This is a genomic window from Pandoraea anhela, assembly GCF_902459655.1.
Lineage (GTDB): Bacteria > Pseudomonadota > Gammaproteobacteria > Burkholderiales > Burkholderiaceae > Pandoraea > Pandoraea anhela.
The window spans coordinates 115,344-173,014 of sequence record NZ_CABPSB010000010.1 but is presented as its reverse complement, the minus strand read 5'-3'; the positions used below and the strand labels follow the sequence as shown (position 1 = coordinate 173,014).

At 63.9% G+C, this 57,671-nt stretch carries 37 protein-coding genes, 2 pseudogenes and 1 riboswitch; of the genes and pseudogenes, 18 read left to right on the top strand and 21 right to left on the bottom strand.

Features of this window, described 5'->3' with window-relative positions; all coding sequences use genetic code 11:
* Nucleotides 1–145: 145 nt before the first annotated feature.
* Both PAN31108_RS15335 and PAN31108_RS15330 read right to left on the bottom strand, forming a co-directional pair.
* A complete protein-coding gene (locus PAN31108_RS15335; protein ID WP_150669671.1) occupies nucleotides 146–1,423 on the bottom strand; it encodes an autotransporter strand-loop-strand O-heptosyltransferase in 1,278 nt (425 codons plus the stop codon).
* 183 nt (nucleotides 1,424–1,606) lie between these two features.
* Nucleotides 1,607–2,584: a LysR family transcriptional regulator gene (locus PAN31108_RS15330; protein ID WP_150669704.1), complete on the bottom strand. Its 978-nt coding sequence runs from the start codon at nucleotides 2,582–2,584 to the stop codon at nucleotides 1,607–1,609.
* 218 nt (nucleotides 2,585–2,802) lie between these two features.
* Here PAN31108_RS15330 and PAN31108_RS15325 point away from each other — a divergent pair, with 218 nt between their 5' ends.
* Nucleotides 2,803–5,091, top strand: coding sequence for an NADP-dependent malic enzyme (locus PAN31108_RS15325; RefSeq protein WP_150669670.1), 2,289 nt, complete (start codon nucleotides 2,803–2,805; stop codon nucleotides 5,089–5,091).
* 142 nt (nucleotides 5,092–5,233) lie between these two features.
* Here the strand turns inward: PAN31108_RS15325 and PAN31108_RS15320 are convergent.
* The 5 genes and pseudogenes from PAN31108_RS15320 to PAN31108_RS15300 form a co-directional block, all read right to left on the bottom strand.
* Nucleotides 5,234–5,968 (bottom strand): annotated as a pseudogene (locus PAN31108_RS15320) (amino acid ABC transporter permease); the annotation flags it as partial.
* A gap of 86 nt (nucleotides 5,969–6,054) precedes the next feature.
* Nucleotides 6,055–6,777, bottom strand: coding sequence for an amino acid ABC transporter permease (locus PAN31108_RS15315; RefSeq protein WP_150669668.1), 723 nt, complete (start codon nucleotides 6,775–6,777; stop codon nucleotides 6,055–6,057).
* A gap of 190 nt (nucleotides 6,778–6,967) precedes the next feature.
* Entirely contained in the window at nucleotides 6,968–7,813 is an 846-nt protein-coding gene (locus tag PAN31108_RS15310) for an ABC transporter substrate-binding protein (RefSeq protein WP_150669667.1), read from the bottom strand.
* A gap of 324 nt (nucleotides 7,814–8,137) precedes the next feature.
* The gene (locus PAN31108_RS15305; protein ID WP_150669666.1) at nucleotides 8,138–8,503 is read right to left on the bottom strand and encodes a YXWGXW repeat-containing protein; all 366 of its coding nucleotides are present in this window, start codon (nucleotides 8,501–8,503) and stop codon (nucleotides 8,138–8,140) included.
* Between the two features lie 205 nt (nucleotides 8,504–8,708).
* Nucleotides 8,709–9,110 carry a tautomerase family protein gene (locus PAN31108_RS15300; RefSeq protein ID WP_150669665.1) on the bottom strand — a complete coding sequence of 134 codons (402 nt, stop codon included), beginning with the start codon at nucleotides 9,108–9,110 and terminating at the stop codon, nucleotides 8,709–8,711.
* A gap of 136 nt (nucleotides 9,111–9,246) precedes the next feature.
* On the opposite strand from PAN31108_RS15300, the gene PAN31108_RS15295 reads away from it, so the two are divergent.
* On the top strand, nucleotides 9,247–10,164 hold the full coding sequence (locus PAN31108_RS15295) for a LysR family transcriptional regulator (protein ID WP_150669664.1): 918 nt from the start codon (nucleotides 9,247–9,249) through the stop codon (nucleotides 10,162–10,164).
* On the opposite strand, the gene PAN31108_RS15290 is transcribed toward PAN31108_RS15295, so the two are convergent.
* Entirely contained in the window at nucleotides 10,151–11,020 is an 870-nt protein-coding gene (locus PAN31108_RS15290; protein WP_150669663.1) for an MBL fold metallo-hydrolase, read from the bottom strand. The genes PAN31108_RS15295 and PAN31108_RS15290 overlap by 14 nt on opposite strands.
* 152 nt (nucleotides 11,021–11,172) lie before the next feature.
* On the opposite strand from PAN31108_RS15290, the gene PAN31108_RS27090 reads away from it, so the two are divergent.
* The 3 genes and pseudogenes from PAN31108_RS27090 to PAN31108_RS26790 all read left to right on the top strand — a co-directional run.
* On the top strand, nucleotides 11,173–11,580 hold the full coding sequence (locus tag PAN31108_RS27090; protein WP_150669662.1) for an ArsR/SmtB family transcription factor: 408 nt from the start codon (nucleotides 11,173–11,175) through the stop codon (nucleotides 11,578–11,580).
* Nucleotides 11,581–11,692: 112 nt separating this feature from the next.
* The gene (locus tag PAN31108_RS15280) at nucleotides 11,693–12,145 is read left to right on the top strand and encodes a YeeE/YedE family protein (RefSeq protein WP_150669661.1); all 453 of its coding nucleotides are present in this window, start codon (nucleotides 11,693–11,695) and stop codon (nucleotides 12,143–12,145) included.
* A pseudogene (locus PAN31108_RS26790) lies at nucleotides 12,142–12,558 on the top strand (DUF6691 family protein); the annotation flags it as partial. The gene PAN31108_RS15280 and the pseudogene PAN31108_RS26790, both read left to right, overlap by 4 nt.
* A gap of 46 nt (nucleotides 12,559–12,604) precedes the next feature.
* On the opposite strand, the gene PAN31108_RS15270 reads toward PAN31108_RS26790, so the two are convergent.
* Together PAN31108_RS15270 and PAN31108_RS15265 are read right to left on the bottom strand one after the other, a co-directional pair.
* Complete coding sequence (locus PAN31108_RS15270; RefSeq protein ID WP_246183983.1) at nucleotides 12,605–13,939, bottom strand: MFS transporter; 1,335 nt, start codon at nucleotides 13,937–13,939, stop codon at nucleotides 12,605–12,607.
* A gap of 232 nt (nucleotides 13,940–14,171) precedes the next feature.
* On the bottom strand, nucleotides 14,172–14,771 hold the full coding sequence (locus PAN31108_RS15265; protein ID WP_150669659.1) for a GNAT family N-acetyltransferase: 600 nt from the start codon (nucleotides 14,769–14,771) through the stop codon (nucleotides 14,172–14,174).
* Between the two features lie 949 nt (nucleotides 14,772–15,720).
* On the opposite strand from PAN31108_RS15265, the gene PAN31108_RS15260 reads away from it, so the two are divergent.
* Nucleotides 15,721–16,011, top strand: coding sequence for an H-NS histone family protein (locus PAN31108_RS15260; RefSeq protein WP_069341589.1), 291 nt, complete (start codon nucleotides 15,721–15,723; stop codon nucleotides 16,009–16,011).
* A 308-nt stretch (nucleotides 16,012–16,319) separates the two neighbouring features.
* Here the strand turns inward: PAN31108_RS15260 and PAN31108_RS15255 are convergent, their stop codons facing one another.
* Both PAN31108_RS15255 and PAN31108_RS15250 read right to left on the bottom strand, forming a co-directional pair.
* On the bottom strand, nucleotides 16,320–17,594 hold the full coding sequence (locus PAN31108_RS15255) for an ATP-binding protein (protein ID WP_150669658.1): 1,275 nt from the start codon (nucleotides 17,592–17,594) through the stop codon (nucleotides 16,320–16,322).
* 79 nt (nucleotides 17,595–17,673) lie between these two features.
* Nucleotides 17,674–18,393 (bottom strand): response regulator, encoded by a 720-nt coding sequence (locus tag PAN31108_RS15250; protein WP_069341591.1) that lies wholly within the window; start codon nucleotides 18,391–18,393, stop codon nucleotides 17,674–17,676.
* Nucleotides 18,394–19,000: 607 nt separating this feature from the next.
* On the opposite strand from PAN31108_RS15250, the gene PAN31108_RS15245 reads away from it, so the two are divergent.
* From PAN31108_RS15245 to PAN31108_RS15225, 5 genes are all read left to right on the top strand, one after another.
* Nucleotides 19,001–20,374, top strand: a complete 1,374-nt coding sequence (locus PAN31108_RS15245) for an MdtA/MuxA family multidrug efflux RND transporter periplasmic adaptor subunit (protein ID WP_246183975.1) — start codon at nucleotides 19,001–19,003, stop codon at nucleotides 20,372–20,374.
* A 136-nt stretch (nucleotides 20,375–20,510) separates the two neighbouring features.
* A complete protein-coding gene (locus tag PAN31108_RS15240) occupies nucleotides 20,511–23,708 on the top strand; it encodes an MdtB/MuxB family multidrug efflux RND transporter permease subunit (RefSeq protein WP_150669657.1) in 3,198 nt (1,065 codons plus the stop codon).
* Complete coding sequence (locus PAN31108_RS15235; protein WP_150669656.1) at nucleotides 23,705–26,869, top strand: multidrug efflux RND transporter permease subunit; 3,165 nt, start codon at nucleotides 23,705–23,707, stop codon at nucleotides 26,867–26,869. The genes PAN31108_RS15240 and PAN31108_RS15235 overlap by 4 nt, the downstream gene beginning before the upstream one ends.
* A 223-nt stretch (nucleotides 26,870–27,092) precedes the next feature.
* On the top strand, nucleotides 27,093–28,586 hold the full coding sequence (locus tag PAN31108_RS15230) for an efflux transporter outer membrane subunit (protein ID WP_246183982.1): 1,494 nt from the start codon (nucleotides 27,093–27,095) through the stop codon (nucleotides 28,584–28,586).
* A 421-nt stretch (nucleotides 28,587–29,007) separates the two neighbouring features.
* The gene (locus PAN31108_RS15225) at nucleotides 29,008–29,646 is read left to right on the top strand and encodes a response regulator (RefSeq protein ID WP_069341595.1); all 639 of its coding nucleotides are present in this window, start codon (nucleotides 29,008–29,010) and stop codon (nucleotides 29,644–29,646) included.
* Nucleotides 29,647–29,685: 39 nt separating this feature from the next.
* Here the strand turns inward: PAN31108_RS15225 and PAN31108_RS15220 are convergent, their stop codons facing one another.
* A complete protein-coding gene (locus tag PAN31108_RS15220) occupies nucleotides 29,686–31,908 on the bottom strand; it encodes an FUSC family protein (protein WP_150669655.1) in 2,223 nt (740 codons plus the stop codon).
* Between the two features lie 252 nt (nucleotides 31,909–32,160).
* Between PAN31108_RS15220 and recC the strand changes: the two genes are divergently transcribed.
* Genes recC through PAN31108_RS15205 form a run of 3 tightly spaced genes read left to right on the top strand, consistent with a single transcriptional unit; the run spans nucleotide 32,161 to nucleotide 41,770 of the window.
* A complete protein-coding gene (gene recC, locus PAN31108_RS15215; protein WP_150669654.1) occupies nucleotides 32,161–35,601 on the top strand; it encodes an exodeoxyribonuclease V subunit gamma in 3,441 nt (1,146 codons plus the stop codon).
* On the top strand, nucleotides 35,598–39,515 hold the full coding sequence (gene recB, locus PAN31108_RS15210; RefSeq protein ID WP_150669653.1) for an exodeoxyribonuclease V subunit beta: 3,918 nt from the start codon (nucleotides 35,598–35,600) through the stop codon (nucleotides 39,513–39,515). The genes recC and recB overlap by 4 nt, the downstream gene beginning before the upstream one ends.
* Nucleotides 39,512–41,770: an AAA family ATPase gene (locus tag PAN31108_RS15205; protein ID WP_150669652.1), complete on the top strand. Its 2,259-nt coding sequence runs from the start codon at nucleotides 39,512–39,514 to the stop codon at nucleotides 41,768–41,770. The genes recB and PAN31108_RS15205 overlap by 4 nt, the downstream gene beginning before the upstream one ends.
* Here the strand turns inward: PAN31108_RS15205 and paeA are convergent.
* Nucleotides 41,691–43,079, bottom strand: a complete 1,389-nt coding sequence (gene paeA / locus PAN31108_RS15200) for a polyamine export protein PaeA (protein ID WP_246183974.1) — start codon at nucleotides 43,077–43,079, stop codon at nucleotides 41,691–41,693. The genes PAN31108_RS15205 and paeA overlap by 80 nt on opposite strands.
* 454 nt (nucleotides 43,080–43,533) lie before the next feature.
* Here paeA and PAN31108_RS15195 point away from each other — a divergent pair, with 454 nt between their 5' ends.
* A complete protein-coding gene (locus PAN31108_RS15195) occupies nucleotides 43,534–44,709 on the top strand; it encodes a hypothetical protein (RefSeq protein ID WP_150669651.1) in 1,176 nt (391 codons plus the stop codon).
* A 193-nt stretch (nucleotides 44,710–44,902) separates the two neighbouring features.
* Here PAN31108_RS15195 and thiC read toward each other — a convergent pair whose 3' ends face one another.
* A complete protein-coding gene (gene thiC, locus PAN31108_RS15190; RefSeq protein ID WP_150669650.1) occupies nucleotides 44,903–46,819 on the bottom strand; it encodes a phosphomethylpyrimidine synthase ThiC in 1,917 nt (638 codons plus the stop codon).
* 73 nt (nucleotides 46,820–46,892) lie between these two features.
* Nucleotides 46,893–46,991, bottom strand: a riboswitch (TPP riboswitch).
* 193 nt (nucleotides 46,992–47,184) lie between these two features.
* Nucleotides 47,185–48,879, bottom strand: coding sequence for a hypothetical protein (locus tag PAN31108_RS15185; protein WP_150669649.1), 1,695 nt, complete (start codon nucleotides 48,877–48,879; stop codon nucleotides 47,185–47,187).
* Between the two features lie 218 nt (nucleotides 48,880–49,097).
* Between PAN31108_RS15185 and blaOXA the strand changes: the two genes are divergently transcribed.
* Nucleotides 49,098–49,949, top strand: a complete 852-nt coding sequence (gene blaOXA, locus PAN31108_RS15180) for an OXA-62 family carbapenem-hydrolyzing class D beta-lactamase (RefSeq protein ID WP_150669648.1) — start codon at nucleotides 49,098–49,100, stop codon at nucleotides 49,947–49,949.
* A gap of 143 nt (nucleotides 49,950–50,092) precedes the next feature.
* Here blaOXA and wrbA read toward each other — a convergent pair whose 3' ends face one another.
* The 3 genes from wrbA to PAN31108_RS15165 all read right to left on the bottom strand — a co-directional run bounded on the left by wrbA (nucleotide 50,093) and on the right by PAN31108_RS15165 (nucleotide 52,360).
* Nucleotides 50,093–50,725 carry an NAD(P)H:quinone oxidoreductase gene (wrbA, locus tag PAN31108_RS15175; protein ID WP_150669647.1) on the bottom strand — a complete coding sequence of 211 codons (633 nt, stop codon included), beginning with the start codon at nucleotides 50,723–50,725 and terminating at the stop codon, nucleotides 50,093–50,095.
* A 286-nt stretch (nucleotides 50,726–51,011) separates the two neighbouring features.
* Nucleotides 51,012–51,305 (bottom strand): hypothetical protein, encoded by a 294-nt coding sequence (locus PAN31108_RS15170; protein WP_150669646.1) that lies wholly within the window; start codon nucleotides 51,303–51,305, stop codon nucleotides 51,012–51,014.
* Nucleotides 51,306–51,439: 134 nt separating this feature from the next.
* Nucleotides 51,440–52,360 carry a LysR family transcriptional regulator gene (locus tag PAN31108_RS15165; RefSeq protein WP_150669645.1) on the bottom strand — a complete coding sequence of 307 codons (921 nt, stop codon included), beginning with the start codon at nucleotides 52,358–52,360 and terminating at the stop codon, nucleotides 51,440–51,442.
* Between the two features lie 224 nt (nucleotides 52,361–52,584).
* On the opposite strand from PAN31108_RS15165, the gene PAN31108_RS15160 reads away from it, so the two are divergent.
* Both PAN31108_RS15160 and PAN31108_RS15155 read left to right on the top strand, forming a co-directional pair.
* Nucleotides 52,585–53,652, top strand: coding sequence for a bile acid:sodium symporter family protein (locus tag PAN31108_RS15160; RefSeq protein WP_150669644.1), 1,068 nt, complete (start codon nucleotides 52,585–52,587; stop codon nucleotides 53,650–53,652).
* Nucleotides 53,653–53,970: 318 nt separating this feature from the next.
* Entirely contained in the window at nucleotides 53,971–55,461 is a 1,491-nt protein-coding gene (locus PAN31108_RS15155; protein WP_150669643.1) for a DEAD/DEAH box helicase, read from the top strand.
* 206 nt (nucleotides 55,462–55,667) lie between these two features.
* Here PAN31108_RS15155 and gluQRS read toward each other — a convergent pair whose 3' ends face one another.
* Entirely contained in the window at nucleotides 55,668–56,651 is a 984-nt protein-coding gene (gene gluQRS / locus PAN31108_RS15150; protein WP_150669642.1) for a tRNA glutamyl-Q(34) synthetase GluQRS, read from the bottom strand.
* 8 nt (nucleotides 56,652–56,659) lie between these two features.
* Entirely contained in the window at nucleotides 56,660–57,523 is an 864-nt protein-coding gene (locus tag PAN31108_RS15145; protein WP_150669641.1) for a sulfurtransferase, read from the bottom strand.
* Nucleotides 57,524–57,671: the final 148 nt, after the last annotated feature.

The following is a 57,671-nucleotide window of genomic DNA, read 5'->3' as shown; positions in this document are numbered from 1 at the left end:
CGGGCACGCCGCCGCGTCGACGAGACACCGGCGGCAAATGTCGTGCGCCGTGTCGCGTCGTGGCGTGGCGGACTGCGCGGGACGGGGGACGGGTGAGGGGGGACGAAGGACGGGGGACGAGGGACGGAGAAAGGGCGCGGGACGCTCAGGCCTGGCGGTCTTTGGCGTGTCCGAGTCCCGGGATCCGGTCGATGGCGCCAAGCACGGCTTCCGGCGTGATTGCCCGCGTGCATTCGAACGCGCGCGCCGTGCCCTTGTGTCGCGGGCAGAAGTGGAAATCGTCGTGGTTGTAGCGGATCGCGGGGTCGTGCCAGCATCCGGTGCACACCGCCGGGTTGATTACGCGGTAAGGGGTCGCGAACTCGTTATGCGGCAGCGTGAAGCCGGAGATGAGCACCGTTGGCGTTCCCATCGTCCAGGCAAGCCACGACAGGCCGCTCGACAACCCGACGAACGCGTCGGCGTGCTTTAGCCAGCGGGCGCGTTCGGTCAGCGGCAGGTCGCCCGTGGCGTCGATGGCGCCCTCCGGGATCGACTGCCAGAAGTCGCCTTTGCCGTGGCACGATTTCTGGTCGATGCACACGACTTGCAGGCCGCGCTGCCGCAGGCCGGCAACGACCGTCTCCCATCCCTGCGGTCGATTCCAGTACTTGCACTGCGCCGTGCTTTGCACGGCGATACACACATAAGCTTGCGCCATCGGACGCGACACGTCAGGCAGCGCCGTCCGTGCCGGGGTCTCGCTGTCGTCCACACCGAGAATATGTGCTGCCGTGCGGTGCAGCCCCGTCTCCCGAAAGTCGCGCGGCTGCTCGATCAGCGTCTTGTCGTCGAAGAACAGGCCGACGTTGTACGTTGCGTAATACTTGCGCCGCTCCACCTTCTCCTGCTCGACGAAATCGACATGCGGATACGCGTCGCGAAAGAGGGCGGCGACTGCCGGTGTGACCACGCACGCCAGCCGGCAGCCGTGCACTTCGGCGAAACGCAGGGCATAGGGCAGCCAGCCCAGCACGTCGCCCAGCGCGGCGAGGGGGAACTGGACGAGGACGTCCTGATCGCGAGGATCGAAACGATGCTCGAAGACCACCACGTCATTGAGCCAGATCGTGATGCCATACGGGGTGTAGAACTTCGTCGGACTGCGCACCACGCCCGAGGACAACGACACATCGTTCACCGTGCTGTCGTCGCGCATATCGCTGATGCGCACGCGCCACGGCAACGGCTGGCCGAAGTCGGGGATGACCACGCGCGCGCCGTCGTTGAAGTCGAAGCGAAGACCGGCCGGGCCGACTTGCGTGGGCAGCAGGGCGGGGGCGAGAAAGATCTGGCGCGGGGACTGGGCGAACGGCGTCGCGACCGGCGCTTTGCCGGCGGACGTCGCGGTGTCCGGTTGCGTTGGGGAGACGGCGTCGTTCATGCCCGACACCTTACGATGTTCGATGCGCAGGCAATCGCGCAGGAAACGAGCCGAAAAGGCCGTATTTCACGGAATTCGGCGGGTTTGGCGGGTTTGGCGGCGCAAGGCCTTTCCGCCCCTTTCCGTCCCTTTCCGTCCCTTTCCGTCCCTTTTCATCCCTTTCAGTGCCGCTGCGCGGCGGCGTCACTTTTCGACGTCGGCAGGCGCCCCCGCCATCGATTGATATTGCGTACGCAGCGCCTGCCTAAAGAGCCGATGGGTTTCGCGCGGGTTTTCGCGGCGGGTGAACATCGCCACGGGCGGCAACGTCCACGTGAGCGACCACGGCACGATGGCCACGCCCGCAATACGCACCAGTTCTTCGGCGATATCGGCCGGCAGGAGCGACACCGCGCGCTCGCTGCTCGACAGCAGCTCCCCGGTCAGGCGCGACGAAAAGCTCTCCACGACGGGCACGGGCGGCACCACGCCCGCGTGCAGGAACAAATCGGAGAGCTGGTCGCGCATCGGCGTATTCGGCGCACCCATCACCCAGTCGAGTTCGGCCAGTTGCGCCCACACCGGCGCGCTGCGGCCCAGCCGGGCGGCCAGGCGACGGCTCGCCACCACTCGCGGCATCTGGTGATGGAGCACTTCGAACTGCACTTGCGTGAGATCGACCGTTGCCGCCGCGCGGGCGATCACGACATCCAGTGTGTGATCGCGCAACTGCGCCATGAGCGATTCGCTCGTCCCTTCATGCAAGGTGACGGTCAGCCGTTGGGGAATTCGGGCGAGCGTCTGCTGGATGGCGGCGGCAAGGGTCTTGCCCGAGATGTACGGAATGACACCGACCTGCAAGCGTGCGGCGTGCCCGGCCATCACCGCTTCGATGTCGCGGGTCAGATGATCCAGATCGTGAACCATTGCCTGGGCACGGGCCAGCACCACGTCGCCCAGCGGTGTCGGTGTCATGCCGCGCGGCGTGCGGTCGAAGAGCGGGCCGCCGAGCATGCTTTCCAGCTCGGCGAGGGCGCTCGTCACCGCCGGCTGGCTCGTCGCCATGTGCTCGGCTACCCGCGTGAGCGAGCCGTGCTGCTGAATCTGCAACAGCAGCACGAGATGACGCATCTTGAGCCGGGTCGTCAGCCGCCGGACCACTTCCCCCGTATCGAAAGGCACCGCCCCCATCTGTCCTCAATCCTCTGAAACCCCCGGTGCTCCGGGCTTATAACGAAAACATGATGCCCCCATAGTAATTCAGAATCGCCCCGTGCTGGCGGCTCCCTAGAATGGCCTCACCCGCTGATGCGCCGGGGCGGTAGCCGTCTCCAGAACGGTTCGCTGCGCAAGACAGCGTCAGACAGACAGCCGAGACATCCAACGAGGACGACATTGCCATGAGCAACAGCAACGATCACCAGGCCGCCCTGGAGTATCACCAGTTCCCGACCCCGGGCAAGATCTCCGTGACGGCCAGCAAGCCGCTCGTGACGCAGCGCGATCTGGCGCTCGCCTACACCCCGGGCGTGGCGATCCCGTGTCAGGAAATCGCGGCCGACCCGGCGGCATCGTTCAAGTACACCGGTCGTGGCAACCTCGTCGGCGTGATCACCAACGGCTCCGCCGTGCTGGGGCTGGGCAACATCGGTGCGCTCGCCTCCAAGCCGGTCATGGAAGGCAAGGCCGTTCTCTTCAAGAAGTTCGCCGGTATCGATGTGTTCGATATCGAAATCACCGAGAGCGACCCGGACAAGCTGGTCGACATCATCGCCAGCCTCGAAGCCACGTTCGGCGGCATCAACCTCGAAGACATCAAGGCGCCGGAGTGCTTCACCGTCGAGCGCAAGCTGCGCGATCGCATGAAGATCCCGGTCTTCCACGACGATCAGCACGGCACCGCCATTACGGTGAGCGCCGCGTTCATCAACGGTCTTAAGGTCGTGGGCAAGGACATCCGCGAAGTGAAGGTCGTCACCTCGGGCGCCGGTGCGGCCGCCCTCGCGTGCCTCGACCTGATGATCGACCTCGGTCTGCCCCTCGAGAACATCTGGGCGACGGACATCGATGGCGTCGTGTACGAGGGCCGCACTGTGGGGATGGACCCGGACAAGGCCCGCTTCGTCCAGAAGACCGACAAGCGCACCCTTGCGGAAGTGATCGAAGGTGCCGACGTGTTCATCGGCCTGTCTGCCGGCGGCGTGCTCAAGCCGGAAATGCTCAAGACGATGGCGGCGCGTCCGCTGATTCTGGCGCTGGCCAACCCCACGCCGGAAATCTTCCCGGAAGACGCCCGCGCCGCGCGCGATGACGTGGTGCTCGCCACCGGCCGCTCGGATTTCCCGAATCAGGTCAACAACGTTCTGTGCTTCCCGTACATCTTCCGTGGCGCACTCGACGTGGGCGCGACCACCATCACGCGCAACATGGAAATCGCCGCCGTGCATGCGATTGCCGGTCTCGCGCAGGAAGAACTCAACGACTCCGTCGCTAACGCGTACGGTGCGTACGACCTGTCGTTCGGGCCGGAATACCTGATTCCGAAGCCGTTCGATTCGCGCCTCATTGTGCGTATCGCACCGGCGGTCGCACGTGCGGCCATGGAAGACGGCGTCGCTACGCGTCCGATCACCGACTTCGACGCCTACGCCGACCAGTTGCAACAGTTCGTGTATCACTCGGGCGCATTCATGAAGCCGATCTTCTCGGCCGCCAAGCAACTCGTGCGTGACGGCGGCAAGTCGCGCATCGTGTTCGCCGAAGGCGAGGAGGAGCGTGTGCTGCGCGCCGTGCAGGTGATCGTCGACGAAAAGCTGGCGCGACCGATTCTCGTGGGGCGTCCGGAAGTGCTGCTCGCACGCATCGAGAAGTTCGGCCTGCGCCTGCGTCTGGGCGAAGACGTCGAAGTCACCAACCCGTACTACGACGAACGCTTCCACCAGTACTGGACCAGCTACTGGGAACTGCGTTGCCGCGACGGCATCACGAAGGAAATGGCGCGGGTCGAAATGCGTCGCCGTCTCACGCTGATCGGCGCGATGATGGTGCGTCTGGGCGATGCCGACGGCATGATCTGCGGCACGGTGGGCGCGTATCACGACCACCTGCGCTTCGTGGACGAAGTCATCGGCAAGCAGCCGGGGGCGAACACCTATGCGGCAATGAACATCCTGCTGCTCGACAAGCGCACCGTGGCGCTGGTCGACACGCACGTCAACGACGATCCGACGGCCGAGCAGATCACCGAATTCACGCTGGCGGCGGCCAAGCAGATGTCGCGTCTGAATCTCAATCCGAAGGTGGCGCTGCTCTCGCGTTCGAACTTCGGATCGGGCAGCGCGGCATCGGGCACGAAGATGCGCCGCGTGCTGGAAATGGTGACGGCACAAGCGCCGGATCTCGAAATCGACGGCGAAATGCATGGCGATTGCGCGCTGGACGAAGCACTGCGCAGCCGCATCCTGCCGCACTCGCGTCTGAAGGGCGCCGCCAACTTGCTGGTATGTCCGAACGTCGACTCGGGCAACATCGCCTACAACCTGCTCAAGACGGGCGCGGGCAGCAACGTGGCCGTCGGCCCGTTCCTGCTGGGCGTGGGCGCACCGGTCAACGTGCTCACGTCGAGCTCGACCGTGCGACGCATCATCAACATGACGGCCCTGACCGTCATCCAGGCCAATCGTGACTGAAGTCCACCCGGCGCTCATGTTCCGGGAGATGTTCCGGCGCGCGACGCCGGTCGCGATGCGCCAGATGGCGTAAGCGATCGAAGGTACGTGTGAGCCCCGGCGGGGTCGGCAGCAGCATCGACACGATGCGTTGCCGAAACCGCCGGGGCTTTTTCGTTGCGTCTTGCCTGGCGACCTGCGCATCGTCTTCATCAGACGGCACGCGCCGTGGCTTGCTCAGCAATCGCGTGCACAGCCATTCGAGCGCGCTGCACATCACAAAGTAGATCAGTGCGACGAACGCGAACACTTCGGCGGGATACACCATCAGCCGGCTGTTGACCTGCGTGGCGACGAACGACAGTTCGGCCACGCCGACGATGTATGCCAGCGAGGTGTCCTTCACGAGCGATACCCACTGATTGATGAACGAGGGCGTCATGATGCGCAGCGCCTGCGGCAATACGATGTGACGCAGTGTCTGCACGCGCGTGAGACCGAGCGACATGCCGGCCTGCCACTGCGCGGTGCCCACACCGCGAATCCCGGCGTAGACCGTGTGCGAGAGATACGCGCCGCCGATCAGTGCGAGGGCGCACGCCACGGTGGCGAGGCCGGGAACGTTCACGCCGAACAGGATCGGCAGCAGGAAATACGTCCAGAAGATCAGCATCAGCACGGGGATCGCGCGGAAGAACCCGATCACGAACGTGAGCGCCCATCGCCTCGGGCCGCTGAGCATCGCCAGTGCGATGCCGCCTGCCAGACCGAGCAGGCCCGAGGCGATGGCGCTTACCGTGGCGAGCACGAGCGTGAGCGCCGCGCCCGAGAGCGGGCCGTCGGGAAAGTCGCCCCAGAGCAGGTAGGGCAGGTTGTCGAGTACGGCGGCGAAGTTCATGGCGGGTTCATTGCGGGTTCATGGCGAAGACGCTGGCGACGTGCATCGAAGTGAGAGGACGGATCAAAAGACGTAGCACCGCGCGATCAACGCGACGGCGCGGCCGCATGGCGATGCGTCGTGGCCATGCTGACGGCTTCGATCAGTGCGATCACGCCGATATAGAGGAGTGTGGCGATACCGAACGCCTGAAACGTCTTGAAAGTTTCCGTCTCGACCTGACGCGACGCGTACGAGAGTTCGGCCAGACCGATCGCCATCGTCAGCGACGAGTTCTTCACGACGTTCATGTACTGCCCGAAAAGCGGTGGCAAGGCGATGCGCACTGCCTGCGGCAGCACGACGTGACGGAAGATCGCGAGGCGGCCAAGACCGAGCGCGGCGGCGGCGTAGGTTTGTCCGGCGGGCACGCCGCGCAGTCCTGCGCGAATCTCTTCGCCGATGAAGGCCGTCGTGTAGATCGTCAGGCCGACAAAGCCCGCGAGGGTTTCCAGCGTCGGCCAGCGGATATCGAACAGCACGACGTGCCACACGTGGGTTTGAGACAGCCATTGCACGGCATCCGTGGGCAGCAACGCAGCCACGCCGAAATACCAGAAGAACAGTTGCACCAGCAGCGGTGTGTTGCGCATGAGCGCGACGAACGTGGCGGCGGGACGGGCGAAGAGCGGGTTGGCCGAGTTCCGGGCGACGGCCAGCGCGAAGCCGAGCAACGTCGCGGCGGCGCTCGCGGCGGCGGCCAGTGTGACCGTGACTGCGAAACCGTTGAGCAGCCAACCGAGATACTTCGGGGCGAGCCAGTCGATCATGACGGGAATTCCGAGGCAAAGCAGGCAGTAGGCACGAGGGAACAAGCGATGCAACACGCGATGCAGCGAGCATTGCGATCGCCGGTGCCATCGGCAATGCAATCGGCCGGGCGCGCATGGGGCTCTCATCCCATGCGCCCCGGCCAGGCCGACGGGCAAGCGTCAGACGGTGAGGGCGACGACTTGCGCCTTATGCCTTGTCGCCGATCTTGAACAGACGCGGCAGCGGCTGAGGCGACTTCGGGCCGAACCAGCGGTCATAGATGTTGGCGGCGGTGCCGTCCTTCTCCAGGTCGCGCAGCGTGTCGTTGACGAATGCGGTCAGACGCGGCTCGCCCTTGGGCACGCCAACGCCCATGTAGTCGTTGGAGATGGTGAACGCGGGAATTTCGTAGTTCTGCTTGTCCGGCACATTGGCGAGCAGGCCGACGAGCTTCGGCCCGTCCTGCGTGATGGCTTGCACGGTGCCCGTGCGCAGCGCGGCGAAAGCGAACGGCGTGTCGTCGAACGCGACGATGGTCGCCTTCGGGAATTTCTCACGCAGCGTGATCTCGTTCGTCGTGCCCTTGTCCGCACCGATGCGCAACGCGCTCAACTGGTCCGGCGACGACAGCGTGCCCTTCTTGGCAAGGAATTGCTGGCCCGAGGAAAAATAGGGAATGCTGAAGTCGACCTGCTTGGCACGTTCGTCCGTGATCGTAAAGTTGGCCAGCACTAGGTCGACCTTCTTCGAGGTGAGGAACGGAATGCGGTTGGCCGGGTTGGTCGGTTGCAGCTCCAGCTTCACGCCGAGCTTGTCGGCCAGCGCCTTGGCGTAATCGACATCGAGACCGACGATCTTGTGCGATTTCCCGTCCACATAGCCGAACGGTGGATTGCTGTCGAACGTGGCAACGCGCAGCACCCCGGCCTTCTTGATGTCGTCGAGCTTATCGGCATGTGCGGCGAGCGGCGCGAGGGCGGCTACGCCGAGCAATGCGGCGGCGATGGTCGAGAGCGCGCGACGTGCGCGGGATTGGCGAATGTTGTTTTGCATGGCCTGTTGGGCTCCGTTTTTCGTTGGTCCGTGGTGGTCCCGAGGTCGTCGACATATGCAAAGCGTGTGGACAGACATCGACGGGGACCCGGCTGCGGGTAGCAGCGAGCGGACGTCAACGATAACGGCGCAGGCGCGCACGCCCAACCAACCGATTTTCCTTAGCAAAACGCCGGCGCAGATAAGCGCCGGCGTTCTCGTGACTACAGGACCTGCTTACGGCCGGACGTCCTATAGCCCTATAGCGCTATAGCCCGCCCTTTAACCGCTGTAGCGTCGCGGTCATACGAACGACGAGGCACCGGGGATCTCACGACGAACGCCTCAACCGCGACGGTCGCGACCGCCCCCGTGGCCGTGGTCATGATGATCGGGGCCGGGACCATGATCCCAGCCGCCACGGTTCAGCTCCCAGCCGTGCGGCCCTTGACGCCACGCCGGTGCACGGTAGGCATAGCCCGGGCGGGCGCGTTCCCAGTGGCCGGCGCGCCACGCATGGCGGTGGCCGTCCCAGTCCCAGAAGCCCGGCGCCCAGACATAGCCGGCGCGTGGCGGGGGTGCCGGTTCATAACGCGGCGGCGGCGGGGCGCCGATGCTGATCGAAACGCCCACTTGCGCGTGCGCCGGCGCAACGGCGACCCCGCCAAGCGTTGCAGCGACGAGCGCGATGGTCAACGTCAGTTTTTTCATTTCTCCGTCCCCTTGAAAGCGAAGTTTTGGTACGCCTTCATCGTACGTGCGGGACGCGTCGGTCACGAAATGAATAGTCGTAAAAAAGTGTTGAAAATGTTTCGTGCCAGGCCACAAAAGTTCGCAAGAACGAAGGGGGCGACATCGGCAGCCCTTCGGGATTGCCGGTTTCGCCAGCGTCGTGTGACGACATCGATCGGTGCGCTCACAGCGACGGAGCGCGTTGGTGCCGGTACTCCTGCGTGCGTCCTCCATAGCCGTAGGCCGCCGCGCGGGCGTCGATCACGTGGATGTAGGAGCACGGGTGAACGTTGCCGAGCAACTCCGAGAGCGTTTCGAACACCTGCGAGATGAACAACGCCTTTTCGGCTTTCGTGTTCGTCTCGTCCGTCACGCTGATATCGAGATGGAACGCATTCTTGCCTTGTTCGGAGAGCGGCGCGCCGCCAATAAACCAGCGTTCGTGGGGAATGTAGTCGACGGTCACGGCGATCACTTCCGGCGCCTTGTGCAGCGTGTCGACGGTCAGTTGCGAGACGGCGCGCACGGCGCGACGGGTCAGGGTGTCGTCTGACGTGCCCGAGAGTTGCAGGACGATGTGCGGCATGGTGAGGCTCCTTAAGCAAAGCGGTCGATGAAGAACGATCGGTGAAGCGCGATCGATGGAGGCAGTGACTTCAGTCTAAGGAATGGTTTGACATCGGAAAAGCGGGAATATACGATGCTATCCATCGGTTTAATAAATGGATGGTATCATGGCGCCCGGATTCGATTTCGACCAGTTGCGAACCTTCGTCGCGGTTGCCGAGGCGGGGAGTCTTTCGGCTGCCGCGCCGCGCGTGTTTCTGTCGCAGTCGTCCGTCAGCGAACAGATACGCAAGCTCGAAGAGCGCACCGGCGTGACGTTGTTCACGCGCGGCAAGCAGGGCGTGTCGACGACGCCGGCGGGAGAGCGTCTTTTGGGACACGCCAGGCAGTTGATTGCGCAATCGGAACACGCATGGCACGACGTGCGTGGATTTTCGCTCGCCGGGGAATTGCGGCTGGCGATCACCGATTACTTCCGTCCCGGCGAAGTCGCACGCATGCTGCGGCATCTCGGCGTGGCCTATCCGTCGCTACGCATTCACGTCACGATTCTGAAAAGCGGTGTGATCGAGAGCGGTTACGACAGCGGAGACTTCGACATCGGGCTGTCGATGCGGATACTCGGCAAGTCGCTCGGTCGCGATGCCGTTGCCGGTACGCGAACGCTCGGGCGAGAGCCGCTCGGCTGGGTTGCGTCTTCCGACGTTGTGCTGGACGACGACGCGCCGCTACCGCTGCTGGTGCTGCCCGACACCTGCGCGCTGCATCGTTTCACTACGCAATGGCTCGACGAGCAACGGGTACCGTACGTCATCGCGCACGTGGCGTCGGGCGTGGCGGGATTGCAACTGGCGTTGAATGCGGGATTGGGCGTGGCATGCCTGAATGCGTCGGCCATGGGGCCGTCGCTCGCGCGTATCGACACCTTGATGCGGGGGCGGCGCCTGCCGCCGCTGCCGGATGCCGAATTTCATCTGCTGCCCGCGCGCCGCGGCGAACCCGAGTGGGTCACGCAGGCGCGCGATGCACTGGCGGCGCAACTGACGGCGTCTGCCGGGCTTACAGCGCGTTGAGCGGAATCTTCAGATAACGCGTGCCGTTCGCTTCCGGCGCCGGCATGTCGCCGGCGCGAATATTCACCTGTACGGCAGGCAGGATCAGCGTGGGCATGTCCAGTGTGCGGTCGCGGGCTTCGCGCATGGCGACAAAAGCGTCTTCGTCGATGCCGTCGTGCACATGGATATTCGCGCGACGCTGCTCGCCCACGGTCGTCTGCCAGTTGGCGGCGCGCCCGGCCGGCGGGTAGTCGTGGCACATGTACAGACGCGTGTGCTCCGGCAGCGCGAGCAGACGCTTGATCGAACGGAACAGCGTGTGGGCATTGCCGCCGGGAAAATCGCAACGGGCGGTGCCGACATCCGGCATGAAAAGCGTGTCGCCCACGAAGACCGCGTCGCCGACCTGGTACGCCATGTCGGCTGGCGTATGACCCGGCACGAACATCGCTCTGGCCTGCAAGGCGCCGATGGCGAACGTCTCACCGTCTTCGAACAGATGATCGAACTGCGAGCCGTCCGGCGGGACATCGGCGCCCAGATGGAACAGCTTCTTGAAGACGTGCTGCACGTCGCGGATATGCGCGCCAATGGCGATGCATCCGCCCACGCGTTCCTTGAGCCAGCGCGCGGAAGACAGATGGTCCGCGTGCGCATGCGTTTCCAGAATCCAGTCGACGGTGAGCCGCTGTGCCGCCACGAATTCGAGGACACGCTCTGCCGAGCCGGTATGCGTGCGACCCGCCTTCGGATCGTAGTCGAGTACCGGGTCGATGATCGCCGCGCGGCCGCCCGGCGCATCGAATACGACATACGTCACGGTAGAGGTGATCGCGTCGAAGAAGGCTTCGATGTGTGCTGGCGTGGCTGACATGACCGGCTCCTGCAAAAGTTTATCGATTAATATATTATAAATCAGTAAAGTGTCCGCGCTGTGCGTGACATCGTGTGACAGCGCTCAACGGGGCGCGACATGTTGTCGCTCCCCGCCACTTGCGGATGTCCTGATTTGCCATCGATCCTGCCATGCCACGAGCCACTACGCTATCCCCCCTCGAGCGTTCCCCGCCCGCCGTATCTGTTGCCCCTGCTGCCCCTATCGCCCCTGCCACTCCTGCCACCGATGCGGCGTCGCTCGATGTCACGCGTCTGCGCACGGCCGCCCGGCAGGCCTCGACGTTGCTGCGCGCGCTCGCCAACGAAGACCGCTTGCTGATCCTTTGCCAGCTCACGCAAGGCGAGCTGTCGGTCGGGGCGTTGGAGGCGCAGCTCGATATCCGGCAACCCACGCTTTCTCAGCAACTCGCCGTCCTGCGCAGCGAAGCGCTAGTGACGACGCGGCGCGACGGCAAACGGATCTACTACGCGGTCGCCGATGGCGCCGTGCTCGCCGTGTTGGCCTGTCTCTACGATCAGTTCTGCCCGAAAACATGAGGGATCGCATGAGGCGTCACGTGATGCCGACCGGTCTTCCCGCCTGACACCGTTCGTCCGGTTCGCCAGATTCAGGCGTTTGCCTTCGCTGTCGCCACAGGAGCTGACTGTCATGACACTCGACACGATTCACTTCACCCCTTGGACATCGCTCGCCGGTGGCGTGCTCGTCGGCGTGGCGGCCGTCTGGCTGATGCTGTCCCTGGGGCGCATCGCGGGCATCTCCGGCATTGTGGGGGGACTGTTGCGTCCTCGCGCGGGGGATGTCGGATGGCGCGTGGCATTCGTCCTCGGATTGATGGTCGCGCCTTGGGCCTATCGCGTGGTGGCGGTGGCGCCCGAAGCGCAGATCGACGCAAGTACGGCGATGCTGCTCGCGGCGGGCCTGCTGGTCGGCTTCGGCACGCGTCTGGGCTCGGGATGCACGAGCGGCCACGGTGTTTGCGGCCTGTCGCGCCTGTCGCGGCGCTCGCTCGTCGCCACGCTATGTTTCATGGCGATGGGCTTTCTGACCGTGTACGTCGTGCGTCATTTGCCGGGCGGCGTTGGGGGAGGTGCGGTATGAAGAAGCTGATCTTTGCGTTCCTCGGCGGGCTCGTTTTCGGACTGGGGCTGATGCTCGCAGGCATGGCGAATCCGGCTAAGGTGCTCGGTTTTCTCGATCTTGCGGGCGAGTGGGATCCCTCGCTGGCCTTCGTGATGGGCGGGGCGGTAGCCGTCGGTCTCGTGGGGTTCCGGCTGGCGCGCGCCCACGCATTGGCCTGGACTGGCGAGCCGCGCGTCTGGCCGGCTTTGCAGGGGTTTGGGGGCGTCGACAAGCGACTGGTGGTCGGTGCATTACTGTTCGGCCTGGGCTGGGGGATCGCCGGAATTTGCCCGGGCCCGGCGCTGGTGCTGCTCGGCGCTGGCTCAGGCAAGGCGCTGCTGTTTGTCGCCGCAATGCTCGCCGGCATGGCGATGCACGCCATCGTGACCCGACCGGGCACAAGAAGGGGCGACGCGCCAAAGGCGGTGGAAGACATTGTCAGGGCTTGCGGGCCAGTTCCTTACCCGCGTCGGCGGGCAACTGTCGCGTCACCGGAATCGACAGCAGCGAGAACAGCCCGATCACCAGAAACGCTGGCAGGAAGTCGCTCGCCATCAGTTGATCGTGACCGGCCAGCCGGCTGCTCGCCTGCAAGACCATCCCGGAAATCGTCACCCCGAGGCCGAGCGACAATTGCTGAACGACGCTGGCGAGGCTCGTGGCGCGACTCGCGTCCTCGCCGGCGATATCGGCGTAGACGATCGAGTTCAGACACGTGAATTGCAGCGAAGGGAAGAAACCGCCGAACGCGACGACACCCAGCATGACGATCACCGGCGTGTCATGCGTGAACAACCCGTAGGACGCGAGCGCCAGCCCCGCCAGTGCGGCATTCACGATCAGCACCTGGCGGAAACCGTATCTTGCCAATACACGCTGGGCGATCGCTTTCATGAAGATCGCGCCGAAGGCCGAGGCGCAGGTGATCATGCCGGACTCGAACGGGTCCATGTGAAGTCCTTCCTGCAACGCGAGCGGCAACAGGAACGGCACGGCGCCCAGCCCGATCCGGAAGAGCGATCCGCCGACTACACTCGCGTGGAACGTCGGTATGCGCATCAGACGAAAGTCGAGCAGCGGCGTCCGCACGCGATTGGCGTGCAGCCAGTAGGCATATATGAACAGCGCGCCGAGGATACACATCGCGATCACCACCGTATCGCTCACCTGATGCTCGCCGATCATCGCGAGTCCCAGCATCAACAACCCGCTGCCCAGCGCGGAAAGGATGAAGCCGGGCGTGTCGAGGCGGCCGGCGTCGCCGCCGCGCTCGTTGTCGATGTACTTGCCCGCCAGATAGATGCCGAGCAGGCTCACCGGAATATTGATGAAGAAGATCCAGCGCCAATGGAGGTAGGCGGTGATCGCACCGCCCAGCGGCGGGCCGATCACGGGGCCGAGCAGAGCGGGCATCGTCAGATAACCGATTGCCTTGACCAGCTCGTGCTTGGGAACGGCGCGGAAGATCACGAGGCGACCGACCGGGACCATCATCGCGCCGCCGACCCCTTGCAGGAAGCGCGCGAAAACGAACGTCGGCAATGTGAACGACACCGCACACAGAATCGACCCCACCATAAAGATGCCGATGGCCGTACGGAAAACATTGCGTGCGCCGAAGCGGTCGGAGACCCAGCCACAGATCGGAATGAAGATGCCCAGCCCCACCACGTAGGCGGTGAGCGCGAGCTTCAGCGAAATCGGATCCTGATGGAGGTCGCGCGCCATGGCCGGCAGCGACGTGGTGATCACCGTGGCGTCGATGTTCTCCATGAACAAGGCGCAGGCGATGATGAGCGGAATGATGACGGCGCGCGACACGATGGGGGAGACGGCTGGCGCAAAGACTCAGATTTTCCCACGATTTAAGTATTCGCTTCAATCGCAAACGCGACGTCGATCAGTGATTTGCCGCCAAACCCGCGCCGCCGGGGCGTGGGCGGGGGTGGGCGGGAGGAGCGGCGGGGGGGCGGCGGGGGGAGCGGCGCGGTGTTTGCCGGCAGCGTCAGGCGATCAGGTCGTCGGCATCCATCCGGTAAAGCACATGACGGCGCAGCCGATGGCCGGGGGGAATCAACGGATGCATGAAATCGTCTTCAGGACAGTGGTGCATGCCGATGCGCTGCATCACCGCACGTGACCGGACGTTGGCCGGCACCGTGAACGACACGAGATCGCGCATGCCGAGTGTGTCGAAGGCGTAGTGTGCCGCTGCGATGGCCGCTTCCGTCGCGTAGCCTTTCGACCACCACGCCCGCGCCAGCCGCCAGCCGATCTCCACGGCCGGCACGAACGGCGCTTCGAAGCCGACACGCATCAGGCCGACGAACCCGGCGAACGCCGTGATGCCGGGGATCTCGACCGCCCAGGGACCATAGCCATGCGTTTGAAGGTGCTCCGCCAGACGCCGCGCGACGGCGTCGCTCTGCGCCCGATCGAGCGTCGTGGGGAAATGGCGCATGACCTCGCGATCGGCATTGAGGGCGGCAAAGCTCGGCAAATCGTCGGTGCGCCACTGACGCAGCAACAATCTCGGCGTAGTGATCGTGGGCGCCTCGGTGTCGAAAGGCGATTGCGGATCGGAAGCCGTCCTCGATGTCGTCATGCAATCAAATCCAAAGAAAATGCGCGCTGATTCCGACTGCGAATGCGGAATGAAAGTAAATCAGTAAAAGCTTAATTCCAATGTCAACGCCGGGATGAATCTCCGCGAAAGCCTTGCGGTCCGGCCACCGGGGGTCGCCGGCGGGAATCATCTGGAATCGCCCGGAATCGAAGTGGCCCGGTCGATCGCCTTATCTTACGAAAACTTCTTCGATTCGGGAAATGAGATTGGCGTATGAGTTTGACGTATACGTCAACAAAACCCGATGCGTCGAATATGTCCCGATTTATACCTATTCCGACGCTCATGCGCGCTTGAGCGGATATGCCGCCCGATATCCTGATGGGCGTTCATTGGGATGAACGACGGCCGGCGGAACCCGGGCGATCACGCCCGTGGTGCAGAAATACGTCTAATCCTCAAGTCAAATCCTCAACTGGACTTATCCGTAATTTGCGGCGCTCCATTGAGAATTGTCCGAATGATTGGCGCATAGAGGTCGTGTTTGGAGAGTGTTTCGGATAACAGAATGATCGGAATGCGCTTAAATATTTATGATCGTATATTTTGATGCGTCGAATTATGTGTGAAGTTGTGCCGCCGGGGCTTCGCTCATGTGAGGCTGGGAAAGCTTTCCATATCTTGCAGCATGGTGCGTGAACCGTTAGTGCTGCGTGGAGTCCTGAGCAGTTGGCACGCAATTCCTCTCGTATCGCAAGGCAATTGGCCGGCTGTCCGGCGCAATATCGGCGGGCTTATCGCGGGAGCGGATGTCGCGGTAATCCGGGATTGCTGCCCGGTCGTTGAGCATTGTCTGAAGTGTCTCTCCTACAATTCAATGAGATTTGTGCGTCCTCAGACTCATTTGATGGAAATGCGGTTTTCAATTTATTAAAACTCGTGTTATTTTAAGTGGCGATCCATTTTTAACAATGTAAGGACACGCCAGATGGCAAGCTATAAGGAACTCGTCGCGCAACGCGACAAAATCGAGAAGCAGATCGAAGAGGCTCGCGCCCGTGAAGTGGCGGAGGTCATTGCTCAGGTCAAACAGAAGATCCAGGAATACGAACTGACCGCAAAGGATCTGGGGCTTGCCACGACCGACGGCCGTCGCCGTGCCGTTCGCGCGCAAATTGCGCCCAAGTACATGAATCCGGCGACCGGCGAAACGTGGTCGGGTCGCGGCCGCGCGCCGAAGTGGGTTGGGAAGAATAAAGAGAAGTTCCTGATCAAGTAATTCGCCGGCATCTGCCGGACTGGCATTGCCGGTCACATGCCAGGGAGGTCGGGGAGCAGACATCGCTGTGCCTCATCCGCACAGCGTCTTGCCATCTCTACGTGTCCCTGAGAGCAGTAAAGCGCAGCCCAGTAGTCGCTTTGTCCCCCCAACCCGGATCGCCTGGCTGTGGCTTGATGTGATGCAGTGCCGTAAAAGTCAAAACCCGCCGTTCGTTTATCGACGGCGGGTTTTTTCATTGGGGGAGAATTCCGGCTGGGCGAGACCGTGAATTGCGGCTGCCGCGTCATCCCTTACCGCGTACGGTTTTACTCGGCGCCGGGATCGTCAGGCGGGAACATCAGCGTGACCTGCAAGCCGCCGCTCGGGCGGTTGGCAAACGATACGCGTCCTCCCAATTGCTGGGTGAGCTTGTCGACGATCGCCAGCCCCAGTCCGCAATGTGCGTTGCCGCCGCGGGCCGGATCGAGGCGCACGAAGGGGCGCACGATGCGATTGATGTCTTCGTTGGGGATCCCCGGACCGCTGTCTTCGACCACCAGGCGCCAACCGCTCGCGTCCTGCGAGGTTCGGATGGCCAGCGGCGCGCGCCCGTAGGTCACGGCGTTATCGAGGAGATTGTTCACGATGCGTTCGAGATACGTCTGGCGCAGCTTGAACCCCGGCCCGGCCTGGAGATCCAGTTCGACGGTGTAGCCCTGATCGAGGAACGGCGCGGCGAGCGCCGGAAGGCGGGCTTCGACGGGGGACGCGGCGCTATCCACTTCAACGCCCCGGGCGAACAGCAGGAACTGATCGACGATACGGGTCATCGATTCGGCATCGCGCGTGATGCCTTCGCTCATCTGCACGTCGTCCAGCATCTCGGCGCGCAGTCGCAGGCGCGCCAGTGGCGTCTTCAGATCGTGGGCGATGCCGGCGAGCATCGTGTTGCGCTCGCGATCGGTCTGCACGATGTCCTGGCTCATGCGATTGAAACGCTCCGTCAACTGCCGCAGCTCCAGCGGGCCGCGCTCCCTGACCTGCGTTCGAAGGCGATGCGTTGCCAGTTGCTCGGCCGCAGCGGCCATGTCCCGCACGGGACGCTGCAACTGCCACGCCGCGAACAGCGCGAAGATGACGGTAATGCCCAGTACGGCCGCCAGACCCGGCAGGATCGTCGCGGTCCCCGGCGGATTACGCACGGACAGCACCGGCGTGGCGATCCAGTAATCGCGCCCCGGCAGGCGGGCCCAGATGCGCGGCGGCGGCGTACGCTCCACGCGCAATTGCGTGCCGGCGGGCAGGCGGCGGGCGAGTTCGGTTGTCAGACGCGCATTCTTGCTCGCCGGCTCGAAGACATCGCCATGGGCGAATGAGACGGGCACGACCTGCACGAGGTCGGGCAAGGTGAGGTTCGAATTGCCGTCATGCACCTCCGATGCGGCCTTGATGATGAAGGCCATCTGCTCGGCAGCGTTCTGCACGCGCGTATCGTCGTGATCGCTGCGAAGGATCGTGAGGTAAGAGAAGTGACTGATGACCAGCGCCGCGATGATGAGCACCGCGAGCCGTCCGAACAGGGTGTCGAAACGGCCTTTCATGCAGGGCTCCGCATGTCGGCCGTCAAAGGTAACGAAAACAAAATCGGCTGCATGCCGGAGTCCTTGTCAGACCGGCGCATCAACCGGTCGCCATGTCGGCGCGCTGGCCGTCGGGAACGAAGATATATCCACGTCCGCGCACGGTCTGGATGAAGCGCGGGCTTTGTGCGTCTTCGTCGAGCAGCCGGCGCAGGCGCCAGATCTGCACGTCGATGCCGCGGTCGTTGACGTCGCTGTCGGCGCCGTAAAGCAGTTCGATGATGCGTTCGCGCGAAAGCACCTGCATGGCGTGGTTCACCAGCAGGCGCAACAAGCCGTATTCGCCGTCCGAGAGGGTCAGCAACTGCGAGTCGCGGGTGAGCGTGCGGCTGCGAAAATCGAGCATGAACGGGCCGAACGCATAGTTTTCACGTTGCTCGGGCACGGCCGCGTCGGGCGTCTTGCGGCGGCGCAGCACGGCATTGATGCGGGCGAGCAATTCGCGCGGGCTGAACGGTTTGCCGAGATAGTCGTCGGCGCCGATTTCGAGTCCCACGATGCGGTCGATCTCGTCGCTGCGCGCGGTGAGCAGAATCACCGGCACGTCGTCGTTGCGGGCGCGCAGGTCGCGCAGGGCGGTGAGGCCGTCGACCTTGGGCATCATGAGGTCGAGCACGATCAGGGCGGGACGCTCGCGCTCGAGGCGCGCGGCCAGCCCTTCGCCGTCGTGCATCACTGCGACGGAGAAGCCGTGGCGGCTCAAATACTCGCGCAGGAGGTCACGTAAATCGGGATCGTCGTCGACAACAAGAATCTTCATATTCGTTCGGACAGGTTGTGTCGTCATGATAGTGGCCTCCCTGCGCGGCTTTGCACGTGTTTTGTTTCCGGAAATTACAGTCTTGCTCGCCTGTAACGTTGCGTAATAATAGAGCCAGCTTCGATAACGCACGAAATTCGTTCGCGTCACGTAAGCTTCGGTCTCTTAATCAGATGCCCTGCGTGATCGTCGATAGGTCGTTATCGGCGGCGTTGTCAGGGCGTCTGTCGCACACCCAGCCGCACGCCCGAATGCACGTCTTACGTCATGGGAATGCTGCGGCAAGGCACTGCACGGCAAGGCGTCGTAAGGCGCTACACCGTCCCGGCAGCAGCGATCCGACGCCACTTGCGAACCATCGCGAAGACGCCGGGTCTTTCAGCAGCATCGGATATTTCCGAGACCCAATACAGCGAAAGCTGTTGTAACAGGCGATCCCATTGAGCTGTTACAGCCGTCTGCTATGCTGGTCAGCCAGTGACGCGTGTGCCGCCGCTCGGGCGTTTTGGCCCTGTCGGGCGGTTTGTCGCGCCGCAGCAATTCGCTAAAAAAGAACGTCGTCCGTATCGGACGAATCCGCTAACTACTCCGTTGTTACGAGGAAGTCATGACCGAGCACGGTCCCCACGGTTCCGACAAACCGAACGGTTCTGAGCGTTCGCCTGCACCGCAGACGCCGCCGACACCACCGGTTTCGACATCTCCCGCGCCGTCGCGCACGCGCCGCTGGCTCGTGCCGGGCGTGATCGGGTTGATCGTCGTGCTCATCGCCGGGGGCGTCTACTACCGTCTGCACTCGCAAAACGCGCAGGGTCCGGCGCAGGCGGGCGGGCGCCGTGGCGGCCCCCCGGGCGGCATGCCCGGAGCCGGCGCGCCGGCCACGCCGGTCACCGCCGTTGAGGCGAAAACCGGGGATCTGCCGGTATTCCTCAATGGGCTGGGCACCGTCACGCCGACGCGTAGCGTCACCGTGCATTCGCGGGTGGACGGGCAACTCATGAAGGTGCATTTCAAGGAGGGCGATCTCGTCAAAGCCGGGCAATTGCTCGCCGAGATCGATCCGCGTCCGTTCCAGGTGCAGGTCACGCAAATGGAAGGTCAACTTGCGCGCGATCAGGCGTTGCTCAAAAACGCTCAACTCGACCTCGCCCGTTACGAAACGTTGCTCAAGCAGGATTCGATCGCCACACAGACGGTCGATACGCAGCGCGCACTCGTCAAGCAGTACGAAGGGACAGTCAAGTCCGATCAGGGGCAGCTCGACAACGCCCGTCTGCAACTGACTTATGCGAGCGTGACGGCACCGGTGTCGGGCCTCGCCGGCCTGCGCCAGGTCGATCCGGGCAACATCATTCATGCGTCCGACACCAACGGAATCGTCATCATCAACGAGGTCACGCCGATCACGGTGGTGTACACGATTCCCGAAGACAACCTGCCGAAGGTCGTGAAGCGCGTGCGCGGCGGGCAGACGCTGCCGGTCGAAGCCTTCGACCGCGCGGGCAAGATCCGGCTGGCGCAGGGCAAGCTCGCCTCCATCGACAACCAGATCGACACGACGACGGGCACCGTCAAGCTCAAGGCCGAGTTCGCCAACGCGGACGGCATGTTGTTCCCGAACCAGTTCGTCAACGTGAAGATGCTGGTCGACACGCTTAATGGCGCGACGCTGATTCCGAGCGCCGCCGTGCAGCGCGGCACGCAAGGCAGCTTCGTATATACCGTGCAGCCGGATCAGACGGTCAAGCTCAAGACGGTGAAGGTCGGGCCGACCGACGGCACTTATATTGCCGTGGAGTCCGGTATCGAACCGGGGGAGAAGCTTGTGATCGACGGCATGGACAAGCTGCGTGACGGGGCCAAGGTCGAAGTGATCACGGCCGAGAGCCGTGCGGCCGCTGTTGCGCCGCGCGCGCCGGGCGAGAAACGCAACGGCAACGGCAACGGCAGCGGCGGCGCGCATCGCCGTCAGGCGCAATAACGGTGTTCCCGGGCATGCGTGCGCATCGTCGGCTCATGCTCGCGCGTGTCCCGGATCTCGCCATCGCCCCGCGCTCACGCTCACATTTGCGCTCACGCATCGCCACGCCCTCAAGAGACGCCTTTCGACGTAGCCAATGAATCCGTCCCGTCAGTTTATTCTCCGACCGGTCGCCACATCGTTGCTGATGCTGGCGATCCTGCTTGCCGGTTTCGTCGCCTATCGGCTGCTGCCGCTCTCGGCACTGCCGGAAGTCGACTATCCGACCATTCAGGTGGTCACGCTGTATCCGGGTGCCAGCCCGGATGTGATGACCTCTTCGGTAACGGCTCCGCTGGAGCGTCAGTTCGGGCAAATGCCAGGGCTCAATCAGATGTCGTCGACCAGTTCGGGCGGCGCGTCGGTGATCACGTTACGGTTCTCGCTCGATCTCGGGCTCGATGTCGCCGAGCAGGAGGTGCAGGCCGCCATCAACAGCGCCAGCAACCTGTTGCCGAGCGATCTGCCGATGCCGCCGATCTACAACAAGGTCAACCCGGCGGACACCCCGATTCTGACGCTGGCGATCATGTCGAAGACCATGCCGCTGCCGAAGCTTCAGGATCTGGTCGACACGCGCGTGGCGCAGAAAATCTCGCAGTTGCCGGGCATCGGGCTGGTCAGTATCTCGGGGGGGCAGCGTCCGGCCGTGCGTATTCAGGTCAATCCACGTGCCATCACGTCTTACGGACTGAATATCGAAGACGTTCGCACGTCCATCGCGGCGGCCAACGTGAATCAGGCCAAGGGGAGTTTCGACGGTCCGCTGCGCGCGTCGACGATCGATGCCAACGATCAGCTGGCGTCGGCGGACGAGTACCGCAACCTGGTGATCGCTTATAAGAATGGGGGGCCGATCCGGCTGTCCGACATCGCCGACGTGATCGACGGCGCGGAAAATACCAAGCTCGCCGCCTGGGCCGACACCACGCCGGCGATCGTGCTCAACGTGCAGCGCCAGCCGGGCGCGAACGTGATCGAGACCGTCAACAAGGTCAAGGCGTTGTTGCCGCAGTTGCAGGCGGCGCTGCCGGGCAGCATCGACATGCAGGTGCTTACCGACCGCACCACGACGATCCGCGCGTCCGTCTCCGACGTGCAGTTCGAACTGATTCTGGCCGTCGCGCTCGTGGTGATGGTCATCTTCCTGTTCCTGCGCAACGTCTCGGCGACCATCATCCCGAGCGTGGCGGTGCCGCTCTCGCTCGTGGGCACGTTCGGTGTCATGTATCTCTCCGGTTTCTCGATCAACAACCTCACGCTCATGGCGCTGACCATCGCGACCGGCTTCGTGGTCGACGACGCCATCGTGATGATCGAGAACATCGCCCGCTACATGGAGCAGGGCGAGAAACCCTTGCAGGCGGCGCTCAAGGGCGCGGAACAAATCGGTTTCACGATCATTTCGCTCACGTTCTCGCTGATCGCCGTGCTGATCCCGTTGCTGTTCATGGGCGACGTGGTCGGGCGGCTGTTCCGCGAGTTCGCCATCACGCTGGCGGTGTCGATCCTGATTTCCGCAGTCGTCTCGCTGACGCTCACGCCGATGATGTGCGCCAAGCTGCTGCGTCACGTGCCGGAGGAGAAGCAGGGCAAGTTCTATCGCAAGACGGGCGCGATGTTCGATCGCATCATCGCGAAGTACGGCGAGTGGCTGACATGGGTGCTCGATCGTCAGCCGGCCACGCTGCTCGTCGCCCTCGGCACGCTGGTGCTGACCGTGCTGCTGTATATGTGGGTGCCGAAGGGCTTCTTCCCGGTGCAGGATACGGGGGTGATTCAGGGCATTTCCGAAGCGCCGCAATCCATTTCGTTCGCCGCCATGGGCGAGCGTCAGCAAGCGCTCGTCGCCGCCGTGCTCAAGGATCCGGCGGTGCAGTCGGTGTCCTCGTTCATCGGGGTGGACGGCGTGAACGCCACGCTCAATAGCGGGCGTCTGCTCATCAACCTGAAAGACAAGGAAACGCGCGGGCTCGATGCGTCGGAGGTCATCCGTCGCATTCAGCCCGAAGTCGCCAAGGTGCCCGGTATCGCGCTCTACATGCAGCCGGTGCAGGATCTGACGATCGAAGATCGCATCAGCCGCACGCAGTATCAGTTCACGCTTCAGGATCCGAGTCTAGATACGCTGGGCGTGTGGGTGCCGAAGCTGGTCGAGAAGCTGCAACATGTGCCGCAATTGGCGGATGTTACGAGCGATTTGCAAGTCAACGGCCTGCAAGCCTACGTGGATATCGATCGCGATACGGCGAGCCGCCTGGGGGTCACGCCGGCAGCCGTCGATCAAACGCTGTACAGCGCTTTCGGGCAGCGACTGATCTCCACGATCTATACGCAGGCCTCGCAATACCGCGTGGTGCTCGAGGTGGCCGACGACTTTCAGCGTGGGCCGGACGCCCTCAAGGGCATCTACGTCGCCTCGACGTCCGGGGTGCAGGTGCCGCTCACGTCGTTCGCGAAGATCGTCGAAAAGCCGACGCCGCTGGCCATCAACCATCAGGCGCAGTTCCCGGCCGCGACGATCTCGTTCAATCTCGCCAAGGGCGCGTCGCTCGGCGATGCCGTGAAGGCGATCACGGAGGCGGAAAAGTCCATCGGCCTGCCGGTGAGCACGCAGACGACGTTCCAGGGGGCGGCGCAAGCTTTCCAGGCGTCGCTCTCGAACACGCTGTGGCTGATCCTGGCGGCGGTCGTCACGATGTACATCGTACTGGGCGTGCTCTACGAGAGCTACATCCACCCGATCACGATTCTGTCGACGCTGCCCTCCGCCGGGGTGGGCGCGCTGCTCGCGCTCATGGTCTCGGGCAACGACATCAGCATCATTGCCATCATCGGCATCATTCTGCTGATCGGTATCGTGAAGAAAAACGCGATCATGATGATCGATTTCGCGCTCGAAGCCGAGCGCGAGCACGGCATGGCGCCGCGCGAGGCCATTTATCAGGCATGCCTGTTGCGTTTCCGCCCGATTCTGATGACGACGATGGCCGCCGTGCTGGGCGCGTTGCCGCTGATGCTCGGCTCGGGTGTCGGCTCGGAACTGCGCCAGCCGCTCGGCATCACCATGGTCGGGGGGCTGATGGTCAGTCAGGTGCTGACCCTGTTCACCACGCCGGTGATCTATCTGTGGTTCGATCGCTGGGCGCTGCGTGCGAGGGCATGGCGTGAACGGCGTTTCGGGCCGTCGGACGACACCTCGCACGGTGGCGATCACGACGATCGCGGCGGTCCCGGCGGCGGGGGGGCGGGCGCGGCGGGCGCGGCAGTCACGACGGACGGTCCGGTACGATGAACCTGTCGGCCGTCTTCATCAAGCGCTCGGTCGCGACCGTTCTGCTCACCATCGGGGTGACGCTGGCGGGCATCGTCGCCTTCGGGCTGCTGCCGGTCTCGCCGTTGCCGCAGGTCGATTTCCCGACGATCTCGGTGTCGGCGTCGCTGCCCGGCGCCAGTCCGGAAACGATGGCTGCGAGCGTGGCCACGCCGCTGGAGCGCTCGCTCGGGCGGATTGCCGGCGTGACGGAAATGACGTCGAACAGCTCGCTGGGCTCGACCCGCATCACGCTGCAATTCGATCTGTCGCGCGATATCAACGGCGCTGCACGCGACGTGCAGGCCGCGATCAACGCGGCGCGCAGTCTGTTGCCGACAGGGCTACCGAGCAACCCGACCTACCGCAAGGTGAACCCGGCCAGCGCGCCGGTGATGATCATCGCGCTGACGTCCGAGAGCATGACGCGCGGGCAGATGTACGATGCGGCGTCCACGATCCTCGCACAGAAGATTTCGCAGCTCGAAGGCGTGGGCGACGTGACCGTGGGCGGCAGTTCGCTGCCTGCGGTGCGCGTCGAACTCAACCCGACGGCGCTCAACAAGTACCAGATCCCGCTGGAGACTGTGCGTGCGGCGATTCAGGCCGTCAATGCGAACCGTCCGAAGGGGGCGCTCGAAGACGGCGACCGTCGCTGGCAGATTCTTGCGAACGATCAGGCGAAGACGGCCAGGGAATACCTGCCGGTCATCGTGAGCTATCGGGACGGCCGCCCGGTGCGCCTGTCCGATATCGCTGACGTGGTCGATTCGGTTCAGGACCTGCGCAATGCCGGTTCGGCCAACGGCAAACCGTCGGTGCTGCTGATCATCACGACGCAGCCCGGCGCGAACATCATCGAGACGGTCGACGGCATCAACAAGATTCTGCCGAATCTGCGCGCATCGATTCCGGCGGCGATCAACCTCGACGTGGTGATGGACCGCACGCCGACGATCCGGGCGTCGCTCAAGGAGGTCGAGCGCACGTTGCTGATCTCGATCGCGCTCGTGATCATGGTCGTCTTCCTGTTCCTGCGGAACTGGCGCGCCACGCTGATTCCAAGCGTGGCGGTGCCCGTCTCGCTGATCGGCACCTTCGGGGTCATGTATCTGTTCGGCTTCAGTCTCGATAACCTGTCGCTCATGGCGCTGACCATCGCGACCGGCTTCGTGGTCGACGATGCCATCGTCGTGCTCGAAAACATTTCGCGACATATCGAAGCGGGGCTCAGTCCGTTCGCTGCGGCGCTCAAGGGCACACGTGAGGTCGGCTTCACGGTGCTGTCGATGAGCATTTCGCTGGTGGCGGTGTTCATTCCATTGCTGCTGATGGGCGGTATCGTGGGGAGGCTGTTCCGTGAGTTTGCGGTCACGCTCTCGGCGGCCATCCTGGTCTCGCTGGTCGTCTCGCTCACCACCACGCCGATGATGTGCGCGCGACTGCTCAAAGGCAAGCCGGCGCCGGGCGTACCTGTAGGCACCGCCCCGCTCGCGCCGGAGCCGCCCGGGCGTCCGTCCGTCTGGACCCGTATGGGTGACGGGACCGAACGCTTGTTCGCGGCGATGCTGCGCGAGTACGAACGTTCGCTGGCATGGGCGCTGTGTCACGGGCCGCTCATGCTGCTGATCCTGCTGGCTACGATCTGTCTGAACGTCTGGCTGTACATGGTGGTGCCGAAAGGCTTTTTCCCGCAGCAGGACACGGGGCGAATGATCGGGTTCATTCAGGCCGATCAGGCGATCTCGTTTCAGGCGATGGAGAAGAAGCTCGCGGACTTCATCAAGATCGTGCAGGCGGACCCCGATGTGGCGACCGTGACCGGTTTTACCGGCGGCTCGAACCGTAACGGCGGTTCGATGTTCGTCACGCTCAAACCGCTGGGCGAGCGCAAGTTCACGGCCGATCAGGTGATCGCGCGGTTGCGGGGCAAGCTGGCGAAGGAACCCGGCGCGATGCTTTACCTGCAATCGGTGCAGGACATTCGCGTCGGCGGGCGCTCGAGCAACGCGCAGTATCAGTACACGTTGCAGGCTGACGACCTACAACAATTGCGCGAGTGGGAGCCCAAGGTGCGTAACGCGATTTCGCGGCTGCCGAACCTTGCCGACGTCAACACCGATCAGCAGGACAAAGGCTTGCAGACGACGCTGGACATCGATCGCGATCAGGCGTCGCGCCTCGGGCTGACGATGAGTCAGATCGATAACGTGCTGAACGACGCCTTCGGCCAGCGTCAGGTGTCGACCATCTACAACCCGCTCAATCAGTACAAAGTCGTGATGGAAGTCGCCCCGCGGTGGTGGCAGAGCCCGGAATCGCTCAAGGACATCTACGTGGTGACATCGGCGGGCGCGCAGGTGCCGCTCTCGGCGTTCGCCCGTTATCGTCCCACCAACACGGCGCTGGGTGTCTCGCATCAGGGACAGTTCGCGGCGAGCACCATTTCGTTCAACCTGCCGGCCGGGGTGTCGCTCTCGCAGGCGCAGGCGTCGATCAACGATGCGGTCAGCCGGCTGGGTATGCCGACGTCCGTGCAGGGGAGCTTCCAGGGCACGGCGCAGGCGTTCCAGTCGGCGCTGTCGTCGCAGCCGATTCTGATTTTGACGGCGTTGCTCACGGTGTATATCGTGCTCGGGGTGCTTTATGAGAGCTATATCCATCCGCTCACGATCCTGTCGACATTGCCGTCGGCGGGCGTGGGCGCGTTGCTGGCATTGCTGCTGTTCAATACCGAGTTCAGCATCATCGCGTTGATCGGGGTGATTCTGCTGATCGGCATCGTCAAGAAGAACGCGATCATGATGATCGACTTCGCCCTGGAGGCCGAGCGACGTCAGAATCTGCCGCCGCGCGAGGCCATTTTCCAGGCATGCGTGCTGCGCTTCCGTCCGATCATGATGACGACGATGGCGGCCATGCTCGGGGCGATTCCCCTTGCGCTGGGCACGGGCGACGGCGCGGAGTTGCGCCAGCCGCTGGGCATTTCCATTGTGGGCGGTTTGCTCGTGAGCCAGGTGCTCACGCTTTACACGACGCCTGTGGTGTATCTGTATCTCGATCGTTTGCGTCTGCGCTGGGCGCGTTGGCGCGCGCGCGGCCAGACCGGTCACAGCGATGTCGGGGAGGTCGATCATGGTTGATGATGCGATTCGCGATGTGCGCTCGTCTGCGGCGTCCTTCCCCTCCGAGCGCTCCCGCAAGGCTCCCGAAACCTTTGTTACGGCCGAACGGCCGATGTGTGCCATGGCCCGTACCCTGAATCGTCCAATCTCCAGCGTTCGTTCCCAAGTCACCGTGACGGCGACGAAAGTGAAGACGACGAAAGCGAGAGGGCATGGCGGTAGCACAGGGGTGTCGCCGCGCATGCGCCGTTCGGCGACCTGGCTTGCCGCGAGTGCTGTGCTGTGGCTCGCGGGTTGCGCGTTGGGGCCCGACTACGTTCGTCCCGACATCGACACGCCGGCGGCATTCAAGGAAACCGGCGACTGGAAGCTGGCCGAGCCGAGCGATGCGGCCGCCAAGGGCGATTGGTGGGCCATCTATCAGGATCCGGTGCTGTCCGATCTGATGACGCAGGTCGACATCAACAATCAGAACGTCAAGATCGCCGAAGCCAACTATCGCCAGGCGCTGGCGGTGGCGTCGCAGGCCCGTGCCGCCTTTTTCCCGACGATCGGCGCCGATGCCGGTGTCACGCGCAGTAGCTCACGCGTGAGCAATACGGCGATCAGCGGATCGGGTGTCGGCGGCATCTCGAACAGCTATAGCTTGTCGGGCACCGCGAGCTGGGAACTGGACTTGTGGGGCAGTGTGCGCCGGTCGGTCGAAGCGGGGAATGCCAGCGCCGAGGCGAGTGCGGCGGATCTGGCGAATGCGCGTCTGTCGGCGCAGGCGCTGCTGGCTCAAAACTATTTCGACCTTCGGGTGACGGATGCCCAGAAGGCGCTGCTCGAGCGCACGGTCTCGGCGTACGAGCAGACGCTCAAGCTTACGCAGAATCAGTATGCCGTCGGCGTGGCGCAGCGCTCGGACGTGATTCAGGCGCAGACCCAACTGCAACAGGCGCAGGCGTCGGCGCTCGATATCGAAGTCACGCGCGCGCAACTCGAGCATGCGATTGCGTTGCTCGTCGGCAAGGCGCCTGCCGTCTTTTCGTTGTCGCCGGCGCCATTGCGCGCCGCATTGCCGCCGGTGCCGGTGAGTCTGCCGTCGCAGTTGCTGGAGCGCCGGCCGGACATTGCGTCCGCCGAACGCGCGGTGGTGGCCGCGAATGCGAAGATCGGCGTGGCGAAAGCGGCGTTCTTCCCGACGCTGTCGTTGTCGGCGACGGGCGGCTTCCAGAGCAACAGCTTCGCCAACTGGCTGACGCTGCCGAGCCGCTTCTGGTCGGTCGGACCGGCGCTGGCCGCAACGCTCTTCGACGGCGGGCTGCGCCGCGCACAAACGGATGCCGCCATTGCGGCGTACGACGCACAGGTCGCTACGTATCGCCAGACCGTTCTCACGGCGTTCCAGGCGGTGGAGGACAACCTTGCCGCGCTGAACTATCTGGGACGCGAGGCCACCGTGCAGAATCAGGCCGTGCAGTCGTCACGCGAAGCGGCGCAACTCATCCTCAACCAGTACAAGGCGGGCACCGTCGGATTCCAGAATGTGCTGACCGCGCAGGCCACTGCGTACACCACGGAACGTACCGCGTTGACGATCCTCGGCCGACAGTTTACGGCGAACGTGCTGCTCGTCACGGCGCTTGGCGGTGGCTGGCATGGCCTGCCGCACGAAGGCGCTACGGTAAGCGGCGCTGCGGCAGACCGGCCGGATGTGGCGAAGGCTTCCGGTGTCGGCGCACCTGAGTAACTACGCATATTTCGAGGCTCGCGGCAGCCAGATCACCAAATCCAGCGCGGGTGTTTAAGGTAATTCTGACTTTCTCGATCAGAATGTCGGAAACCCGTGCTGCGAATCTTCCGAATGCCGGTGACGCGAGTAGCACAAACGGCGTCGCTGTGCGTCTGTGCAATTTCACCTCCATGCGAGTCGCGTCAAGCAGTTAGGGCGCAGTACCCGCTCTATCGGGCAGCATGCGGGCCTCCCGCTCTTTGACCACACCGCGTGGCAAGCCTGCCTCGGCGTCATGACTATGTGACGTTTCCCATCCGGTCGGCATGATCCCTTTTTGCCAGAATGGACCCGCTTCGTTGTGACGGCCGGCACGAAGCACTGCGCATCTGCGCGGTCATCACGGTCTGCCAGATGACGAATAGAAAAGGGGGCAAGGATGACGATCAATGTCGTGGTCGCAGACGACCATCCGATTGTGCGTTTTGGCATACGGCGTCTGCTCGAAGAGCGGGAAATGATCCATCTGGTCGGGGAAGCCGGCAATTCGTCGGAGTTGGTGAATTTGCTGGCCAAGTCGCCGTGCGACATTCTCGTGACCGACTTTTCCATGCCGGGCGGCAACTTCAAGGACGGACTCTTTCTTATCGGCTACGTTCGCCGATACTTCCCGCACATCAAGATCATCGTCGTGACGATGCTCGAGAATCTGGCGATTCTCCGAGGCATGCTCAAGCTTGGCGTGCATTCGATTCTCTCGAAACTGGACGAGCAGAGTTCGATTGCGGATATCGTCTGCGTGGTTGCGGATGGCAGTCGTTACATTCCGGCGGGGCTGGCCACGCGTTTGCACGACTCGGTGGCCGACGACACCGAAATCGATGCCTCCAAACTCTCGGGGCGTGAAGTCGAGGTGGTGCGGCTGTTCGTCTCGGGATTGACCATCAGTGAGATCGCGTTTCAACTCAGCCGCAGCGTCAAGACCGTCAGTTCGCAAAAGACCAATGCCATGCGCAAGCTCGGCCTCGATCGCGATGTCGATCTGTATCACTACGCCACGCGCACGGGCATCACCTGATCTCTCAGGCTTGCCTGTGCACATGTGGCCATGTCGGGATCAGGCGGGCAGTCGAATGGCCCGCATGTCGCGCAGGATCAACTCGCCGGCGCGCAGCATCTGCTTGAGTTGGTGGACCACTTGCTTGATCTCCTGCACCTGAGCGTCCGCGGCGTCGGGTTGCTGCTCCTGCGCGACAACGAGCGCATCGAGACGTCGCGTGTAGTCGCGCATCGCCTCGGTCGCCGCCTGCGTGTCCGTCGGCACGGACGCCGCGGGGGCCGCGACTGCTTGCGAGAGCAGGTCGCTGATCGCGGCGACCACCTGTCCCAACGCTCCGCTCTTGTCTGCCGCAATCTGGCGCGGCAGCACGTCCGACATGCCCGTGATGTAAGACGCCATCACGTGGTTCTGCACCAGCAGATCATTGAGTTCCGGCACGCAGACTTGCTTGGACTTCGGTTCGAGCATCATCCGCTTGAAGGCGGCGCCGAAGTTTCCGAACGCGATGTGCATGTCCTTGCGCGCCAGGCGATAGGCCAATGCATCGCGCTTGCCTTCGAGACCGGCGCTGGCTTCCAGATACGTGCGCGTCGATTGCACGGCGTTGCGGATCAGCGGCCCCATCAACCGATATTCCCAGTATGGGAACAGGTAGGAACACACCAGTGCGATTGCCGAGCCGATCAACGTATCGATCGCGCGCTCACCGATCACCGACAGCGACCCGGGCAACAGAAAGTGGAACAGGAGCAGCACGTAGGACGACATGAAGACGACCGACAAGCCGTAGTTGAACAGCGACAGGCTGTTACCCATCACCATGCAGAAGAACATGAGCGCCAGCAGAATCCATGCTTTGTGCACAAACGACAGAATGAGCAGTACGCTCACGCAGCCGATGAGCGTGCCGGTCAGACGCTGTGCGTTTTTCTGTTTGGTCAGACTGAAGCCGGGTTTCAGAATCACGATGATCGTGAGTAGTACCCAGTAGCTGTGGTCTTGCCCGGCGAGCAGCGTCCAGTTCTCGCAGATCAGCAGCCCGGCCGAGATGGCGATGGTCACGCGTAACGCATGGCGAAAGCTCGGTGAGGAAAAAGTCAGATTTTTCCAGAGCAGTTTCGGAGAAAAGCTCTGTCGCGACGTGAAGCGCACCAGTGCCTGATCGATTTGCATCTCGGTGGCGGTCCCTGCGGTTCTCACGTTCGTATTGCGATGCATGCGCTCCACGATACGCGTGGTGCTCCACACGCGGCGGAACGTACTGGTGAGCGCCTGATACGCTTCGGGCGATCGTTGTTGAAGCGACTGCTTGCGCATCAACTCGATCTCGTACTCGATGGCCCGAAACTCCGCGCGCCAGCTGCGTTGCGCCCGCGAGGGTTCGTTGGTAGCGATGGCGTAGCCGATGGCATCCACCTCGATGGCGATCTTGCGAATCATGTCGCGAAAGAACAGAAGCACGTCGTTGTTGGCGAACTCCCGGCGCAACATCGGGTAGTCGGTATGCACCGACACCACGGTTTCATGCAGATCGACGATGTTGATGAACAGGTTGAACAGCATGGTGCGGCGTGGCTCCAACGCGCCGATGCGTAGCCGTGGCAGATTGCGCAGAATGATTTCGCGCGCGGCTTGCTGCTTTTCCACGACATTGACCTGGGCGGCGATCAGACGCCGGTAGCAGTCGTCGATGTCGGTCGACGTATCGTAAAAGGCCGCCTTGGCTTCCAGATATTCCGACGTGACGAAGAAACACTCGGCCAGCGTCTGCTGCTCAATGCGAAACCACCAGATCCGGCAGACGAACAGACTGAAATAGGTGTACCAAAGCCCGCCGGCGAGTACGGCGCCGGCATCGAGCACAGCCTGCCGACGCGTCAGGTCGGCCTCGACGTTGAGTACCATCATCATCAGGCAGGCGAAGCTCACCAGCGAGGCGCGAAAGCCGTAGACCACGAGCATCGACAGCCCGAAGGTCAGGATCAGCGACGTGAACCACAGTTGCCACGGGTGGGCGGCCGTCGCGATGCCCGTGATGAGCACGGTGAGTGCGCCGAGCAGCGTACAACTGAGCAGTTCGGTGTGCTTGTGACGCAGCGGGCCGTTGATGTCGACCACGCTCGCGCAGAGTGCGCCCGAGGCGACTTCGATGCCGAGCACATGCTCTTCCATCCCCCAAAAGAGGACGAGCGCAGGCAGGATAACGCCGACCGCCTGCCGGGTGCCGCCGAAAAAGTAATGGCTATATAGAAACTTCTTGATATCGGTTTGATAGTCCATGCGTCGGGTGCGAGGGTTCCGCAGCAAAGCCTGCCGCGCGACGGGTAGGGCGCGGCGCACACAGAGTCTAGCCGAAGCCCCGCGTGCCGCGAAGTGGGGATACTGCCGGTGGCGCACGGGCCGGACGGCGTCATTCGCGCAAAGGGCGCAAGTGTCACCGATGACGGGCCAAGCTTTCGGATCCGTCCGATGGGCTTTGCCGTGAGGCATTTGCTATGCTTGCGAACAGACTCGCTAAGCCGCCCAAACCGCATGCTCCATCTATTCTTTTCCAACCGGTTCACCACGCTCGAAGCCGCCCTGCTGCGCGATCTCGCGCAGGCACCCGGTGCGTCGGCTGGGCCGGTCAATCCTTTCGAGACGGAAACCATCGTCGTGCCAAGCGTGGCGGTGCGCCGCCGGCTCGAACTGGACTATGCGGATGTCTTCGGCGTGTGTGCGAATGTCCGTCTGACGTATCTCGCGCAGTGGTTATGGGACATGGCGGGCAAACTGGTCGCCGTGCCGGAGAGTTCGCCATTTGCACCGGACCGGCTGGTCTGGCCCCTGTACCAGTGTCTGGCGCAGCCTTGGGTGCAGGCGTCGCCACGGCTGGCCGGTTATCTGGCGGGCGCTGACGACGTCATGCGGTTCGAACTGGCGGACCGGCTGGCGCACATCTACGATCAATATCTGACGTACCGGCCGAACTGGCTGGAGCGGTGGCAATCGGGCGACGCGATCTCGCCGGGCGCGGCAACGACCTGGGGCGACGTGCAACGGGCCGACGAGGTTTGGCAGAGCGCCTTGTGGCGTCAGGTGCTGGCGCACCTCGATATCCGCGAGCGCCATCCTACGCTGCGTGCCATCGATCGGATCGAGCAATTGACGCAGGAGACGATTCCTGTCGGGTGGCCTTCACGCGTCTCGGTGTTCGCCCTGTCGTCGATGCCGCCGCTATCGATGGCGCTGCTCAAGGCGATGTCCCGCCTGATCGACGTTCATCTCTACGTGCTGAATCCCTGCGAGAGCTACTGGTTCGATATCGTGCCGCCATCGCGGCTTTCGTATCTCACCCGACGTGACGGCGCAGCCCACCGGGAAGTGGGCCATCCGCTGTTGGCCGAATGGGGGCGCCAAACGCAGTCGCACATCGACGCGTTGTATGCCGACCTCGCGCCTCAGGCGGTGGAGGATCGCGCGTTGTTTCAGCCGAATCCCACGCCGACGCTCCTGGCGGCGTTGCAAAACGGCATGCTCACGCTGGACGATGGCCGTCATGGCGCACCGGAGGGTGTCGACGCCGACGGGTCGGTGCAGGTGCATGTCTGCCATAGTCTGGCGCGCCAGATCGAAGTCCTCCACGATCGTTTGCTGGCCTGCTTCGATGACATTCCCGACCTGCGTCCGGACGATGTGCTGATTACCGTGCCGGATCTCGGACGCGCCGCGCCGATCATCGATGCCGTGTTCGGTACGGCCACGCCCCGCATTCCGTATCTTGTGACCGGCCTGCCGCCCACGCGAACCAACCCCGTCGCCCGCGCCTTCGCGTCGATTCTGGCGTTGCCGCAGCAACGCGTTGCCGCATCGGGGCTCGTGGAACTCGCACGGACCGAGGCGGTGGCGCAGCGGTACCACCTTGGCGGCAATGTTCTCGACGCGATCCAGAATTGGCTGCATGCCGCAGGGGCGCGCCGGGGGTGGCGAGGCGATGCGTTGCTCCGTCTGGACGGCGCCGGTGCGGCACTTGCGTCGGGAACCGGGGCAGCGCCGGCCCTGGAGCGCCATACCCTGGGCGATGCCATGATGCGCTTGTTCCTCGGCTACGCACTGCCTGATGACGCGATGCCGGTCGACGACTGGCTGCCTGTCGGCGGCATCGAAGGTGGCCGGGCCGAATTGCTGGGGCAGTTGGCGCGGTTGATCGATGATCTCGACATGACCGCGGTAGCGCTCCAAACCGAACGTACCGGGCTGGCATGGCGCGATCAGTTGTTGGGGATGCTCGAGCAGTTCTTCTCCGATGAACCCCGATTTGCCGACGATGTCGCGGAAGTACGCATGGCCATCGAGCAGATCGGCTCGGCCATTGCGGATGGCGCACCCGAAGTGCGTGTGCCGGTGGAAGTCGTGGCGCGCGTGCTTGCCGATGCGCTCGACGATCCGACCCGTGGCGGCGTGCCGTCCGGCCGCGTGACGTTCGCTGCGATTCCAAGCCTGCGCCTGCTGCCGTATCGCGTGGTCTGCATGATCGGTATGGACGACGGTGTTTTGCCCGGGCGCGTGCGTGCCGACGAGTTCGATCTGATGCGCGCATTGCCGCAGCGCGGCGATCGCCAGCGACGCGACGACGAACGAAACTTGTTCCTCGACCTCATGCTGAGTGCTCAGGACCGGTTCCTGATCACCTATACGGGGCGAAGCGTGCGCGATAACGCACCGCTGCCGCCGTCGACCGCCGTGGACGAGTTGCTCGACTTCACCGGTCAATTGCTGGCGCCGGTGTCGCAAGGCTTCAGTCTCGATGAGCAACGTGAAGCTCGGGAGCGCCTTGTCGTGCTGCATCCATTGCAACCCTTCTCGCCCGCCTATTTCGATGGACGTGCACCAGCGCTATACAGCTACGACGTGTCTAATGGCGAAGCGGCACAGCAACTGGCCGATCAACTGGCGTCTGCGATGCCGGACGCCCCTGTCGCGCCGTTCGTGCGTGAGCCATTGCCGGCCGTCGCGCAGACGCATCTGACCCTGGACGACCTGCTGCGCTTCTGGCGTCATCCGGGGCGTGCCTGGGCACGCGATCGCCTGGGGCTCTCACTCAACGAGATGCTCACGGAGGTTGAAGACGACGAGCCGTTCGTGCTCGATTGGGCGGGACGCGACGCGCTCGCCGCACGATTGTTGCCCCGGTTGCTGCGTGATCATGGGCGTGATGGCGGACAGGATGGCGGGCGGGGTGCGCGGACTCGCGCGGAGGCGGTCGAGCGGATCGCCAGCGTGAGCCACGAACTGCCGGGCGGCGCGACGGGGGCGGTGTGGCGTCGTCGAGAGTTGGGCGGTTTACGTGCGTTGGCAACGCAGGTGAGGGAGGCGCAGGCCGAGGGCACGCAGGAGCTGCTCGTGACGCTGCCCTTGACGCCAGCGCTGCCGCCGTCGTGGATCGACTCGACTGACATCGTCTGGCATGGCGATGTGACGTTGTCGGCCGAGTGCTTGCTACAAGGCCGTCTCGCGCCTGTGTCGCGTCATGGGTTGGTGATGTATCGCTACGGCAGTCTGCGCCCGAGCGATTTGCTGGCCGCGTGGCTCGCGCACCTCGCATTGTGTGCGTATCTTCAGCAACCGGACCACGCCGGCATGGATATTGCGGCGAGAACACTTTGGTACGGCGAGAACGAAACCTTTGCACTCCGACCGGTGGAAGGCGCAGCGGCATGGCTCGCGCAGTGGGTGGCGTTGTACCGCCTCGGACAGACCCGCCCGTTGCCGTTCTTCATGCGTAGCGCCTGGAAGCTCGCGAGCACGGGGAAGTCGGCGGATGCCCAGAGCGCATGGCAGGGCTCCGCATTTGCCCGGGGCGATGCGGACGATCCTTATACCAAGCTGATCTGGCGCGGCGTCGAGGATCCGCTTGCCTCGCCGTTCGACTTGCTTGCGAATACGTTGCTCGGCCCGCTGGTGCAGCACCTTGAGCTCGTGGAGGGCGTATGACGCAGCTCATCGACCTCGACGTTTTCGGTTGCGACCTCGACGGTGTTTGCCTGATCGAAGCGTCGGCAGGCACCGGCAAGACGTGGAATATCTGTGCGTTGTACGTGCGTCTGTTGTTGGAAAAACAGCTGAGTGTCGAGCAGATTCTCGTGGTGACTTTCACGAATGCTGCGACGGCAGAGTTGCGAGAGCGGATTCGTGGGCGTCTGGCAGGGCTGGTCGCGGCGATGGCGCCTGTCTTCGGTGACGAGGACGACGTGAGTGACAGCGATGGCGGCGATGGAGGGAATGGCGTCCCCGACTTCGACCCGGATGCGAGCGACGATCCGCTGTTCAGCGTCATGATCGCCGGTCTGATCGAACGCGGCGACATGTCGGCGAAAGCGATTCGCGAGTGTCTGCAAAGGGCCTTGCGAGGTTTCGATCAGGCGTCGATTCACACGATTCACGGGTTTTGCCAGCGGGCGCTGGCAGAAGTGCCGTTCGCCGCGGGGCTGCCGTTTGCTTACGAACTGGTGCCCGACGATAACGGCGTGCGTCACGATCTGGCGGTGGAGTTCTGGCGTCGGATCGTCGAACCGATGGCCGCACAGGACGATAGCTTCGCGGCGTGGCTCGTTGACCGGAAGCGCTCGCCCGGTACGCTCACGGACCAGTTGGCTCGTCGTTTGAAAAAGCCGATGTCGGAGTTGCGTTGGCCTGAAGCGGTAGAGCGCGGGGCTGGCGACGCGCAGACGTCGCCCGATGCAGGGTGGCTCGCAACCTATTCGGCGGCTTGTGACTGCTGGGAAGCGGAGGCATCGGTGATCGCCGACCTCATGCAGCGCGCCTTGCCGTCTTACAAGAAAAATATCTACAACGAGACATCGCTGCCGCAGGCCATGTCGGCATGGCAACGCTATCTCGGCGCACGCGACGCGGGAGCGTTGCTGGGCGCCAAGGCGGAACTGCTGACCACGACGCGGTTGACGAAAGACATCAAGAAAGGGGAGACGCCGCCCGATCATCGTTTCTTCGAGATGGCGGACGTGCTCGTACGGGCACGGGCGGACGCCGACGAACGTTACGCGATGCAATGGTTGCGGATCCTGCGCGACTGGTTGGCCGAAGCACCCGAGCAACTGGCGTTGCGCAAGCGCGAACTGCGCGTCGTGTCTTTCGACGATCTGCTGGGCAATATCGCGCGCGCCTTGCATCAGCATCCGGATCTCGCACAAGCACTGCGCGAGCGCTACCCCTGCGCGCTGATCGACGAATTTCAGGATACCGACCCGCTGCAATTCGCAATCTTCAGCGCGGTGTACGGCCAGCCGTCGGCGCTCGCTGCGGTGTCCGGAGATGCACGTCGTGGCCCGATGTTCATGGTCGGCGATCCGAAGCAGGCGATCTACAGTTTCCGCGCAGCGGACCTGCACACTTATCTGGCCGCACGAGAGAACGCGGACGCGGCGTACACGCTTGCCGTCAATCAACGTTCGACGCCGGCCATTATCGACGCGGGCAACCGTCTTTTCGGGGCTAACGACCGCGCGTTCGTGCTCGATGGACTGGCGTATCCGCCAGTCCGGCCGGGGACGCGTCGGCGTGCGCCGTTGTCGGATGTGCGCGAGGTGGCCGACTTCACCGTCTGGTGGCTGCCGGACGAGGAGGCCCCCCTGTCGAAGGACGAAGCCCAGCAGGCCTGTGCCCGGGCTACGGCCGCCGAAGTCGCTCGCCTGCTGGCGGGGGCGTCGCGCGGTGAGGTACTGGTCGGCGATCGGCCGCTTGCGCCGGGCGATATTGCGGTGATCGTCCAGACACACCGGCAGGGCGCACTGATGAAAGCGATGCTCGCCGAGCATGCCGTGGGAAGCGTGGAACTGACGCAGGACTCGGTGTTCGCGAGCGAAGAAGCGGAAACGTTACTTCGAGTGCTGCGGGCGGTGGAAGCCCCGGGAGATGTGCGGGCGCTGCGCGCTGCGCTGGCAACGGAACTCTTCGGCCTGGATGCCACGGCGCTTTATCGTATGCAGACGAGCGATGCGTCCGATGCGGAGGCGATTGCCTGGATCGAGCGCCTGCAACGCTATCGCCAGCTATGGATCGACCGCGGTTTTTCGGCAATGTGGCGCACGCTCATGCGCGAATTGGGACTGGCGGCGCGGCTTGTGGCGCAATCAGGGGGCGAACGCCGCCTCACAAACTTCATGCATCTGGCCGAACTGGCGCAGGCACGCTGGGCCGAGCAACCGGGCATGCCGGCGTTGTTGCGCTGGCTGGCGTCGCAGCGCAGCGCCAGCGCAGGCGAGGAAGCGCAGTTGCGTCTGGAGTCTGACCAGAATCTGGTTCAGATCGTGACCGTTCACAAGTCGAAGGGGCTGGAGTACGGCATTGTGTTCTGCCCGTTCCTCTGGGATGGCGCCGTGCGCGATGGCGGCAGTCTCGAGGGTCTCGAGTATCACGACGGCGCGACCGCCGTCATCGACTTCACCGATGCTGCCGAGAAAGGGTCTGCGGCGACGGCAGCGCTGCGTCGGGAGCAGTCGGCCGAGCAGGCCCGACTGCTATATGTGGCGCTCACACGTGCGGTGTATCGCTGCTATCTCGCGGCCGGTCTCTATTCGTCTCGACGCAGCGTGAAAGAAGCGTGCGGCGGCATGCTCAACTGGCTTGCGGCCGGGCAAGGGATCGAGTTCGATGCGTGGATCTCGTCGACGCTCGATACCGACGAGCGCGTCGGAACGATTCGACGCGCCTGGCAGGCACTCGTCGGCGGCCCCGTGGAGGTCGTGCCGCTGCCCGTCGGGGACGCGCTCGAGAGCGATACGCGCGTGGTGCACGACGCCTCGCCTGAACTGACGGTGCGAACCAGCACGCGTGCGTTGCGTGAAGTCTGGCGTATCGGCAGCTTCTCCGGCCTGCTTGCCGGGATGCACATCGGCCCACAGTTGGGCGGAGGACAACTGAGCGCGCCGGAGCGTACGCGTCCCGATTACGACGCGCAAGCCAATGCCGGCCCGAGTTTCGCGTTGCCGCCCGAAGGCGACGACGCGTGGCCGCCTGCAGACGATATTCTGCGATTCCCTCGCGGCCCGGCGGCAGGGGAGAGCCTGCACCGCGTTTTCGAACTGGCCGATTTCCAGTCGCGCACGCAATGGCCGCATGCCGTCTCGCGTGCCCTGCGTGAGCGCCCGCCGGGGCGCGGGGCCGAGCAGAACGACGCATGGCGCGCCATGATGATGAACATGCTGTCCGACACGCTGGCGACGCCGTTACGTCCCGGCATGCAACTGGCGGATGTCGCCCTGACGGAGCGACTGACGGAGATGGAGTTCACGTACCCGGCAGATGCGGTGTCGCTCGATGCATTGCGTGGTCTGTTGCGTCAGTTCGGTTATCCCGATCTGCCGCTTGACGCGACGGTGCTGCGGGGCTATCTCAAAGGCTTCATCGATCTGGTGTTCCGCCACGGCGGCCAGTGGTGGATTCTCGACTGGAAGTCGAATTATCTCGGCACAGCGCCCGAAAACTATGGGGCGGACGGATTGCGCGAGGCGATGGCCGAGCACGGCTATCACCTGCAGTATTTGCTCTACACGCTGGCGCTGCATCGCTTCTTGCGGCGGCGTTTGCCGGATTACGACTACGAGCGCGACATGGGCGGCAGTCTCTACCTCTTCGTGCGGGGTGTGCGTCCCGACTGGGCCAGCGCTCATCTGGCGGGTGACGAGGTCCCGGGCGTGTTCTTCGATAAGCCGTCTCGAGATATGGTCGATGCCCTCGACGGACTCTTCGCGGCTGGGGAAAATTCGGCACTCGCGCAAGCCCTCTCGCTCAGCACGCCCCGCGATGGGGCCACTGGCGAACGTGGCGGAAATATCTTCCCTAGCCACGACACCAATGCCGCCAACGCCGCCGAAGGGGAGGACGCATGACTGACAGACGTCATACGGGCGACGCCTCCGGCGCGCCGTTGATCGACAGTGGCATCGTACGGCTCGCGCAGGGTTTCGCGCGTCGCATGGGATGGCTCGCACGAGGCAAGGGGGCCGACGAGGTGACATGTCGCTATGTCCGACGCGCGGCGCTTGAAGTCAGTCTCGCCACGTCGGAAGGCCATGTTTGCGTACCGCTCGATAACTTGCTCGACGCTCAAGCGAGCGGCGAGCTCTTCCCCGGTGATGCGCCTGCGCTGTCGGTTTGGCGCGACGCGCTCTTCGCAAGCGGCCTGTGCGCCCCGGCCAGCCTTGCGCGTGCGCTGGCGGCCGACGCGCAGGACGATGCCTTTCCGCTGTTGCTCGACGATCAGGATCGCCTGTATCTGGCGCGCTACTACGGTTATGAAGCGCGTCTCGCGGCGGCGCTCGGGCGCAAGTTGTCGCTGACCGAGGAATTGCCGAAAACCGGGACTACCGCAGAGGATCGCAAGCGGCTGCAACGTTATTTTCGCGATGGCGTTCTCCTCTCGCCCGAGGGCCAGCGTGAACCGAACTGGCAGATGGCGGCGGCGGCACTGGCCTTGCAACGCTCGCTGGTGGTCCTCAGCGGCGGTCCGGGAACAGGTAAGACGACGACGGTCGTGGGCCTGCTTGCCTGCCTGCTTGAGCGCGACGCCAACTTGCGCGTCGCACTCGCGGCCCCCACGGGCAAGGCGGCGCAGCGGATGCAGGAAGCGCTGACGGCGCGTCAGGACTTGCCGGATACGGTGCGTCTTGCGTTACCCGAGGCCGCGCTGACGTTGCACCGGTTACTTGGCGTGCTTCCCGAGTCCGCCGAACAGGTCGGGCGGCGCTTCCGTCATCACGCGGGGAATCCGCTGCCCTACGATCTGATCGTGGTGGACGAGGCGTCGATGATCGATCTGTCGATGGCGACCGCGTTGCTCGAAGCGGTGCCGGACGGAGCACGCCTGATTTTGCTGGGAGACAAGGACCAGCTGGCGGCCGTCGAGGCGGGCGCGGTGTTCGGCGAGTTGAGTGCCCGGCGGGCGTTTTCGCCGGCAATGCGGGCGCATCTGCTCTCGGCGCTCGAATGGCCGACGGACGATCCACCGCGTTCGGGGCCTCTCGCACCCGATATCGGTATCGGTATCGGCGGGGCGGCGAATACTGCAACCGCCGCAACCGCCGCAACCGCCGCAACCGCCGCAACCGCCGCAACCGCCGCAACCGCCGCCACCGCGACGGGAGCGGCGCGCGCCGCCCGTGGACTCGAAGACACCGTGGTGTGGCTGGAGCGCACTTATCGCTTTGGCACGCACTCGGCCATCGGCCGTCTGGCCACCGCCATCAAGACGGGCAAGGTCATCGACGCCCGTAAGGAGCTCTGCGTCGTCGACAGCGAGCGCGGGGGCATGGCGAGCGATGTGTCTTCCGAGGCGGCGGCCGTCGACCGCGTGCTGCTCAGCGAGGACGGCGGCATCCAGTTGTCGCCTGCCCATCTGAATGCGCTGGCCGACGGCTATGGCGAATACCTCGAAGCGCTCGCCGATGTTGTCAGGACGATCGAACAGTTGGGAGACCCGGCGGCGGCGACATCGGCAGATATTGCGATGGTGGCGCAACCGGTCTTTGCGGCATTTGGACGGTTCCGCGTGCTGTGCGCGACGCGAGGCGGACGCAGGGGTGTCGAATTCCTTGGCGCGCAGCTGACCGCGCTGCTGGCGCGCCGCGCCGGCGTTGCCCTCGGGGCCGGCGGTGGGGCGTGGTTTGCCGGGCGTCCGGTACTGGTCACGCAAAACGAGTATGCCCTCAACCTCTTTAACGGCGACATCGGCATCGCCCTGCCGCTTGGCCCGTCCGGCACGTTGCGCGTTGCGTTTGCCACACCGGACGGCGGCTACCGGCTGTATTCGCCCGCGAGTCTTCCGGCACACGAAACCGCGTTCGCCATGACCATCCACAAGTCGCAAGGGTCGGAGTTCGATCGCGTTGCGATCGTGCTGCCTGAGCAGGCGAGCCGGGTGTTGTCGCGGGAACTGGTCTATACCGGCGTGACGCGTGCTCGTCGCGAAGCGTGGCTGTACGCGCCGTGGCCGGTGATCGCGTCGGCCATCGCGCGGCCGACGCAGCGCGATGGGGGCCTGACAGAGCGTTTGACCGAGGTGCTGGCTACGATGCCCGATCCGTCGACGAGTGCTCGGGATGCGCAGGACTCCCGGGGGTTGCCGCCAGCTTCGCCGCAGCCATAGCCGCTTCCGCCACCGCGCCGATGCGGGTCACGAGCAATTGGTCGATCTTGTAATTGTCGATGTCGACCACTTCGAACTTGTAACCGGCAGCCTCGGTGGCCTCCGACTTCTTCGGAATGCGTTTGAGCTGGTAGATCATGAACCCGGCGATGGTCTCGAACTCGCCTTCGCCGGGAAGCTCGTCGATATCGAGGGCCTTCTTCACGTCCTCGACCGACGTCACGCCGTCGACGAGCCATGAGTGCTCGTCGCGCTGGACGATCTGGTCCTCGTCGGCAGGGTGGACGACGTCGCCCATGAGCGCGCCCACGATGTCGTTGAGCGTGACCACGCCGACGACCAGGCCGTATTCGTTGATGATGACGGCGAAACCTTCCCGGGTTTCCTTGAAGCGTGCAAGGGCCTCGGAGAGGTTGAGCGTGTCGGGGATCACCAGCAGTTTCTTCGCGTAGAGGCGATCCAGATTGCGGATCACGCTCGACAGGTCTTCGCTGGCAATACGCTGGAGCAAATCCTTCGAGTCGACGTAGCCCAGCACGTTATCGATTTCGTCACGGCATACGAGGTACTTCGAATGCGGACTTTCCGTGATTTTCTGACGAATGCTGCGCTCGTCCTCGGAGATCGTGAAGTAGACCACGTCGTCGCGGAATGTCATCACGGAGCCGACAGTGCGCGATTCGAGTTCGAACACGTTCTCGATCAGATGCAGTTCCTGCTTGCGTAACACCCCGGCCTGAGCGCCGGCGCCGACCATCGCGGCAATGTCCTCGGAGGTGATGTTGTCGATGGCGTGTGTGGGCAGCTTGAACATGCGCAGAAACAGGTTCGCTACGCCATTGAAGAGGTAGACGAGCGGGCGCAGGATCTTCAGGCAGAGCAGCATCGGATCGATAATGGCCATTGCCACCCGCTCCGGGTTCACCATGGCGAGACGCTTCGGAATCAGATCGGCGAACTGGATAAAGGCGATCGTGATGAACAGGAACGAGCCAATGCCTGCCAGCCTTAGCGCCAGCGCCTGATCGGCAAAGGGACTGAGCCATTCGAACAGATACCCCGTGAGGAAGCTCTCACCAAGCACGCCGCCGAGCACGGCGACGGCGTTCACACCGATTTGCACGACGGTGAAGAAGTTGCCCGGTTGCTCCTTGAGCGCCAGCACCTTGACGGCCTGCTCGTCGCCCTTTTCCATGAGCACCTGAAGTTTGGTGCGCTTGGCGGCGGTCAGTGAGATTTCGGAGGCGGAAAAGAAGGCGCTTGCCAGCACCAGCAAGAGAATACTGAAAAGAAATCCGTAACCACTCATGTTGTTATCCCTGTAAGTGCGAGTGCGGATACCTAGCCGCGACGCAAGCCGGACCGGTTCGCACGGGAGTGGGTCCGGAGAGCAGGGAGACATTTCAAAACAAGGCCTGCCGGCCATCATTTTGAGATGCCTTCGGGCTGGAGACGCCGCATTTTTACGGGCCGCGTCAGCCGCGACGGCTGTACCGCTGTCCAATAGCATGCCATAACTTCGGGGCACTCCGACAGCGCGTGCCCGGCGTGCCGGTCGCGCACAGGCTGCAACGGCTGTCTACTCCCGGACGGTCGCGTGCACGAGCTGCGAGAGCCGACGTGCAGAACCGACAATTCCCAAACGATCGTTCGGGCATCGTGGACGCCGCTTTGACGCCATGTTGAGACGGCATCGAAGCCGCAGCGGCACGCTTCGACGTGTGCTTTTCTCCTTTTCCCTTCTTCTTTCAAAGGACGTCCCGATGACCTTCGGTATGCAGCCATTGAATCAACCGCCCGGTATTGGCGGCCTCGCATTTCTCGCCCCCGTCGCACTCAACCCCGATGCCGGCATGGTCGATGCCGGCGGCATGCCGCTGATCGAGATCGCGCACGTGACGAATGTCGGCAAGGAAGCGAACACGGCCGATCACCGTGCTCAGATGCCGGTGCACCCGTGGCGCGTGCTTCGGCCTTCAGCGGGTGTCGAGACGACCGGACGGGACAACACGCTCGGCACTGCGCCCCGGCTCGATTTCCAGACGGCGTTCGCCTCGGCTTCGTCGGCGTCCTCGGAAAGCGAGGCGTCGGACGAGGCGATGTTCGGCGCCTTCCTGCCGTCGCCTGTCGACGTCGACAGCATCGATGTCGACGACGTGTCGCTCGCCAGAACCCTGTTCGATGCGCCGCGCGTCGCGCAGCCCGTCCTGTGCGCCGCATCGCTGGCCACGCTGCATGTCTGCGCCAGTTCGCAGAACTTGAACACGCGAGGCGCTTCGCTCGAAGGTCGGAATCACCCGGTCGTCATGCCGGACGGGCGCAGCGAGCGCGCTCAGATATGCCGGGATATCGTCAGCGGCTCGTTGCTTGGCACGGATGGCCGAAACGGGACCACGCCCTTCGATCCGAGCCGTGAAGCGATCACGAAGACCGTCGCCGATACCGCGCGGCGCTGGACGGGAAAACCATCACTGGCCGGCAAGAAGGAATGGTCGACGGCTTGCCTGATGAACACCCCACCGGAGAAGTTCATCGCGAGTCTGAACGATCGTCTGCATGCAGGCACACGTCTGCTGCCGCTACGTGAGAGTACCGAATGGATGCTGCGCGTGGGCTTCTCCGATGGGTTGCCGATGCATCAGGCATTCGTTCGCGGCGATCTGCCCGACACCGTCGGCCTCGGCACGGACGAATGGGTCAAGCTCGCGCTCGGCATCGAGCAACTGGGGGCGCGTCACTGGGACATGCGTCACGTCGAGGTCGTCGGCGCTGCGGCGCTACCGGCCACGAACACGAAGGCGTTCACGGCATTGGCCACGTCGCTGTCGTCAACGGCGCCGCATATCGCTACACAGCGCCTGCGTAATCAGTTGACGATGCGTGGCGTGCCGACGGCGCCGGCCGAGGCGACCAGCGCCGCGCCCGACAGTGCAGCGTAAAGTTCAATCACGGTCAATCACGGCCGATCCCGCTGAATAGGGCCCAACAACATCGCGAGACGGTCGATCGGAACCGTTCGGTGCGGCAGGGGGCGCGCTCGTTGCGCTCTGCCGCACAAGTCAAAACGCGCCCGGGATTTCCCGGGCGCGTTTTACGTTCAACAGACGGCCAATACTGCCATCAGGTGAGGCATCAGGTGCGGCGATAGATCTCCGCGCCGCTCTTCACGAACTCGACGGCCTTCACTTCCATGCCCTGCTTGAGGGCGGCTTCGTCGGTGATGCCCTGCTTGGCTGCGTAGTCGCGTACGTCCTGCGTGATCTTCATCGAGCAGAAGTGCGGCCCGCACATGGAACAGAAGTGCGCCACCTTGGCAGAGTCCTTCGGCAGCGTTTCGTCGTGGAATTCGCGCGCCTTGTCCGGGTCGAGACCGAGGTTGAACTGGTCTTCCCAACGGAATTCGAAGCGAGCCTTCGACAAGGCGTTGTCGCGGATCTGCGAGCCCGGATGCCCCTTGGCGAGGTCGGCGGCGTGTGCAGCCAGCTTGTACGTGATGATGCCTTCCTTCACGTCGTCCTTGTTCGGCAGGCCCAGATGCTCCTTCGGCGTGACGTAGCACAGCATGGCCGTGCCGTACCAGCCGATGGTGGCGGCGCCGATACCCGACGTGATGTGGTCGTAACCTGGCGCAATATCCGTGGTCAGCGGTCCGAGCGTATAGAACGGGGCTTCGTCGCAGTACTCGAGCTGGAGATCCATGTTCTCCTTGATGAGCTGCATCGGCACGTGGCCCGGGCCTTCGATCATCACCTGGACGTCGTGCTTCCACGCGATTTGCGTGAGTTCGCCGAGCGTCTTGAGTTCGGACAGTTGCGCTTCGTCGTTGGCGTCGTAGATCGAGCCCGGACGCAGACCGTCGCCCAGCGAGAACGCGACGTCGTACGCCTTCATGATTTCGCAGATCTCTTCGAAATGCGTGTACAGGAAGCTTTCCTTGTGATGGGCGAGACACCACTTGGCCATGATCGAACCGCCGCGGCTGACAATACCCGTCATGCGATTGGCCGTCATCGGCACATAGGCCAGGCGCACGCCGGCGTGGATCGTGAAATAGTCGACGCCTTGCTCGGCCTGCTCGATGAGCGTGTCACGGAACATTTCCCACGTCAGGTCTTCGGCCTTGCCGTTCACCTTTTCCAGCGCCTGATAGATCGGCACCGTGCCGATGGGCACCGGGCTGTTACGCAGAATCCACTCGCGCGTTTCGTGGATGTGCTTGCCTGTCGACAGATCCATCACGGTGTCGCCGCCCCAGCGGATCGCCCACGTCATCTTGTCCACTTCTTCGCCGATCGAAGACGTCACGGCGGAATTGCCGATGTTCGCGTTGATCTTCACGAGGAAGTTGCGGCCGATGATCATCGGCTCCGATTCCGGGTGGTTGATGTTGTTCGGGATGATGGCGCGACCGCGAGCGATCTCTTCGCGCACGAATTCCGGCGTGATTTCCGCAGGAATGTTCGCGCCGAAATGCTGACCCGGATGCTGGCGCGAGAGCAGCTTGGCCAGACGCTCGCCCTGCGGGCCAGCGGCGCGCACGCTTTCGATATATTCCTGACGGCGCAGGTTTTCGCGAATCGCGATGTACTCCATCTCGGGCGTGATGATGCCCTGGCGTGCGTAGTGCATCTGCGTGACGTTCTTGCCGGCCTTGGCGCGGCGCGGCGTGCGGTGCAGGCCCGGGAAGCGCAGATCGGCTGTCGCGCTGTCGTCGGCGCGCTCACGCCCGTAGGCCGAGGACAGGCCCGGCAGCGATTCGGTGTCACCGCGCTCTTCGATCCACTTCGCGCGCAGCGCGGGCAGACCGGAGCGGATGTCGATGCGAGCGTTCGGATCGGTGTACGGACCCGAGGTGTCGTAGACGTAGATCGGCGGGTTCTTCTCGCCGCCGAAGCTCGTCGGCGTGTCCGATTGCGTGATTTCGCGCATCGGGACCTGAATGTCCGGGCGCGAGCCCTCTACGTAGATCTTGCGGGAATTGGGCAGCGGAGCGATCGCGGCTTCGTCCACGCGCGCGTTGGCTGAGAGGAACTTCGGATTGGCGTTCATGCAATGTCTCCTGGCGGGGCACGTGTTGACGCCGACAAATTCGGCGCAAAGCGGCTCAGGGGCATGAACGGGGGCGAGGTATTTCTACGCTCCCTGCGCTGGCATTATCCAGATCAGGTTCTAAGGGTATTTCTCACCCACAACTCACGTTGCAGGACCCCTGCGCTTAGCTTTGCGGCAACGATACACCGACACCCCCGGCAAACACAAGCGCGATGTGTCCCGAAAAACGTGAACGGCGGGTTGCTGCAATGCCGCATGCGCAGGCGGTGGAGCAGTCCGCCGGTGTGCGCGGCGAGTGCGGAAGCCATACGAGAAGTTGAGGCAATCCTCGCCAAAAGCGTCGATCGTGCCGGGATGTTCCGTCATTCGGCCTGCCGGACTTCTCTCTGAAACTCGCGCGGCATCAAACGCAACGCGTCGCGAAAGAAGCGCCGGTCGGGCGGCGGGAGCATCGGGAGAACGCGTCCGAGCGAGTGGGCCGCATGCAACGCCTGGGGCGAGTCGCCGTCCTGGTGCAGTGCAAACCAAAGCATCTCGAACCACAGATTCGCGAGTTGAAGCGGCTCAAAGCGAACGCGCCCCTCTTCGTGGTCGGCCAGTGTCGTCATCACCACGTCGGTCCAGCGCAAAAAGCCTTTCGCCCGCGAGAAGGGCGCACCGAAGGGCTGCACGGCGTCGAGGAACGCGTCGACCGCGAGCGGCGTGCTCGCCCGCAGCGTCTCCAGATCGGGATCGCGTCGTACCGGTACGGCGCCGCGTGCGATCCGCAACAGGAAAACCGTATTCCACACGGAATTTCCGCCCACACCGAAACGGTCGCAAATCCATTCGGACAGTCCGATCCAGCGTAAGGCCTGACGCTGTACTTCGGCTGCGGCCAGCCGCCGGCCGGGATCGATGAGCGCGCCTTGCCAGAACAGCCAGAGCGACAGGCCGATGTTCGCCGCGACGTGTTGCGCCAGTTCGATGGAGTCGGCTTCGAAGGCGGCTTGCAGGGCGTCGGAGAAGGCCGCGAGTGCGTCGGCGGCCGATTGCGCCCGTGCCGGCATCGGGCCGTTACGCGCCGCGTGTGATTTGTACAGCAGCGCCTGCAAATTTCGGCTCTCGAAGCGGATGCGCGGGTTGTAGACGAGGCAGGGGGCGAGCGACGCGTCGTCGCTGATGCGTTGCAAGTGGGCGAACGCACCGGCTTCGTCGCGCAATGCGTAGGCTTGCCATGCCTGCACGATCCAGTGCATGGCGCGTAACGTGGGCGAGCCCGACCGGTGCGCACCGAAGGTCGTGGCGAGCGTGGCGAGCGTCTGTTTCGTGCGGGCGGCGTCTCCCATGCGGCGCCACACGATCGTCTCCGCGAGCAAGGCGATGCCGCGTTGCACGTCGTCCACCGCGCACACCTGAGCCGCATGGAACGACGGAATCGCTCCCGTGCGTTGCCGTCTGGCGTCGGCCGGGGAGGATGTTGGCGGCGACGCGAAGAACACGCCGTCCTGCATGTCGCGCTTGCCGAGCGTGAGGTGATGCCAGAACGCAATGTCCTGCATGACGTAATCGAGCGCGGGCGATTGCGTGTCGGGGGCGGCATCCTGCGGCAACCCGAGAAAGGTGGCGATGGCGCGACGCGGGTCGTCGGGCATGGCGTCGCCGATGGTGACGACAAAGCGCGACATCTCGTGAGGCGCGAGCCAGAAGGGACCTTTGCCGCGTCCGCGTGTGGGCAGAAGCCGCACGTCCATGTGAGGGTCGTCGCCCCAGCCCACGGCCACGCCCCATCGCGCAAAGTCGGAAAACGCCCGGCTGATGAGCATGCGCAGATCGCCCGCGATGGCCGCCTGACCGAAGCGGATCTTCAGCGAGGCGAGGGAGACCGGTGACGTCTCGTAATGCGCCGCGTAGTACACGCGCATCAGCAGCCAGAGGCTTTGATAGCGTACCGGCCGACCGTCAATTTTTTGCGGGGTGTCGAGCCGCACGACGAGTCGGGCGTGCGAAGGGGCGCCGGAAGCGGTGTCGGGGGCGCGCGGCGGCGTTGGCTTGTCGGACATGGCGTCGAGAGACATCGAATCGCTCCGGGCAGCGGACAGCATCCGCAGGTTCCTCGGAAACACGCTGAGGGGGCGTGCCGATGATACGGCGGTTACGTCGGTTACGGTAGCTGTGCTTTGCATCTGGCGAAACGCGCACTAAGCTGCAAACGCTTTCGAAAAGCGGTGCCTGGCCAGTGCCACCGATAACGTGTGTCATCAACGTGTGTCATTCATCCCATCAGGACAACGAAATGAAAAATATACTTTCTCGCTGGCGGCGTGTCGCATTCGTACTACGGCTCGCCTCGGCGCTCGCCTGCCCCACGATGCTGGTTGCGCCGGTGTACGCGGCGGAGGGCGTCGGTGCGGCGCCCGTACACATGACCGAGCGTGCCGATTGGGGCAAGTTCTTTGTGGCAGAAGACGTCAAAGGCACGATCGTCGTGCTCGACGGCAAGACACAGCGCTATCAGGCATTCGACGCGATGCGGGCCGAGCGTCGCGTCTCGCCGGCGTCGACGTACAAGATTTTCAATAGCCTGCTGGCGCTCGAGTCGGGGGCGCTGGACAACGAGCGCGAGACGATTCCGTGGGACGGCAAGCCCCGTCGCGTCAAGGCCTGGAATGCCGCGATGGACTTGCGCACGGCGTTTCGCGTGTCGTGCCTGCCGTGCTATCAGGGGGTGTCGCACAAGATCCCGCGCGAGTATGCACAGGCCAAACTCGACGCCGTGGGTTATGGCAACCACCTGATCGGGCGCGCTGCGGACGCGTACTGGATCGACGACAGCTTGCAGATCTCCGCGCGCGAACAAGTCGACTTCCTGCAACGTCTTGCACGCGGCACGCTGCCCTTCTCGGCACGCACGCAGGATATCGTGCGTCAGATATCGATCGTCGAAGCCAATGCCGACTACGTGCTGCACGGCAAGACTGGTTGGTTCGTGGACAAGAAGCCGGATATCGGCTGGTGGGTCGGCTGGCTCGAACGTGACGGCAATCTCACGATGATCGCGCTGAACATCGACATGAGCAGTGACGCCGATGCGCCCAAGCGTGCCCGCATCGTGCGCAACGTGCTCAAGGAGATGAAACTGATCTGAGCGCATCGCCCGAAACGTCGCGCCTCGCGCCGGGTATGCCGTGGCGCGTGCGCGATCGCGTCGGAAGGGGAGCCGAAGGGGCTGTGGAGGGGGGCGCCGCCAGCCGCGTCGGCCGGCGGCGCGCGGCTGACGGCGCCGTTAGATCAGAGCGCGCGTCCGTGCTTGAGTGCGGCGGCGATTTCCGCCACATGGCGGCCCTGCGTCTTTGCAATCTTCAGTTCGTTCTCGCTGGGCTGACGGGAGCCGTCGCCGGCCGCCAGCGTCGTGGCGCCATACGGCGTGCCGCCGGTGATCTCTCCCATGTTGGTCAGACCGGGTTCGGTGTACGGCACGCCGACGATCACCATGCCGTGGTGGAGCAGTGTGGTGTGGAAGCTGGTGATGGTCGTTTCCTGTCCGCCATGCTGCGTGGCCGTGCTGGCGAATACGCTGCCGACTTTTCCGACGAGGGCGCCTTTGGCCCAGAGGCCGCCGGTCTGGTCGAGGAAGTTGCGCATCTGCGCGGTCATGTTGCCGAAGCGGGTCGGTGTGCCGAAAATGATCGCATCGTAGTCGGCGAGTTGCTCGACACGTGCGACCGGCACGTTCGCAAACGCCGCGCGTGCGGCCTTGGCGCCGCTCTTCTCGAGCACGTCGTCGGGCACCAGTTCAGGGACTTGCATGACAGTGACTTCGGCGCTGGCGACGCTGCGTGCGCCTTCGGCAACCGCTTCGGCCATCTTGTAGATGTGCCCGTACATGCTATAGAACACCACCAGGATCTTGGCGTTGGCCATGGGGATCTCCTTAGGGGGTCAAGAGATGCCAGCCTGACATGCCGATGCGCGCGCCAGACAAGCCGTTCCATCATAGCCGACTCACGTGATGAAACGCTCTGCCTGGGGCTGAGGAGATGCCCCGCGAGACGATTTGCCGCATGTCGCGCCGCACCCCGTCCTGCCGCTGACGGTGGCGGCGCGCCTTCCGGTGCGCCCTGCCGCCAAGGAGCGCCAGGGCGTTGACCGGCAGCGTTCGGCTAACGCCTGTCGGCGCCTGCCAGCTCTGTCAGCCCTCGTCAGCGCGCTAGCGCAGGCGCGAGCCGATGAGGCAGCCCAGGGCCAGCGCGGCCATCAGTACCGTCACGCTCGCCGAGAAGCCTCCGGCCAGCGCAAGGCCGGTTGCCGCGAGGCCATGCGCCATCACGGCCGCAGGCACGAGCAGCATGGCGCTCACGACGCACCAACGCATGACATACCGCCACATGAAGCGACTCACGATCTGCATACGCGGGTCGAGTTGATGCCGCTGCCAGAAAGACAGATCGGCTGCCGCGTGGAAAAGCCACAGCGGACTGAAGTATTTGATGATCAAGTCCATGACGCCGTACCGGAAACACAATGCCCGCAGGGCGCGGGCATGGCGTCGAGGCACGATGGCGGGGCAGACGCCCGTTGGCACAGTCACGCACTTTTGGGGGGAGTCGACGCCCTCGTATTGTAGCAAACGCTCACTTACTTTGTGGGTGAACGTTGCGCCGCCGTGATTTGCTGAATCAGTTCCCAGACAGACTGTGCGGCAGGCGAGAGGGTGCGGTTCTTGCGGCGCACGAGCATGATGGTGCGGTCGATCTGCGGCGTGAGCGGCAGGGCCACGAGGCGGCTGCCCGGCGCTTCGAACCCCGGCATGGCGGGCAGCGCCAGCGCGGGCATGATGCTGATGCCGATGCCGGCCTCGACCATACGAAAGACGGTAATCGCATGGCCGACTTCCTGCGTCACCTGACAGTAAGCGCCGTGCTCGGCGAGCGCCCGGTCGATCAGCGGTCGGCTGCCGGACGCGTAATCGAGTAACACCAGCTTCTCGCCGTTGAGCGCATTCCACGTCACCTGAGTTTGTTGGGCAAAGCGATGTGAGCGGTCGCACACCACGAGAAACGGTTCGACCATGATGGGTTCGCCGACGAGATCGTCCGTACCCTCGGAGGCGACGATCACGCCGAAATCCACTTCGCCATGCCGCACACTGTCGGTCGCCAGCGTCTGCACCTGATCGCGCAGCATCAGCGTGATGTCCGGATAACGGGCCGCGCAGGCCGAAATGCACTCGGGCATGAGATTCGCGGAAATGGTCGGTGCGCTCGCCACGCGCACCCGGCCCCGGCGCTCCTCGGCGAGTCCATGTGTGTCGCGCAGGGCGCTTTCCAACTCGTCCAGCACCCGGGCGAGCGTGGCCGAGAGGCTGGCGCCCACTTCGGTCAGCGTGACTTCCCGTGTGGTGCGGTCCACCAGCTTGAGCCCGAGTTCCTGCTCCAATTCCCGGATGCAGCGACTCACGGCGGGCTGGGTGAGACCGATATCCTCGCCGGCCCGGCTGAAACTGCCGTGCCCGGCGACTGCTAGGAACACTTTGAGTTGCCGGAGCGAGATATTCATGCGTATTTGGTATGAATAAAATTTTTAAATGAATTTGTATTTTAACTACCCTTGCGCTCTAATACGTGAAAACCCGTAGCGCAAGCACACACTTCCGGTCACTTTTCGAGCCCGCACTCGGCGGTTGACCCTCGCTGACGGCCCAGACGCCGTCACGTCCCGTGTTCTGGCGGACGGGCTTTGTCGTTTCAGACGCATTCGAGAGAGAGTATTCGAGATAGACGATGGCCAGACCGCGTTTCCTTCCCGACAATTTCACGTTGATGCTGGTTGCCACCGTTGCGCTGGCGAGCTTCCTGCCGGCCCACGGCGAGGGTGAAGTCGCCTTCAACCTGCTGACCAACGTGGCGATTGCCGCATTGTTCTTCCTGCACGGCGCCAAGCTTTCGCGCGAGGCGGTGCTCGCGGGCGCCACGCACTGGCGTTTGCACCTGCTGGTGTTCGCCAGCACGTTCGTGATGTTCCCGATCATCGGTGTGGCGCTCAAACCCGTGCTGTCGTGGATGGTGACCCCGGAGCTTTATCTGGGCATTCTTTTCCTGTGCACGCTGCCGGCCACCGTGCAATCGGCCATCGCCTTCACCTCCATGGCGCGGGGCAACGTCCCGGCTGCGGTGTGCAGCGCGTCGGCATCGAGCCTGTTCGGCATTTTCATCACGCCGGTGCTCGTCGGGCTGATCGTGGTGCATCACGACGGTAGCGGCGGCGCGTCGCCGTTCGACTCCATCGGCAACATCATGCTGCAACTGCTGGTGCCGTTCATTGCCGGCCAGCTCTCGCGCAAGGCCATCGGCAAATGGGTCGAGCGCCATCGCGGCCTGCTCAAGGTGGTCGATCAGGGCTCGATTCTGCTGGTCGTCTACACGGCGTTCAGCGAAGCGGTGAACACCGGGCTGTGGCATCAGATTCCGCCGCTGGCGTTGCTCGGTCTGATCGGCTGCTGCGCGGTGATTCTGGCCGTCATGCTTGCATTGACGACGTATTCGGCCCGCTGGCTCGGGTTTTCGCGGGAAGATGAGATCACCATCGTCTTCTGCGGCTCGAAGAAGAGCCTCGCGAGCGGCATCCCCATGGCCAAGGTGCTGTTCGCGACCGGTCCGCTCGGCGCCATCGTTTTGCCGCTGATGTTGTTTCACCAGATGCAATTGATGGTGTGCGCCGTGCTTGCCCAGCGTTACGCCAATCGCCAGCGCCCGGCGCAGGCGGTGAAGCCGGTAGCGGGCAAAGCGGTTCCCGGCGCCAAGCCGGGCAAGTCCGACGGCAGCAGCGCCAACGCCGGTGCGGGCCGTTAAGGCGCCGTTGCGCTGGCGCACCGTGCCGAGACCAGGGCTCAGACCACGGAATATGGGGGCCGTAAGCATCGCGGTCATGGCGGGGGAAGGCCCGTTGTCACACGTTGGTCGTGCGCAAGTGTTAGAATTGCGTCTGTTTCGCTTCTTGACGACCACCCTGGTCCGCCGGCGCCCGACGCATCTGTTACCCGACAGACCCCTCTCGCGCCAGCCTCGAGCATGGCGCGCAGCGCCCCTTGAATCTTCGCGAGTGAGCTTTGATGCGGAAACCCTTCCGCGTGGCGGCCCCCGTTTTTTTAAAAGAGATGTCCCTTCATCATGGCTGATGTAAATGCTGTTCCGACCCCCGGCTTCGAGAGCTTTGGGCTGCATGCGGACATCTTGCGGGCCATCGCCGAGCAGGGTTACACCCAGCCGACGCCGATCCAGGCACAAGCCATCCCCGTGGTGCTGTCCGGCCGCGATGTCATGGGCGCCGCGCAAACGGGCACCGGCAAGACCGCAAGTTTCTCGCTGCCGATCATTCAGCGCCTGCTGCCCGACGCCAACACGAGTGCATCGCCCGCCCGCCACCCGGTGCGCGCGCTGATCCTCACGCCGACGCGCGAACTCGCCGATCAGGTGGCCGATAACGTTCGCTTGTACGCCGCCCACACACCGCTGCGAAATACCGTGGTGTTCGGTGGTGTGGACATGAATCCTCAGAAAGATGCGTTGCGACGCGGCGTCGAGATTCTCATCGCCACGCCCGGTCGTCTGCTCGATCACGTCGAGCAGAAGACGGTGAACCTGAGCCAGGTGAAGATGCTGGTGCTCGACGAAGCCGACCGCATGCTGGACATGGGCTTCCTGCCGGATCTTCAGCGCATTCTGAATTTGCTGCCGAAGCAGCGCCAGACGCTGCTCTTCTCGGCCACGTTCTCCAACGACATCAAGAAGCTCGCATCGAGCTACCTCTCCAACCCGGTCACGATCGAAGTGGCGCGTCGCAACGCGACGGCCGATACGGTCGAGCAGGTCGTCTACGAAGTGGATGAAGACGACAAGCGCGCCGCCGTGGTGCAGATTCTCAACGAACGCGACCTCAAGCAGGTCATCGTGTTCGTCAACAGCAAGATCGGCGCGAGCCGTCTGGCGCGTCAGCTGGAGCGCGACGGTGTTGTGACGGCCGCCATTCACGGCGACAAATCGCAGAACGAGCGCATGCAGGCGCTCGAAGCGTTCAAGCAAGGCGGCATTCGCGCGCTCGTGGCGACCGACGTTGCGGCGCGCGGTCTGGACATCACGGATTTGCCGGGCGTGATCAACTACGATCTGCCGTACAACGCGGAAGACTACGTGCACCGTATCGGTCGTACTGGCCGTGCAGGGGCGTCGGGTGTGGCGCTTTCGCTGTGCGCGCCGGACGAACGCAAGCAACTCGTGGAAATCGAGAAGCTGATCAAGCGCGAACTCAAGCGTGGTGAACTGGCGCTGGAGCGCCGCGGGCGTTCGCGTGACGATCGCGGTGATCGATACGAGCGTAGTGAACGAGGTGAACGCAGTGAGCGTGGCGATCGTCACAGCCGTCACGATGGCCTGCGCGCCGGTCGCAGCAGCGGTAGCGCGATGCCGCGTCGCGTGCGTCCGGAAGACGAGTTCTTCTATAAGCCGTATGAGCCGTCGCCGTCGGCTGGCGAGTCGCAGCGCGACAGCCGTGCGTCGCATGATGCGAATGCGACGAGCGCGTTCGGTGTGCCTGCCGACAAGGCGCCGAAGCGTCAGGTTGCCGCGCTGCTGGCGGGATTCCCGCGCAAGCCGGGCAGTTAAGTACGTCACGCGCTGCGTTGTCGGCGCGGCGTTTGCGAGAAGCCAGCGTCGTTGCGCTGGCTTTTTTCGTTTGGAACGGAGAGTCATCAGGCCCGCCAATCGAGACGCCAATCGAGACACCAATGAGACGCCAGATGAGACGCCAATCGCAGCGGCGGTGCGGCGACTTCGATATGGCCCCGACAAGTGCGGTGACGGGCTCGGCCTTAACCGCCGAACCGTTCCCGCCACGCCCGCACAGCGGCTGCGTAGAAGTCGTCGAGATGGGCGACGCCTGCGAGCACCGTCGGCAAACCGAGGTGTGCTGCGGCCTCTTGCAATGCGGCGAGTGTCGCTTCGGGCGTGTCGAGGCGTAGCGGGGCGGCGCCGTTCTGCTTGCTGAGCTTCTCGCCGTCGTCGGCCATGACGAGCGGCACGTGCAGATAGCGCGGCGTCGGAGCGCCCAGACAGGCTTGCAGATAGATATGGCGGGCGGTGGAGTCGAGCAGGTCCGCGCCGCGCACGACATCGGTGATGCCCTGCACCTGATCGTCCACGACGACGGCCAGTTGGTAGGCCCATTGGCCGTCTGCGCGTTTTAGCACGAAATCCCCGACTTCGGTGGCCAGATGCTGCGCTTGCGGCCCCATCCAACGATCGTCGAAGCGCACCAGCGCCGCGTCGCCATCCGGGACTCTCAGCCGCCAGGCACGCGCCGGCTTGCCGCGCAGGCCGGCGCGACAGGTGCCCGGATACGCGAGCGTGCTGTGACGGGCATGCACCCGGGTGAGCGAGTCCGCGATTTCTCGACGGGTACAGCCGCACGGGTAGACGAGTCCGCGAGCGCTCAGCGCTTCGAGCGCTTGTGCGTAGCGGGCGTGCCGGTGGCTTTGCCAGACGATGGGCTCATCGGAGTGCAGCCCGAGACGGGTCAGCGTGTCGAGAATATCCTCGGCCGCGCCGGGCACGCATCGGGGTTCGTCGAGGTCTTCCATGCGCACGATCCAGACGCCGTCGTGCGCACGCGCGTCGAGCCAACTGGCCAGCGCGGTAACGAGCGAGCCACGGTGGAGCGGCCCGGTCGGGGAGGGCGCGAAGCGCCCGCGATACCCGCGATGCCGGTGATCATGGCGCGCTGACCGGGGCGTGTCAGGTGCAGCGGGACGCTCGGCGGAGGTCTCGGTGGCGTCGAGCGCCGAAGCGTGGGCCACCTGCGGGTTCAGGCCGACGTGGCGGCGACAGGCGTGTCAACGCGCGTATCGACACAGGCCGGGCACTGCTCGCCTTCGATGTAATCGGGGCTGCGCTGATCCTCGGCCGTCACCACGGCGCGGCAGGCGAAGCACTGCCGGGTCGTGGAGGGGGCAAGTTCCGGCGTGAGCGCTGTGCGGTAATCGAACACGAAACAGTCGCCGCGATAGTGCGCGCCGCCCACGTCCTCGAAATACTTGAGAATGCCACCGTCGAGCTGATACGTATGTTCGAGCCCGATGTCGCGCATATAGATGGCGGCCTTCTCGCAACGGATGCCGCCCGTGCAGAACGACACGATGGTCTTGCCCTCAAAGTCTGCTCGATGTGCGGCGATGACGTCAGGGAATTCCGAGAATTTCGTCAGACGGTAGTCGACGGCGTTGTCGAACGTGCCCACATCGACTTCGAAGTCGTTGCGTGTATCGAGCATCACGACCGGACGGCCTTCGTCGTCCTGGCCGGCGTCGAGCCAGCGCTTGAGCGTGGCGGGATCGACACCCGGGGCGCGTCCGTCGGCCGGCTTGATGACCGGCATCTTCATGGTGATGATTTCTTTCTTCTGACGCACCAGCATCCGGCGAAACGGCTGATCGTCCGAGAGGCTTTCCTTGACTTCCAGGTCGGCGAAGCGGGCGTCTGCACGCAGACCGCCGAGGAACGCGTCGATCGCCTCGCGCGAGCCTGCCAGAAACAGGTTGATGCCCTCCGGCGCGAGCAGGATGGTGCCCTTCAGGTCGAGCGCCTGACAGCGTTCGAGCAGGGCCGGACGCAGGGTCGCGATGTCGTCGAGCGTGACGAACTTGTACGCAGCGATGTTGACGATAGACATGGCAACGGAATTCCGCAAAAGCGTGAAGCAATAAACCGCCATTATCGCCGATTCAGTACAAGTTCGTGCTTGATTCAAGACAAAGCGTCGGGTTGACGCAGGGATGCGGCGGGCAGGCGGGCGTCTCGATGTCGCCCCGACTGCCCGC

Bases quoted from the DNA above. Each gene is read 5' to 3' on its own strand.
- PAN31108_RS15260 (WP_069341589.1), top strand. From the start codon at position 15,721: ATGGCAAGCTATAAGGAACTCGTCGCGCAACGCGACAAAATCGAGAAG.
- PAN31108_RS15155 (WP_150669643.1), top strand. From the start codon at position 53,971: ATGGCTGATGTAAATGCTGTTCCGACCCCCGGCTTCGAGAGCTTTGGG.
- PAN31108_RS15225 (WP_069341595.1), top strand. From the start codon at position 29,008: ATGACGATCAATGTCGTGGTCGCAGACGACCATCCGATTGTGCGTTTT.
- PAN31108_RS15245 (WP_246183975.1), top strand. From the start codon at position 19,001: ATGACCGAGCACGGTCCCCACGGTTCCGACAAACCGAACGGTTCTGAG.
- PAN31108_RS15235 (WP_150669656.1), top strand. From the start codon at position 23,705: ATGAACCTGTCGGCCGTCTTCATCAAGCGCTCGGTCGCGACCGTTCTG.
- PAN31108_RS15160 (WP_150669644.1), top strand. From the start codon at position 52,585: ATGGCCAGACCGCGTTTCCTTCCCGACAATTTCACGTTGATGCTGGTT.
- PAN31108_RS15325 (WP_150669670.1), top strand. From the start codon at position 2,803: ATGAGCAACAGCAACGATCACCAGGCCGCCCTGGAGTATCACCAGTTC.
- PAN31108_RS15205 (WP_150669652.1), top strand. From the start codon at position 39,512: ATGACTGACAGACGTCATACGGGCGACGCCTCCGGCGCGCCGTTGATC.
- PAN31108_RS15165 (WP_150669645.1), bottom strand. From the start codon at position 52,360: ATGAATATCTCGCTCCGGCAACTCAAAGTGTTCCTAGCAGTCGCCGGG.
- PAN31108_RS15300 (WP_150669665.1), bottom strand. From the start codon at position 9,110: ATGCCGCACATCGTCCTGCAACTCTCGGGCACGTCAGACGACACCCTG.
- PAN31108_RS27090 (WP_150669662.1), top strand. From the start codon at position 11,173: ATGCCACGAGCCACTACGCTATCCCCCCTCGAGCGTTCCCCGCCCGCC.
- PAN31108_RS15195 (WP_150669651.1), top strand. From the start codon at position 43,534: ATGACCTTCGGTATGCAGCCATTGAATCAACCGCCCGGTATTGGCGGC.
- blaOXA (WP_150669648.1), top strand. From the start codon at position 49,098: ATGAAAAATATACTTTCTCGCTGGCGGCGTGTCGCATTCGTACTACGG.
- PAN31108_RS15255 (WP_150669658.1), bottom strand. From the start codon at position 17,594: ATGAAAGGCCGTTTCGACACCCTGTTCGGACGGCTCGCGGTGCTCATC.
- PAN31108_RS15310 (WP_150669667.1), bottom strand. From the start codon at position 7,813: ATGCAAAACAACATTCGCCAATCCCGCGCACGTCGCGCGCTCTCGACC.
- PAN31108_RS15335 (WP_150669671.1), bottom strand. From the start codon at position 1,423: ATGAACGACGCCGTCTCCCCAACGCAACCGGACACCGCGACGTCCGCC.
- PAN31108_RS15315 (WP_150669668.1), bottom strand. From the start codon at position 6,777: ATGATCGACTGGCTCGCCCCGAAGTATCTCGGTTGGCTGCTCAACGGT.
- recC (WP_150669654.1), top strand. From the start codon at position 32,161: ATGCTCCATCTATTCTTTTCCAACCGGTTCACCACGCTCGAAGCCGCC.
- PAN31108_RS15145 (WP_150669641.1), bottom strand. From the start codon at position 57,523: ATGTCTATCGTCAACATCGCTGCGTACAAGTTCGTCACGCTCGACGAC.
- PAN31108_RS15240 (WP_150669657.1), top strand. From the start codon at position 20,511: ATGAATCCGTCCCGTCAGTTTATTCTCCGACCGGTCGCCACATCGTTG.
- thiC (WP_150669650.1), bottom strand. From the start codon at position 46,819: ATGAACGCCAATCCGAAGTTCCTCTCAGCCAACGCGCGCGTGGACGAA.
- PAN31108_RS15185 (WP_150669649.1), bottom strand. From the start codon at position 48,879: ATGTCTCTCGACGCCATGTCCGACAAGCCAACGCCGCCGCGCGCCCCC.
- paeA (WP_246183974.1), bottom strand. From the start codon at position 43,079: ATGAGTGGTTACGGATTTCTTTTCAGTATTCTCTTGCTGGTGCTGGCA.
- PAN31108_RS15290 (WP_150669663.1), bottom strand. From the start codon at position 11,020: ATGTCAGCCACGCCAGCACACATCGAAGCCTTCTTCGACGCGATCACC.
- PAN31108_RS15280 (WP_150669661.1), top strand. From the start codon at position 11,693: ATGACACTCGACACGATTCACTTCACCCCTTGGACATCGCTCGCCGGT.
- PAN31108_RS15295 (WP_150669664.1), top strand. From the start codon at position 9,247: ATGGATGGTATCATGGCGCCCGGATTCGATTTCGACCAGTTGCGAACC.
- wrbA (WP_150669647.1), bottom strand. From the start codon at position 50,725: ATGGCCAACGCCAAGATCCTGGTGGTGTTCTATAGCATGTACGGGCAC.
- recB (WP_150669653.1), top strand. From the start codon at position 35,598: ATGACGCAGCTCATCGACCTCGACGTTTTCGGTTGCGACCTCGACGGT.
- PAN31108_RS15265 (WP_150669659.1), bottom strand. From the start codon at position 14,771: ATGACGACATCGAGGACGGCTTCCGATCCGCAATCGCCTTTCGACACC.
- PAN31108_RS15250 (WP_069341591.1), bottom strand. From the start codon at position 18,393: ATGAAGATTCTTGTTGTCGACGACGATCCCGATTTACGTGACCTCCTG.
- PAN31108_RS15220 (WP_150669655.1), bottom strand. From the start codon at position 31,908: ATGGACTATCAAACCGATATCAAGAAGTTTCTATATAGCCATTACTTT.
- PAN31108_RS15270 (WP_246183983.1), bottom strand. From the start codon at position 13,939: ATGGAGAACATCGACGCCACGGTGATCACCACGTCGCTGCCGGCCATG.
- PAN31108_RS15230 (WP_246183982.1), top strand. From the start codon at position 27,093: ATGCGCCGTTCGGCGACCTGGCTTGCCGCGAGTGCTGTGCTGTGGCTC.
- PAN31108_RS15170 (WP_150669646.1), bottom strand. From the start codon at position 51,305: ATGGACTTGATCATCAAATACTTCAGTCCGCTGTGGCTTTTCCACGCG.
- PAN31108_RS15305 (WP_150669666.1), bottom strand. From the start codon at position 8,503: ATGAAAAAACTGACGTTGACCATCGCGCTCGTCGCTGCAACGCTTGGC.